Annotated in this window: 52 protein-coding genes, 1 tRNA gene, 1 pseudogene and 1 riboswitch (1 of these 55 only partly in view); of the genes and pseudogenes, 34 read left to right on the forward strand and 20 right to left on the reverse strand. The window is 71.6% G+C overall.

The features are described 5' to 3' along the window. The first annotated feature begins 428 nt into the window (after positions 1–428). From ACGF3I_RS27640 to ACGF3I_RS27680, 9 genes are all read left to right on the forward strand, one after another. Positions 429–2,084, forward strand: a complete 1,656-nt coding sequence (locus ACGF3I_RS27640; protein ID WP_393136559.1) for a beta-N-acetylhexosaminidase — start codon at positions 429–431, stop codon at positions 2,082–2,084. Positions 2,085–2,418: 334 nt separating this feature from the next. Next, on the forward strand, positions 2,419–3,318 hold the full coding sequence (locus ACGF3I_RS27645; protein ID WP_393136561.1) for an FAD binding domain-containing protein: 900 nt from the start codon (positions 2,419–2,421) through the stop codon (positions 3,316–3,318). Beyond that, entirely contained in the window at positions 3,315–5,612 is a 2,298-nt protein-coding gene (locus ACGF3I_RS27650; protein WP_393136563.1) for a 2Fe-2S iron-sulfur cluster-binding protein, read from the forward strand. The genes ACGF3I_RS27645 and ACGF3I_RS27650 overlap by 4 nt, the downstream gene beginning before the upstream one ends. Further along, positions 5,609–7,930, forward strand: a complete 2,322-nt coding sequence (locus tag ACGF3I_RS27655) for a xanthine dehydrogenase family protein molybdopterin-binding subunit (protein ID WP_393136565.1) — start codon at positions 5,609–5,611, stop codon at positions 7,928–7,930. The genes ACGF3I_RS27650 and ACGF3I_RS27655 overlap by 4 nt, the downstream gene beginning before the upstream one ends. A 48-nt stretch (positions 7,931–7,978) precedes the next feature. Further along, positions 7,979–8,398, forward strand: coding sequence for a hypothetical protein (locus ACGF3I_RS27660; protein ID WP_393136567.1), 420 nt, complete (start codon positions 7,979–7,981; stop codon positions 8,396–8,398). 177 nt (positions 8,399–8,575) lie between these two features. Further along, the gene (locus ACGF3I_RS27665; RefSeq protein ID WP_393136569.1) at positions 8,576–8,947 is read left to right on the forward strand and encodes a hypothetical protein; all 372 of its coding nucleotides are present in this window, start codon (positions 8,576–8,578) and stop codon (positions 8,945–8,947) included. 20 nt (positions 8,948–8,967) lie between these two features. Continuing rightward, positions 8,968–11,283, forward strand: a complete 2,316-nt coding sequence (locus tag ACGF3I_RS27670; protein WP_393136571.1) for a hypothetical protein — start codon at positions 8,968–8,970, stop codon at positions 11,281–11,283. 44 nt (positions 11,284–11,327) lie between these two features. Next, positions 11,328–11,843, forward strand: coding sequence for a hypothetical protein (locus ACGF3I_RS27675; RefSeq protein ID WP_393136573.1), 516 nt, complete (start codon positions 11,328–11,330; stop codon positions 11,841–11,843). A gap of 885 nt (positions 11,844–12,728) precedes the next feature. Then, on the forward strand, positions 12,729–13,457 hold the full coding sequence (locus tag ACGF3I_RS27680; protein WP_393136575.1) for a GntR family transcriptional regulator: 729 nt from the start codon (positions 12,729–12,731) through the stop codon (positions 13,455–13,457). A gap of 102 nt (positions 13,458–13,559) precedes the next feature. On the opposite strand, the gene ACGF3I_RS27685 is transcribed toward ACGF3I_RS27680, so the two are convergent. Beyond that, positions 13,560–14,549: a restriction endonuclease gene (locus tag ACGF3I_RS27685; protein ID WP_393136577.1), complete on the reverse strand. Its 990-nt coding sequence runs from the start codon at positions 14,547–14,549 to the stop codon at positions 13,560–13,562. 184 nt (positions 14,550–14,733) lie between these two features. Here ACGF3I_RS27685 and ACGF3I_RS27690 point away from each other — a divergent pair, with 184 nt between their 5' ends. Both ACGF3I_RS27690 and ACGF3I_RS27695 read left to right on the forward strand, forming a co-directional pair. After that, a complete protein-coding gene (locus ACGF3I_RS27690) occupies positions 14,734–16,596 on the forward strand; it encodes a DUF262 domain-containing protein (RefSeq protein WP_393136578.1) in 1,863 nt (620 codons plus the stop codon). A 315-nt stretch (positions 16,597–16,911) separates the two neighbouring features. Further along, positions 16,912–17,679, forward strand: a pseudogene (locus tag ACGF3I_RS27695) (transposase). On the opposite strand, the gene ACGF3I_RS27700 reads toward ACGF3I_RS27695, so the two are convergent. Both ACGF3I_RS27700 and ACGF3I_RS27705 read right to left on the reverse strand, forming a co-directional pair. Beyond that, on the reverse strand, positions 17,645–17,998 hold the full coding sequence (locus ACGF3I_RS27700) for a DUF2750 domain-containing protein (RefSeq protein ID WP_393136580.1): 354 nt from the start codon (positions 17,996–17,998) through the stop codon (positions 17,645–17,647). The pseudogene ACGF3I_RS27695 and the gene ACGF3I_RS27700 sit on opposite strands and share 35 nt — an antisense overlap. A gap of 297 nt (positions 17,999–18,295) precedes the next feature. Beyond that, positions 18,296–18,367 (reverse strand) — tRNA-Cys (locus tag ACGF3I_RS27705). 183 nt (positions 18,368–18,550) lie between these two features. On the opposite strand from ACGF3I_RS27705, the gene ACGF3I_RS27710 reads away from it, so the two are divergent. The 4 genes from ACGF3I_RS27710 (at position 18,551) to ACGF3I_RS27725 (ending at position 24,032) form a co-directional block, all read left to right on the forward strand. Further along, entirely contained in the window at positions 18,551–19,987 is a 1,437-nt protein-coding gene (locus tag ACGF3I_RS27710; protein WP_393136582.1) for an MFS transporter, read from the forward strand. Positions 19,988–20,234: 247 nt separating this feature from the next. Continuing rightward, on the forward strand, positions 20,235–22,019 hold the full coding sequence (locus ACGF3I_RS27715; RefSeq protein WP_393136584.1) for a DEAD/DEAH box helicase: 1,785 nt from the start codon (positions 20,235–20,237) through the stop codon (positions 22,017–22,019). A gap of 485 nt (positions 22,020–22,504) precedes the next feature. Further along, positions 22,505–23,149, forward strand: coding sequence for an IclR family transcriptional regulator (locus ACGF3I_RS27720; protein ID WP_393136586.1), 645 nt, complete (start codon positions 22,505–22,507; stop codon positions 23,147–23,149). 94 nt (positions 23,150–23,243) lie between these two features. Further along, entirely contained in the window at positions 23,244–24,032 is a 789-nt protein-coding gene (locus ACGF3I_RS27725) for a S16 family serine protease (RefSeq protein WP_393136588.1), read from the forward strand. On the opposite strand, the gene ACGF3I_RS27730 is transcribed toward ACGF3I_RS27725, so the two are convergent. The 8 genes from ACGF3I_RS27730 to ACGF3I_RS27765 form a co-directional block, all read right to left on the reverse strand. Continuing rightward, complete coding sequence (locus ACGF3I_RS27730) at positions 23,965–25,275, reverse strand: MFS transporter (RefSeq protein ID WP_393136590.1); 1,311 nt, start codon at positions 25,273–25,275, stop codon at positions 23,965–23,967. The genes ACGF3I_RS27725 and ACGF3I_RS27730 overlap by 68 nt on opposite strands. Continuing rightward, positions 25,272–25,448 (reverse strand): hypothetical protein, encoded by a 177-nt coding sequence (locus tag ACGF3I_RS27735; RefSeq protein WP_393136592.1) that lies wholly within the window; start codon positions 25,446–25,448, stop codon positions 25,272–25,274. The genes ACGF3I_RS27730 and ACGF3I_RS27735 overlap by 4 nt, the downstream gene beginning before the upstream one ends. Positions 25,449–25,563: 115 nt before the next feature. Continuing rightward, positions 25,564–26,172 (reverse strand): ArsR/SmtB family transcription factor, encoded by a 609-nt coding sequence (locus ACGF3I_RS27740; RefSeq protein ID WP_393136593.1) that lies wholly within the window; start codon positions 26,170–26,172, stop codon positions 25,564–25,566. 113 nt (positions 26,173–26,285) lie between these two features. After that, on the reverse strand, positions 26,286–27,269 hold the full coding sequence (locus tag ACGF3I_RS27745; protein WP_393136595.1) for a glycine betaine ABC transporter substrate-binding protein: 984 nt from the start codon (positions 27,267–27,269) through the stop codon (positions 26,286–26,288). Continuing rightward, complete coding sequence (locus tag ACGF3I_RS27750) at positions 27,269–28,141, reverse strand: ABC transporter permease (RefSeq protein WP_393136597.1); 873 nt, start codon at positions 28,139–28,141, stop codon at positions 27,269–27,271. Before ACGF3I_RS27750 ends, ACGF3I_RS27745 begins: the two co-directional genes overlap by 1 nt. Beyond that, positions 28,138–29,340 carry an ABC transporter ATP-binding protein gene (locus ACGF3I_RS27755; RefSeq protein WP_393136734.1) on the reverse strand — a complete coding sequence of 401 codons (1,203 nt, stop codon included), beginning with the start codon at positions 29,338–29,340 and terminating at the stop codon, positions 28,138–28,140. Before ACGF3I_RS27755 ends, ACGF3I_RS27750 begins: the two co-directional genes overlap by 4 nt. Positions 29,341–29,467: 127 nt before the next feature. Beyond that, positions 29,468–30,115, reverse strand: coding sequence for an ABC transporter permease (locus ACGF3I_RS27760; protein WP_393136599.1), 648 nt, complete (start codon positions 30,113–30,115; stop codon positions 29,468–29,470). A gap of 25 nt (positions 30,116–30,140) precedes the next feature. Continuing rightward, complete coding sequence (locus ACGF3I_RS27765; RefSeq protein WP_393136601.1) at positions 30,141–30,626, reverse strand: Lrp/AsnC family transcriptional regulator; 486 nt, start codon at positions 30,624–30,626, stop codon at positions 30,141–30,143. A 121-nt stretch (positions 30,627–30,747) separates the two neighbouring features. On the opposite strand from ACGF3I_RS27765, the gene hppD reads away from it, so the two are divergent. Beyond that, the gene (gene hppD / locus ACGF3I_RS27770; protein ID WP_393136603.1) at positions 30,748–31,890 is read left to right on the forward strand and encodes a 4-hydroxyphenylpyruvate dioxygenase; all 1,143 of its coding nucleotides are present in this window, start codon (positions 30,748–30,750) and stop codon (positions 31,888–31,890) included. Between the two features lie 107 nt (positions 31,891–31,997). Here hppD and ACGF3I_RS27775 read toward each other — a convergent pair whose 3' ends face one another. Further along, positions 31,998–33,662, reverse strand: a complete 1,665-nt coding sequence (locus ACGF3I_RS27775) for a tetratricopeptide repeat protein (RefSeq protein WP_393136605.1) — start codon at positions 33,660–33,662, stop codon at positions 31,998–32,000. Positions 33,663–33,761: 99 nt separating this feature from the next. Here ACGF3I_RS27775 and ACGF3I_RS27780 point away from each other — a divergent pair, with 99 nt between their 5' ends. After that, on the forward strand, positions 33,762–35,129 hold the full coding sequence (locus tag ACGF3I_RS27780; RefSeq protein WP_393136606.1) for an FAD-binding oxidoreductase: 1,368 nt from the start codon (positions 33,762–33,764) through the stop codon (positions 35,127–35,129). 10 nt (positions 35,130–35,139) lie between these two features. On the opposite strand, the gene ACGF3I_RS27785 is transcribed toward ACGF3I_RS27780, so the two are convergent. Both ACGF3I_RS27785 and ACGF3I_RS27790 read right to left on the reverse strand, forming a co-directional pair. Further along, complete coding sequence (locus ACGF3I_RS27785; RefSeq protein WP_393136608.1) at positions 35,140–35,628, reverse strand: SsgA family sporulation/cell division regulator; 489 nt, start codon at positions 35,626–35,628, stop codon at positions 35,140–35,142. Positions 35,629–35,786: 158 nt separating this feature from the next. Then, positions 35,787–36,974: a glycosyltransferase family 39 protein gene (locus ACGF3I_RS27790; protein ID WP_393136610.1), complete on the reverse strand. Its 1,188-nt coding sequence runs from the start codon at positions 36,972–36,974 to the stop codon at positions 35,787–35,789. A gap of 276 nt (positions 36,975–37,250) precedes the next feature. On the opposite strand from ACGF3I_RS27790, the gene ACGF3I_RS27795 reads away from it, so the two are divergent. Together ACGF3I_RS27795 and ACGF3I_RS27800 are read left to right on the forward strand one after the other, a co-directional pair. Beyond that, the gene (locus ACGF3I_RS27795) at positions 37,251–38,702 is read left to right on the forward strand and encodes an RDD family protein (RefSeq protein WP_393136612.1); all 1,452 of its coding nucleotides are present in this window, start codon (positions 37,251–37,253) and stop codon (positions 38,700–38,702) included. An 81-nt stretch (positions 38,703–38,783) separates the two neighbouring features. Then, a complete protein-coding gene (locus tag ACGF3I_RS27800; RefSeq protein ID WP_393136614.1) occupies positions 38,784–39,566 on the forward strand; it encodes an RDD family protein in 783 nt (260 codons plus the stop codon). Here the strand turns inward: ACGF3I_RS27800 and ACGF3I_RS27805 are convergent. Beyond that, complete coding sequence (locus ACGF3I_RS27805) at positions 39,552–39,887, reverse strand: hypothetical protein (protein WP_393136616.1); 336 nt, start codon at positions 39,885–39,887, stop codon at positions 39,552–39,554. The genes ACGF3I_RS27800 and ACGF3I_RS27805 overlap by 15 nt on opposite strands. A gap of 419 nt (positions 39,888–40,306) precedes the next feature. Between ACGF3I_RS27805 and ACGF3I_RS27810 the strand changes: the two genes are divergently transcribed. Together ACGF3I_RS27810 and ACGF3I_RS27815 are read left to right on the forward strand one after the other, a co-directional pair. Further along, complete coding sequence (locus ACGF3I_RS27810) at positions 40,307–42,697, forward strand: immune inhibitor A domain-containing protein (RefSeq protein WP_393136618.1); 2,391 nt, start codon at positions 40,307–40,309, stop codon at positions 42,695–42,697. A gap of 135 nt (positions 42,698–42,832) precedes the next feature. Next, the gene (locus tag ACGF3I_RS27815) at positions 42,833–43,132 is read left to right on the forward strand and encodes a hypothetical protein (protein ID WP_359005042.1); all 300 of its coding nucleotides are present in this window, start codon (positions 42,833–42,835) and stop codon (positions 43,130–43,132) included. Positions 43,133–43,178: 46 nt separating this feature from the next. On the opposite strand, the gene ACGF3I_RS27820 is transcribed toward ACGF3I_RS27815, so the two are convergent. Both ACGF3I_RS27820 and ACGF3I_RS27825 read right to left on the reverse strand, forming a co-directional pair. Further along, a complete protein-coding gene (locus ACGF3I_RS27820) occupies positions 43,179–43,766 on the reverse strand; it encodes an isochorismatase family protein (protein ID WP_393136619.1) in 588 nt (195 codons plus the stop codon). A gap of 124 nt (positions 43,767–43,890) precedes the next feature. Continuing rightward, positions 43,891–45,219, reverse strand: coding sequence for a nicotinate phosphoribosyltransferase (locus tag ACGF3I_RS27825; protein WP_393136621.1), 1,329 nt, complete (start codon positions 45,217–45,219; stop codon positions 43,891–43,893). 274 nt (positions 45,220–45,493) lie between these two features. Here ACGF3I_RS27825 and clpS point away from each other — a divergent pair, with 274 nt between their 5' ends. The 10 genes from clpS (at position 45,494) to ACGF3I_RS27875 (ending at position 53,326) form a co-directional block, all read left to right on the forward strand. Beyond that, positions 45,494–45,799 (forward strand): ATP-dependent Clp protease adapter ClpS, encoded by a 306-nt coding sequence (gene clpS, locus ACGF3I_RS27830; protein ID WP_393136623.1) that lies wholly within the window; start codon positions 45,494–45,496, stop codon positions 45,797–45,799. Beyond that, on the forward strand, positions 45,799–46,380 hold the full coding sequence (locus tag ACGF3I_RS27835) for a DUF2017 domain-containing protein (RefSeq protein WP_393136625.1): 582 nt from the start codon (positions 45,799–45,801) through the stop codon (positions 46,378–46,380). The genes clpS and ACGF3I_RS27835 overlap by 1 nt, the downstream gene beginning before the upstream one ends. 318 nt (positions 46,381–46,698) lie before the next feature. Continuing rightward, complete coding sequence (locus ACGF3I_RS27840; protein ID WP_393136627.1) at positions 46,699–48,159, forward strand: amino acid permease; 1,461 nt, start codon at positions 46,699–46,701, stop codon at positions 48,157–48,159. Positions 48,160–48,243: 84 nt separating this feature from the next. Then, positions 48,244–48,666 carry a Mov34/MPN/PAD-1 family protein gene (locus tag ACGF3I_RS27845; RefSeq protein WP_393136629.1) on the forward strand — a complete coding sequence of 141 codons (423 nt, stop codon included), beginning with the start codon at positions 48,244–48,246 and terminating at the stop codon, positions 48,664–48,666. Between the two features lie 56 nt (positions 48,667–48,722). Continuing rightward, a riboswitch (cobalamin riboswitch) is annotated at positions 48,723–48,855 on the forward strand. A gap of 33 nt (positions 48,856–48,888) precedes the next feature. Next, the gene (locus ACGF3I_RS27850; RefSeq protein ID WP_393136631.1) at positions 48,889–49,863 is read left to right on the forward strand and encodes an ABC transporter substrate-binding protein; all 975 of its coding nucleotides are present in this window, start codon (positions 48,889–48,891) and stop codon (positions 49,861–49,863) included. A gap of 37 nt (positions 49,864–49,900) precedes the next feature. Continuing rightward, positions 49,901–50,929 (forward strand): FecCD family ABC transporter permease, encoded by a 1,029-nt coding sequence (locus tag ACGF3I_RS27855; RefSeq protein ID WP_393136633.1) that lies wholly within the window; start codon positions 49,901–49,903, stop codon positions 50,927–50,929. 34 nt (positions 50,930–50,963) lie between these two features. Continuing rightward, positions 50,964–51,791, forward strand: coding sequence for an ABC transporter ATP-binding protein (locus tag ACGF3I_RS27860; protein WP_393136635.1), 828 nt, complete (start codon positions 50,964–50,966; stop codon positions 51,789–51,791). 66 nt (positions 51,792–51,857) lie between these two features. Beyond that, positions 51,858–51,986: a putative leader peptide gene (locus ACGF3I_RS27865; RefSeq protein WP_261710360.1), complete on the forward strand. Its 129-nt coding sequence runs from the start codon at positions 51,858–51,860 to the stop codon at positions 51,984–51,986. Between the two features lie 109 nt (positions 51,987–52,095). Beyond that, a complete protein-coding gene (locus ACGF3I_RS27870) occupies positions 52,096–52,374 on the forward strand; it encodes a MoaD/ThiS family protein (RefSeq protein WP_393136637.1) in 279 nt (92 codons plus the stop codon). A 1-nt stretch (position 52,375) separates the two neighbouring features. Then, a complete protein-coding gene (locus ACGF3I_RS27875) occupies positions 52,376–53,326 on the forward strand; it encodes a PLP-dependent cysteine synthase family protein (protein WP_393136639.1) in 951 nt (316 codons plus the stop codon). A 27-nt stretch (positions 53,327–53,353) separates the two neighbouring features. Here ACGF3I_RS27875 and ACGF3I_RS27880 read toward each other — a convergent pair whose 3' ends face one another. The 3 genes from ACGF3I_RS27880 to ACGF3I_RS27890 all read right to left on the reverse strand — a co-directional run bounded on the left by ACGF3I_RS27880 (position 53,354) and on the right by ACGF3I_RS27890 (position 54,308). Continuing rightward, the gene (locus ACGF3I_RS27880; RefSeq protein ID WP_393136641.1) at positions 53,354–53,848 is read right to left on the reverse strand and encodes a type II toxin-antitoxin system PemK/MazF family toxin; all 495 of its coding nucleotides are present in this window, start codon (positions 53,846–53,848) and stop codon (positions 53,354–53,356) included. A 68-nt stretch (positions 53,849–53,916) separates the two neighbouring features. Next, the gene (locus tag ACGF3I_RS27885) at positions 53,917–54,138 is read right to left on the reverse strand and encodes a DUF397 domain-containing protein (protein WP_393136643.1); all 222 of its coding nucleotides are present in this window, start codon (positions 54,136–54,138) and stop codon (positions 53,917–53,919) included. Beyond that, positions 54,135–54,308 carry a helix-turn-helix domain-containing protein gene (locus ACGF3I_RS27890; protein WP_393136645.1) on the reverse strand — a complete coding sequence of 58 codons (174 nt, stop codon included), beginning with the start codon at positions 54,306–54,308 and terminating at the stop codon, positions 54,135–54,137. Before ACGF3I_RS27890 ends, ACGF3I_RS27885 begins: the two co-directional genes overlap by 4 nt. 136 nt (positions 54,309–54,444) lie before the next feature. Here ACGF3I_RS27890 and ACGF3I_RS27895 point away from each other — a divergent pair, with 136 nt between their 5' ends. From ACGF3I_RS27895 to ACGF3I_RS27905, 3 genes are all read left to right on the forward strand, one after another. Beyond that, positions 54,445–54,576, forward strand: a complete 132-nt coding sequence (locus ACGF3I_RS27895) for a hypothetical protein (protein ID WP_393136647.1) — start codon at positions 54,445–54,447, stop codon at positions 54,574–54,576. Between the two features lie 3 nt (positions 54,577–54,579). After that, positions 54,580–55,773: a methyltransferase domain-containing protein gene (locus tag ACGF3I_RS27900; protein WP_393136649.1), complete on the forward strand. Its 1,194-nt coding sequence runs from the start codon at positions 54,580–54,582 to the stop codon at positions 55,771–55,773. A gap of 240 nt (positions 55,774–56,013) precedes the next feature. After that, positions 56,014–56,616, forward strand: partial view of an MBL fold metallo-hydrolase gene (locus tag ACGF3I_RS27905; protein ID WP_393136651.1) — the 5' portion only. Its footprint extends 150 nt past the window's final position; only the first 603 of its 753 coding nucleotides appear in the window; its start codon is at positions 56,014–56,016; its stop codon lies off the right edge, out of view.

A 56,616-nucleotide genomic window follows, 5' to 3' on the forward strand; every position in this document is an offset into this window, starting at 1 on the left:
GCTCCGCCCCCTGCACCCCTGCTCGGGGCTCCGCCCCGAACCCCGATCGCGCCTGAACGGCGCTCGTCCTCAATCGCCGGACGGGCTGAGGATGCGCATGCCGGCCCGCACCGGTCCCGTTAAGGGGCGCGGGGAACTGCGCGACCAGCCACGCACGGTGCGAGGCCGACAGCAGGTTCAGGGGCGCGGGGAACTGCGCGAGAACCGACCACGGCCCGCACGCGACCGAGGTTTTAGGGGCGCGGGGAACTGCGCGAGAAGCGAGCACGGTCCGCACATGACCGGGGTCAGGGGCGCGGGGAACTGCGCGAGAAGTCCCCGGCCCACCCAGCACCCCACCCCCGGAGGGTCTCGGGAAGGGGCGGGGTGGGGAAAACTCCAGCACCCAAGCCCACCCCCGGCACACCACACCCCCAGAAAGGCACTCGATGGACATCGACCACCTCATCCCAGCCCCCAGCAGCACCCACCCCACCCCAACCCCCACCCCCCTCACCCCCACCACCACCCTCCACACCACCCCCGAAACCACCCCCCTCGCCCCCCTCCTGAGGGGAACCGTCGGAGTCGCGACCGGGCTGCCCCTCGCGGACGGCGAGCGCGGCCCGGACCGGATCGTGCTGCGGGTCAGTGACGAGCTCGCCGGGCGGCGCGGGCCCGAGGCGTACCTGCTCTCCACCGACCGCTCCCGCGAGGACGTCGCCGTGCTCATCGAGGGCGGCACCGCCGCCGGCGTCTTCCGGGGGATCCAGACACTGCGTCAACTGCTCGGCCCCGACGCCTTCCGGCGCGCGGCGCCGAGGGAGAGGCGGGAACCCTGGGCGCTGCCCGGCGTCACCATCGAGGACCACCCCCGGTTCGCCTGGCGCGGGCTCATGCTCGACGTGTCACGGCACTTCATGCCCAAAGACGGCGTGCTGCGCTACCTCGATCTGATCGCCGCCCACAAACTCAACGTCTTCCACTTCCACCTCACCGACGACCAGGGGTGGCGGATCGAGATCAAGCGCCACCCCCGGCTCACCGAGGTCGGCGCGTGGCGCAGCCGCACCAAGTGGGGGCATCGCGCCTCCCCCCTGTGGGACGAGAAGCCGCACGGGGGCTACTACACCCAGGAGGACATCCGCGAGATCGTCGCGTACGCCGCCGAGCGGCACATCCGCGTCGTCCCCGAGATCGACATCCCGGGACACTCGCAGGCCGCCATCGCCGCGTACCCCGAACTCGGCAACACCGACGTCATCGACACCGCGTCCCTTTCCGTCTGGGACACCTGGGGCGTCAATCCGAACGTACTGGCCCCCACGGAGACCATGCTCCGCTTCTACGAGGGCGTGTTGGAGGAGGTGCTCGACCTCTTCCCCGAGGACGTCTCGCCGTTCATCCACATCGGGGGCGACGAGTGCCCCAAGGAGCAGTGGCAGAAGTCGGACGTCGCGCAGGAGCGGATCCGGGAACTCGGGCTCGCCGGGGAGAACGAGCTCCAGTCCTGGATCATCCGGCACTTCGACACCTGGCTCACCGCCCGCGGCCGCCGCCTGATCGGCTGGGACGAGATCCTGGAGGGCGGCCTCGCGCCCGGCGCCGCCGTCTCCTCCTGGCGCGGCTTCGGCGCCGGGGTGGCCGCCGCCGAGGCCGGGCACGACGTGGTCATGTGCCCCGAGCAGCACGTGTACCTGGACCACCGGCAGGCCGCCGGCGCCGAGGAGCCCGTCCCGATCGGCTTCGTCCGCACCCTTGAGGACGTCTACCGCTTCGAACCCGTGCCGCCCCAGCTCGCCCCCGAGGCCGCAGCCCGCATCCTGGGCACCCAGGCCAATGTGTGGACCGAGGTGATGGAGAACCAGTCCCGCGTCGACTACCAGACGTTCCCCCGGCTCGCCGCCTTCGCCGAGGTCGCCTGGAGCACGCTGCCCGCGCCCGCCGAGCGCGACTTCGCCGACTTCGAGCGGCGAATGACCGTTCACTACAAGCGCCTTGACGCCCTCGGCGTCGACTACCGGCCGCCCACCGGCCCGTTGCCCTGGCAGCAGCGTCCCGGTGTGCTCGGACGCCCGATCGAGGGGGCGCCCCCAAACAGGTGAGCCCGGGCCCGAGGTGGCCGTCCGGTGGCCGTCCGCCTGGGACCGTGGCCCCGGGTCACGGCCGCCCGGCCGCGACCGGCTGCGAGGAAGACCGCTGTGACCCCTGCCCGGTGTGCGGAACGAGGCGTACCGCATAAGTCGTACAAGGACTGTGAAACCGGAACATTCCCCAGGTCGGGGAAGGAACCGCGCTTCGTGGACCCTGCCGTCGCCCGGTCCGGAAGATGTGCCAGAGTTGCCACGTCCGGGCTGTGAGCACGTACGGTACGGCCATCAGCAGGTGGCCACAGACGGCACAGTCGTACGGCCGGGACACCGGGAAGGGGCAGCTGGGTTGACCACGCACGCACCGCAGGCGGCGCAGTCCGTGACGCTGCCTGCCTCACTGGACGAGGCCGTGGCGGCGCTCGCGGCCATGCCTGCCGCCGTGCCCGTCGCGGGCGGCACCGATCTGATGGCGGCGGTGAACCGGGGCCTGCTGCGCCCCGCGGGACTCGTCGGGCTCGGCCGGATCAACGAGATCCGCGGCTGGCAGTACCAGGACGGCCACGCGCTGCTCGGTGCGGGGCTCACCCACGCCCGGATGGGGCGCCCGGACTTCGCGGCGCTCATCCCGGCGCTCGCGGCCGCCGCGCGCGCCGCCGGCCCCCCGCAGATCCGCAACGCGGGCACCCTCGGGGGCAACATCGCCTCCGCCGCCCCGACCGGTGACGCGCTTCCGGTGCTCGCTGCGCTGGAGGCCACCCTGGTCATCGCCGGCCCCGACGGCGCGCGCCGTGAGATCCCCGTGTCGCATCTGCTGGCCGGCCGGGACATGCTCGCCCCGGCCGAGTTGATCGGGTATGTCCGGGTCCCGCTGCTGCACGCTCCCCAAGTTTTCCTCAAGGCGACCGGCCGCACCGGTCCCGGCCGCGCCACCGCGTCGGTCGCCGTCGTGCTCGACCCGGCCCGGCGCGGGGTGCGCTGCGCGGTCGGCGCCATCGCGCCCATGCCGCTGCGCCCCCTGGAGGCGGAGCGCTGGATCGCCTCGCTCATCGACTGGGACGGCGAGCGCGCGGCGCTGGCCCCGGAGGCGCTCGGCGCGTTCGGCGAGTACGTGGCCGCCGCCTGCATCCCGGACCCGGCGCCGCCGGCGGACGGCTCACCGCCGCCGCCCCTCTCGCCCGCCGTACTGCATCTGCGGCGCACCGTCGCCGCGTTGGCCCGACGAGCACTGGGGAGGGCGCTGTCGTGACCGACCGGAACAACGAGTTCGCGTACGAGAACGAGAACGAGTACGCGGGCGAGTACGAGTACGAGTACGACCAGGAGACCGGGCGTCGGCGCGCGCAGGAATCCGAGCAGGGACAGAGGCAGGGGCAGGCGCAGGGGCACGGCTACGCCCATGTGCCCCGCAACGGTGGCTGGGAGCCGGTTCCGCACGGCGGCGAGTACGAGCCCGACGCCACGGCGTTCGTCCAATTGCCCCCGGACATGGACATGATGGGCGCCCCTCTCGCGGCGCCCGGACACGGCTATGTGCCGCCGATGATCGTGCCGCTCACCCCCGCCGCCGCCACGGACCCGGGTTCCACCGGCGTCTGGCGCATCCCGACCGACCTCGGCGGCCAGGGCGCGCCCGGCGCGTCCGGCACCGACCCCGCGCCCGGCGCGCAGACCGTGGTGTGGCCGGAGCCGCCCGCGCCCGCGCAGGTCCCCGCGACCCCGACGCAGCCCGCCCACGACCCGTCCGCCACGGCGCAGTGGAACTTCGCCGACGACCCGTCGCTCGCCGGTACCGGCCAGTGGACGATCCCCGTCGCCGAGGGTGAACTCCCGGAGGAATCCGGCGAGTTCACCACCTCCTCGCTGATCGAGCAGTGGGGTTCGACCCCGCCCGCCACCCTGCCGGGCGGCGCCCCCGCCCCCTGGGCGAACCAGCTCCCGCAGCCCGCCGCGGCCCCCGCCCCCGAGGGGCAGGAGCCCGCGCCGGAGCACGCGCCCCTGGCGGCCGAGGCTCCGGACGCGCCGGTGGTACGGGACGCGGCGACGGCCACCGAAACGGCCGACACCGCCGAGGCGCCCACCGCACACCCCGGGCACCCCGCACACCCCGGGCACCTCGGCCACGCCGGGCACCCTGGACATCCGGCCCCGGTGGCCGACGCGACCACGTCCGCACCCGGGGTGCCCCCGGTGTCCGACGGGGCCGACGGGGCCGAGGAGTTCGCACCCTCCGAAGCGTCCGAGGTGTCCCAGGGAGCCGGCGCCCCCAGCGCCCCCGGGACCCCCGAGGCACCCTTCGGCTACGACCCGCACGGCGACGCCCACCGCGCCCCCCATCACGACGCACCCCACCCCGGGCAGCACGACCCGCACGTCGACCCGCATGTCGGCGCGCACATCGACCCGCGCCACGGCGCGTACACGGCGTCCGCGTCCACCGCCGAACCGGTCGCCGGAGCCGCGCCGGAGACCTCCGGCCCGCCCGAGTCCGGGCAGCCCGCGCGAACGGCTGAGACGGCCACGACGGCCACGACGGCGGTGACAGCAGTGGGCACGGCCGACGAGGCCCGCGCCGCGGGCGCCCCGGACGTGCCCGGTGCGACAGACGCGACAGGTGCGGCGGGCACGGAAGGCGGTGCCGCCACGCCGGCCCTCGCCCACGGACCGGCCGGGACCGCACGGTCCGAGGCGCTGGAGGCCTCCACCCCCGACGCCCCCGCCGACTCTGCCTCCGACGACCCGGCCGCCCAGGCACCCTCACCCGAAGGCGCCCCCGCCGAGCCGTCGGCCGCCGAACCCGAACTCGGGCCCGCCTCCCGCCCCGAGCCCGAGCCCGATTCCGGCAAACCCGCCGCCCCCGCCTCCGAGGCGCTGGAAGCCGATGGGGCATCCGGGGCTCCCGGGGTTCTCGGTGCCCTCGGGACGGACCCCGACCCCGAGCCGCTGCTGGGCGCGCCCGAGCTCGAACACCCCCGCGCCTCCTATGTGTTGCGCGTGAACGGCGCCGACCGGCCCGTCACCGAGGCCTGGGTGGGCGAGTCGCTGCTCTACGTGCTGCGCGAGCGGCTCGGGCTCGCCGGGGCCAAGGACGGCTGCTCGCAGGGCGAGTGCGGGGCGTGCAACGTCCAGGTGGACGGGCGGCTCGTGGCGTCCTGCCTGGTGCCCGCGGCGACCACCGCGGGCAGCGAGGTCCGTACCGTCGAAGGGCTCGCCACCGACGGCGAACCCTCCGACGTGCAGCGGGCGCTCGCCGAGAGCGGTGCCGTGCAGTGCGGCTTCTGCATCCCCGGCATGGCCATGACCGTGCACGACCTGCTCGAAGGCAACCACGCCCCCACCGAGCTGGAGACGCGCCAGGCGCTCTGCGGCAACCTGTGCCGCTGCTCCGGCTACCGCGGCGTGCTCGACGCCGTGAAGGACGTCGTGGCGGGCCGCGAGGCGGCCGGCGCGAACCCGGCCGACGAGGCCCGCATCCCGCACCAGGCACCCCCCGGGGCCGGCAGCGCCAAGCCCCCGCACACGCACGACGGAGGCATGGCGTGAGCAACGACGCAGCCACCGCGACGGTCGACGGCGCCACCCCGGCGACGGCGCCGGAGCCGCAGCCGCCCGCGCACGGCATCGGCGCGTCGCTCGCGCCGGTCGACGCGCGGGCCAAGACCGAGGGCACCTTCCCGTACGCGGCCGACCTGTGGGCCGAGGGCCTGCTGTGGGCGGCCGTGCTGCGCGCCCCGCACGCCTCCGCCCGCATCGTCTCCATCGACACCTCGGCCGCCGCCGCCATGCCGGGCGTACGCGCCGTGGTGACCCACGCCGACGTTCCGGGCGACCCGGCGTTCGGCCGCCGCATCGCCGACCGCCCCGTCTTCGCCGCCGAGTTCGTGCGCCACCACGGCGAGCCGATCGCCGCCGTGGCCGCCGACCACCCGGACACCGCGCGGCTGGCCGCCGCCGCCATCGCCGTCGAGTACGAGGTGCTGGAACCGGTCACCGACCCGGAGAAGGCGTTCGCCGCCGAGCCGCTGCACCCCGACGGCAATCTGATCCGCCACATCCCGCTCCAGTACGGCGACCCCGAGGTCACCGGCGAGGTCGTGGTCGAGGGCCTGTACCGGATCGGCCGCCAGGACCCGGCCCCGATCGGCGCCGAGGCCGGCCTCGCGGTGCCCCGCCCGGACGGCGGCGTCGAGCTGTACACCGCCTCCACCGACCCGCACAGCGACCGCGATCTGGCCGCCGCCTGCTTCGGACTCGACCCGGACCGCGTCAAGGTCGTCGTCACCGGCGTGCCCGGCGCGACCGGTGACCGCGAGGACCTCGGCTTCCAACTCCCGCTCGGGCTCCTGGCGTTGAGGACGGGTTGCCCGGTCAAGCTGACCGCGACCCGCGAGGAGTCCTTCCTCGGCCACGCTCACCGCCACCCGACCCTGCTGCGCTACCGCCACCACGCGGACGCCGAGGGCCGCCTCGTCAAGGTCGAGGCGCAGATCCTGCTCGACGCGGGCGCCTACGCCGAGGCCTCGTCCGAGTCCCTGGCCGCCGCCGTCGCGTTCGCGTGCGGGCCGTACGTCGTGCCGCACGCCTTCGTCGAGGGATGGGCGGTGCGCACCAACAACCCGCCGTCCGGGCACGTCAGGGGCGAGGGCGCGATGCAGGTGTGCGCGGCGTACGAGGGCCAAATGGACAAGCTGGCCGTGAAGTTGGGCATCGACCCGGCCGAGCTGCGGATGCGCAACGTGCTGGCGACGGGCGACCTGCTGCCCACCGGCCAGACCGTGACCTGCCCGGCCCCCGTGGCCGAACTCCTGGCCGCCGTACGGGACTTCCCGCTCCCGACCCTTCCCAAGGACGCCCCCGAGGACGACTGGCTGCTGCCGGGCGGACCCGAGGGCGCGGGCGAACCGGACGCGGTGCGGCGCGGGGTGGGCTATGCGCTCGGCATGGTGCACATGCTCGGCGCCGAGGGCACCGACGAGGTCTCCACGGCCACGGTCAAGGTGCACGACGGGGTCGCCACCGTCATCTGCGCGGCCGTCGAGACCGGCCAGGGCTTCACCACCCTGGCCCGCCAGATCGTCCAGGAGACCCTGGGGATCGACGAGGTGCACGTTGCCGCCGTCGACACCGACCAGCCTCCGGCCGGCCCCGCCACCCACGGCCGGCACACCTGGGTCTCCGGCGGCGCGGTGGAGCGCGCGGCCAAGATGGTCCGCACCCAGCTGCTCCAGCCGCTGGCCCACAAGTTCGGCATGTCCACGGAGCTCCTCCAGATCGCCGACGGCAAGATCACCTCGTACGACGGGGTGCTGTCGACGACGGTCACCGAGGCGATGGACGGCAAGGAACTCTGGGCCACCGCCCAGTGCCGCCCGCACCCCACCGAGCCGTTGGACGAGTCCGGTCAGGGCGACGCGTTCGTGGGCCTCGCGTTCTGCGCGATCCGCGCGGTCGTGGACGTCGACATCGAGCTCGGTTCGGTGCGCGTGGTCGAACTCGCCGTCGCCCAGGACGTCGGCCGCGTCCTCAACCCCCGCCAGCTCGCGGCCCGTATCGAGGCCGGTGTGACCCAGGGCGTGGGCGCGGCCCTCACCGAGAACCTGCGCACCTCGCGCGGTCGCATCCGCCACCCCGACCTCACGGGCTACGCGCTGCCGACCGCCCTGGACGCCCCCGACATCCGCATCGTGAAGCTGGTCGAGGAGCGGGACGTGGTGGCCCCCTTCGGCGCGAAGGCGGCCAGCGCCGTCCCCGTCGTCACCTCTCCGGCGGCCATCGCCTCCGCGGTCCGCGCGGCGACCGGCCGCCCGGTGAACCGCCTCCCGATCCGCCCGCAGGCGGCGGTGGTGGTCCAGCAGTCCTAGGGTTCTGCCCGGCGGAGCCTTCCGCGGCGGACGACGAACGGGGGACCGGTGGACGACGGGGAGTCGGTGGACAGCGGGGGGCTGGTGGACAACGGGGGGCCGGTGGAAGGCCGGCGGTTGCGCGGAGGCCTCGGGGCGGCGGTGGGGCTGGCTCTCGCGGTGGCCGCGGCCCTGCTGCTGGGCAGGTCGTGGAGCGCCTGCGACGTGGGGGTGAACGACGCGGCCAACAGCGGCTTCCTGCTGTGGCTGTTCATCCCGGGCCTCTGGGCGTCCCTGCTGTTCGCCTGGGTGGCGGTGGGCGCCCTCCTGGCGGGCCGTCCGCTTCTCCGTGCCGTCGCCCTCGCGGTGACGCTCCTCGGTGTCGTCTGGTGCGCCGTCTCCCTCGGCTGGGAGGGCGCCGCCACTCCCGCGTGCCCCGGCGGCCTGCCCCGGTGGTGGCCGGGCTTCGTCCCTGCCCCGGGGCTCTGAGGGTTCAAGGGCGGGGCCGCTCGCCCACTCCCTGCCCGGCGCGCGAGGGGGGCGTCCACCTCCGCCGGTGCTCCGAGCGCCGCCTCCCGGGGCCCCGAACCGTCCGGGCAGCGCCGCCCATGTCTCGTACGCTGCCGCAAAGGGACGACAAAGGGCGTGCGGGGAAAGGGAGTTGGGATGGGATCGGGCGGGTCCGGCGGGCGTGGTGCGGGTGGCGCGGGGGGTGCGGACCTGGTCGCGCACGCCGATGACCTCGGGGTGGTCGGCTCGGACGCGTACCGGCTCCACGAGGCGTTCCGGCGCGACGGCGACCACGCGCGGGCCGCCACCTTCGAGGCGGCGCGCGCACTCGGCGCGGGGAACTTCGCTTCCGGGAAAGCCCTGTTGAAGGTCCACGACACCTGGCAGAGCCAGTACGCGGCCCTGCGCGACGCCTGCGCGCAGATCTCCAACCACCTCGACTACTCCGCCGCCCGGCACGCCAGGGACGACGCCGCGGTCCTCGGCTCGCTGACCCGGGTGTCCGTGCTCAGCGAGTACCTCAAGTAGGGCCGGGAGGTGCCCGGTTCATGCTGAACTACGCAGACGTCCTCAACGCGCCGGTGGACCGGCTGAAGACGGCGGTCGACGACTGGGCCCGGATGGCGGCCCGGCTCGAACGGCTCGCCGGCGAGGCGCACGACGGGATGCGCGCCCACGCCGAGCGGGCCTCGTGGGCCGGTGTGAACGCGGGCGTCACCCGGGAGTTCATCGCCCGCACCGCCCGGCAGTTCGACGACGCGGCCAAGGAGGCGGCCGGCGTCCACCGCGTGCTCCTCGACGGGTACGGCGCCTTCAGGAAGGCCAGGGACGAGCTCCGGTCGATCGTGGACGACGCCGCGAAGAACGGCGTCGTCATCGACGCGACCGGCACCGCCGCCGCCCGCCACCCCCTCCAGGATGATGTCACCGCCCGCCACGACCCCGGGTATCCGCAGGCGCTCCAGAAGCAGAAGGGCGCCGTCGAGGCGTGGCAGCGGCGCGTCCGGGCCGCCGTCGAGACGTGCGACGACGCGGACGAGGCACTGCGGCTCGCGCTCGGCGGCAACGTCACCGACGCCCACGACTTCACCGCGCCGAAGTACGCGAGCCTCGCCGACGAGGAGGCGGCCCGCGCCGTCGGTCTCGCGCGGCAGGTCACCGGGCCCGGCGGCACCGCCCGCAACGTCGAGGCGCTGCGCCGCCTCCAGGAGCTGATGGACGACCACCGTGGCGACCCCGGGTTCTCCACGTCCTTCTACCGGCGCATGGGCGCCGGGGGCACGCTGGAGTTCTCCTCCCACCTCTCCCTGGACGCGACGGGCCTCGGCCCGGCCGGCACGGACCGGGCCGCGTCCGTGCGGCACATCCAGGACGCCATGGGCCCCCTGCTCGGCCTCGCCACCAGCCCCCGCACCCCCGGCCACCTCGACGCGAGCTGGACGCTCGCCCTGATGCGGGCCGGGCGCCGGCAGATGGACGTCGGCGGCGTCGCCGGGGTCGCGACCCGGGTGTACGGGTACCAGGCGCTCGGCGCGCTGCTGCGGCACGGCACGTACGACAGGGAGTTCCTGCTGCCGGTCGCCCGCGACATGGTGGGTTTCGAGCACCGGCACCCGAAGGTGTTCCAGGAGGGCCTGCCGTACGACACCCGCCTGGCCCTCAACCTGGACAAGACCGGTGGCCGCGGCTTCGACCCGCTGACCGGCCTCATGACGTCCCTGAGCAACAACCCGCGGGTGGCGTCGGAGTTCTTCAACGAGCCGGTGCGCGAGGACACCGACGGCAACGGGATCGTCACCACGGACGACACCCCGGTGACGACGAAGGGCGAGGACGGCCGGCCGGCGCCGCTCGGCATGGTCGACCACCTGCTGGACAGGGGCCCCGCGGACGACGCGTACGACACGGTACGGGGCACCGGCCCCACCACCCCCTTCCAGTCCGCCCTGGGCAACGCCCTGGAGGCGGCGGTGACCGGCCGGACGCCGGGGGAGGCGGGGGCTCGGCCGGTGGAGCATTCGGCGGGGATGGCGCGGGTGATGGAGCGGGTGGTCCATAAGATCGGCTCGGACCCGGGGCTTCTGAGGGACGGGGAGGATGGTGCGCCGGGCAAGTTGGCCTGGCTTTCCGGGCACTTGGGGAATATGGCGGCGGAGTACATGCCGGACATGCAGGCAGCTGCGGAAAACAGTGCCCATCAGGCCAAACCGTTCGGAGTGCTCGCGGACTTCAAAAAAGCGCAAGTGGGCCAATTCCTGGGAGTCGTGGCACAGGACCCCGAGGCGTACGGTGCCATCTCCCATGCGCAACAGGCCTATACGACCCTGCTCGTGCGAGACGTCTTCGTCCACCCCGAGAACCACGGCCACGACGTGGGCGAGGCGGTGCGCAATGCGGTGCATCCGGGCGGACAGATCGCAGGGATGATGGCCGAAGCGCGCGTCGAGGCCATTTACGAGAAGCACGCCGCCGACGACCAGGAATTCAACAAGGCCGTCGAGGACAACTCCGAGTGGACGAACCGGATCATCGACGCGGTCGGCGGCAAGTACGTCGAACTGCTGCCGGCCGGTGGTGACGCGCTCGAATGGCTCAAGGAGGACGTCTCCGCAACCCTGCTGGAGGAGGCCCAGCGCGACACGACGGAGAAGGCGAGCCAGGAGGCGTCGGACGCCTACGCGCAGGCGGAGGCCAACGCGAAGCGCCACGCGGCCGGCGCGGTGTACAGCGCCGGGCGCAGCGCGGGTCTTGAGGAGCGGGACATCAGGGAGTACCAGGGCACGGCGAGCACCGGGGTTGCCGACGCGTATGCGGACGGGCGTAGCAGCGCCAGGGTCGCCAAGCCTCCGGGCGGCGCCCAGTGATACGCGTTGGGGCCCGGCCTCCCACCGTCGGTATAACCGGCCTCATGGTGGTCCTGCTGTGCGGCTGCGTGCAAGAACCGTCCGCGCCGAGCATCCCCACGAGCTTGTGCTGGGGGGCGTTCAACGGAGACGCGGTCGCCCCGCTCGTGCCGACTGGTAGGTCGTTCTCGCAGACCAACGACATCCCCTTCGACGTGTTCGAACAGCGGAGCAACACGTACTGCTCACTGTTCGTTGACGATCGTGATTTCTTGCTCGTCCAGGTGGAGCGAGGAATCGGCGGCAAGGGCACGGACTGGAACGTCTACGCGCGCAGGCACGGCAGCCCCGTGCAAGCCGGTGACGAAGGACTGGTCTACGACGGTGGGGCGGGGGCGGTGTTCCTCTGTGAACGCCCGGACCTGCCGACAGGACCCACACGTCCTCTGTCGGAGAAATACGTCGAGCTGGAACTCACCGCCGACCGGGCTGCGGACACGCCGCGCAACCGCGAGGCGCTGACCGACCTGCTGAAGCGGTTCGCGCAATTCGCGAAGCAGCACCTCAAGTGCCGTAACTGAAAAGGGCTTTGGAGACCGTGGCGGAAATTGAACCCGCGTACCTCGCTTTGCAGGTTTGTCCGCGCTGGTCGGAGCACGATCCGGACACGTTCAGCGGCGTTCATTCCCGTACGGTCGCTGCGCCGGCCGTGGCTGAGCGAAGGGCCCTGGACGCTCGCGCACGGCGATGAACGAGACGGAATCTGAGACGGTCCGCGCACCCTAGGCAGGGGGGTGTACGCCTCGCCTGGACGAGGGAACGGTGATACGGGAGAGGTCGTTGCCAGTGCCGTTGCGTACGCTCTGGGCAACGCCGACCACACGGGGGTACAGGTTGGAGGTTCAGGACCTTACGGACGCAGGAGCCGTTGAGAAGGCCATCGCCGAGTTCGACGACCTCGGCGGGCTCGCGTTCCGCAAGCGGTACGAGTTCGGCGCTTCCACTCGGTACTACCTCAGCCACGCCGGCCGCCTCTACGACGCTAAGGCCATCGCCGGCGTGGCCTACGGCTACCAGCACCCTGCCACCGGAGCGCTCAACAACAAGCAGTTCGACGGCGGCGAGGCAGCAACGAACAAGGCTCTTCGCCGGCTCGCGGATTTACCATCGTCGACAACCAGTCCAACTCCGTCGCAGAAGAGCGCAGTTGGCGACTCCTGGTGTAGGAGGGCCTCACTAATCGCAGGAACGAGGCCGGCCTCGTCACTCCGGACGTCGTACGTTCTGTTAGAGCGTACGGCAGCTTCCGCGGCGTCTAGGTTGACTCCGCTCGCACGAAGAAGGTCCACCCCGCCGGCGTTGCCGTTGGCCTTAAGCACACGGGGCAGCACTACCCGGACGAATTCAGCGACCGGGCGCGCTTTACCACTACCCCGTCAGGGCGCCCCGGGCACGACCTCGCGGAGGTGTACGCCACCAAGGTCGCCGCTGAACTCAAGCTTCCTGTCTTCGTCAGCAACGAGGTTGGCGACTACCGCGGCGTACGGCTGGCTTGGGTCGAGGGGTGGGAAGACGAAAGTCATCTGTTCCTCGTCAGGTTCGGCGAGGCTCCGCCCGAGCGCATTATCGACCGGGACCGATCCGACGAAGAGCCGTTTTCGCTGGAGGGCAACCGCAGTCGAAAGCGGCGAGGCCCGGTGACGGTGCGCCCGGATCAAGCTCGTTTCAAGCTCGAAGTGTTCCGCCGGTACGGTCCGCACTGCCCGTTGGCGCTTGCGGCATTCAAGGTTGAGGGCCTGATCGAGTCCGTGCAGGGTGCTAGGTGGTTCGTGGCAGGGACCGGCGACCGCCGGCCGTTGGTCGAGCGGGTAACCGACCTGCTGCGCGGCGAGGGAATGAAGGCGGGAGACTGCTTCCCCCCTGAGAAGGAGCTGTGCGAGCGGATCGGTGCGTCCCGGACCGCCGTGCGTTCCGCCATCGCACAGATGGAAGGACAAGGGCTGATCGAACGGTGGACAAGAGTGCCGAGGAGTCGCCTTAACCCAATAGCGACGAAGACCGCGTCAGGACCGCTGCAAGGCGTGATGTCGTCTTACGTAGCCATCAAGGTAGCCACAAAAGCGCACTCCCTACGCGTTTGCACAGGTCATAGCGCGGTGACCGAGCCCCTCGCAGGGCCCACCGGAGACGCGTAACCACACGGCGCAGGCCGTGCGTGCCCCCGTACCGGGAGCGGCACGCCGGCCTGCGCCGCGTTGTATGAGCCAATGGGGCTCCGACCAGGTTGTGCGGTCCGGTCAGGGTCCGCCTTCGGGCCGCAACGGGGTGCGGCTGTGATGCCAGGGCGGCTGATCTCTTCCGTCGGCCCACCGGTCGAGCCGGTCCGCGTGCACGATCTCGATGCCCGCAGCCTTGGCCAGGCGCGCCGCGGGGGTGGTGACGGTTCCGGTGGTCACCAGCACCGCCACGTCGGCATGGTGGATGTTGAACACGGTTCCGGCAAACCTCTGCAGATCGGGGCTGGCGACTTTGCCCCGGTACTGCTTGCACTGGATCACCACCTTGCGCCCGTCAGGGATGTAGGCGACGACGTCCGCCCCAAGGTCCCCTGCCCCGCCGATCGCCTGCACCCGGGTACAACCGTCCTTGCGGCACAACTCGGCGACGGCGTGCTCGAACTCGGTCGGGGACAAGGCGAACCAGTCGGGTACCGCACGGGGCTCGGCTGGGGCGGGTGCGGTCGTCTCCAGAGCACGCGCCTGCTCTTTCAGGGCCGCGGTCAGCCGAAGAAGATTTTGGTAGCGCTCCGCACGGCCGTCGGGAGCCTCGAAGGCGGCTTGGAGAGTGCGGTAGGCGTCATCCGCCTCGCGGAGTTGGAGGGTGTAATTCTCCGGGCTGTAGCTGGTCCGGGACCCTGCGGGCAGGATCTCGCCCACGGTCACCTTGTGGAACAGCCGTCTGCCGTTGATGTACGACACGACCTGACTGATGGTGTCGAATCCCCCGGCACGGTGCTGAACGAGCCGCACGATGGCGTGGCCGTCATCGACGGCGTCGATGCCGATGCCCAGTTCGACAGGCATGTCCCAGGAGTCGTACCGGTGGTCGTAGGTGCCCGTGTACTGCTTCGACTCCAGCACGGTGCCGCTGCCGAGGATGTCCTTGCGTGCCTCCTCCATCGCTGCCGTCCATGCGGCGCGCACGCTGCCGGGCATGCCCACAAGTGCCTTCTCGGCGGCGGCCCGGATCGTGACATCGCTGACGTGCCCGGGGTCCCCGAACCACATGAGTGCCGATCCTCCTTCGGACCCTCCTGGCGGACGCCAGGGTGAACCGCTCATGATGCTACGTCCAAGGACCGCCAGCTCAATTTGCGTTGCAAGTACGGACGTTCACAGGAAGGGCGATCAGATCCGGCGCTGCGTCGTTACGCTGCGATGACCATGCAGGTGCTGGGGGACCGGAGGGGCGATGCAGGCCGGCGACGTCAAGCTGGGGAAGGTTTTCGCGAACGACCACCAGAGCGTGATCCCGATCTTCCAGAGGCCCTATGTATGGGATCAGGAGGACAACTGGGAACCCTTGTGGATGGACGTCCGGACGGCGGCGGAGGAAGTGGAGGCGGAGACAGAGCCCCAGAGTGGTACGGGGCAGTCGAAGCCGCGCACGTACTTCCTGGGCGCCGTGGTCGTACAGGAGCGGTACCGGCCGCCCCGGCGCCTCGGTTCGTCCCACATCATCGACGGCCAGCAGCGTATGACCACGCTGCAGATCCTCTTCGCGGCAGCTCGGGCTGTCGCCCACGACATTGCCGCTGACAGCGTCGTCGGGCGCTTCACGAGTCTGCTGGAGAACCGGGCGGAGACGGTTCACGAGGCGTTCCCGGACGACCGCTACAAGGTCTGGCCGCTCCCTCAGGACCGTGCGGCATTCCTCTGGGCCGTACGCGGGAGCGACGACGACGGTACGGCGCCCGCCCCCGACCACCGGCTGGTCCGTGCCCGCGTGTGGTTCGAGCAGGAGATCGGCGACTGGACCAAGGCCGCGCCCAACCCAGCCCAGCGGCTCGACGACCTGTTCTACACGCTTCAAGAGCGCATGCAGCTCGTCGAGATCGTCCTGGACGCGGGTGACGACCCGCAGGTGATCTTCGAGGCGCTGAACCACCGTGGAGTGCGCCTCGACGCCGCGGACCTCGTGAAGAACCTCCTTTTCCAGACCGTCGAGTCGCAGGGGGAGCACCAGCACTCCGAAGAGCTGTTGATGAACGCCTGGCTGCCTCTGGATGCCGAACCCTGGCGCGGTCAGGTCACCACCGGACGCATCAGGCGTGCCCTGATCGACCTGCTCCTGGCTTATTGGCTGACTGTTCAAAAGCGTCAAGACGTCCTGGTGGAGCACCTGTTCGCCGACTTCAAGAAGTGGCTACCGGAAAGTGGGCGGCAGGCTTCGGACGTGATCCGGGACATCAGGCATTATGCCGAGACGTATCAGGGGGTTCGGGGATTGCCGCTGACCGATCCCACCGGCCGATTGCTCGACCGCATGCAGACCATGACGACGACGCCGTGGCCGGTGCTGCTCTATCTGCACGCGACAGACGACGTACCGAACGACCAGCGAGCGATCGCGGCCCGCGCCATCGACTCCTTTCTCATGCGGCGAGCCGTGTGCCTGATGACGACGAAGGACTACAACCGACTCTTCGTCCAGGTACTGGCCGATGCTCAGCAGAGCGATCCCGCTCGGGCAGGTCACGCCGTCGTGCGCAGCCTGTGTAATCAAACGGCCGACGCCCGGCTGTGGCCTGACGACCGGACGTTCCTTGCCGCCCTGATCGCGAACGATCTCTACCGTCGTTCCTACCGCGCCCGGTTGAAGGCCCTGCTGGTCGGACTGGAGAATCACCTGCGGACGCCGAAGACCGAGCACGCGCCGGCACTTTCCAGTGCGGACCCCCGGCTGAACATTGAGCATGTTCTGCCGCAGAAATGGGAGACGCACTGGCCGCTGAAGGACGGTGACAGCGAGGAGAGCTTGAAGGAACGACATGAGGCGGTCCATCAGCTCGGCAATCTCACGCTCACCACCACGAAGCTCAACCCGTCGTTGAGTAACCGGGAATGGCCTCATAAGAAGGACAGCCTGGGTGCTCACAGCCTTTTGCGGCTGACGACCTCGTCAGTGCTCTCCGCGCCGGAGGGGCTTCGGGACAAGTGGAGCAACGAGCGTTGGGCCGAGTGCTGGGACGAGGACCGGATTCAGCTGCGCACCATGTGGCTTGCCCATATCGCGCTACAGGCATGGCCGAAGCCCAAGGGCGACACCGACTGACGAACGGGGGCCGTGCTGCGCCCCGCGGGCCGCGCCCGGTGGTGGGCTTCGGCTCGGCCGGGTGGCTCGGTGGTCGGGCGTTCGCCTCGGCCACCAGGGCGCTCGTCGACTCGGTGGTCGGCCGCGCGACCGGACGGGCATGGTGCAAGGACCCCTTAACAGGCAAGTTGTGTGGCGAAGTCAGCGGTCCGACCGCTCACTTCGCCACTCGGTGGGCGCCGCCTGAGCGGCGAGATTGACCACCTAAGAGCTCAGTTGCCCGATAGTCTGATCGCTGTTTATAGCGGCTAACACAATGAGTTGGATGAGGTCTGGTTGCCGTGTCCGGGGCGGGAGTTGAGCGTTCGATCCGGTGTGGGAACGTCGCCGTGGATCGTGTCGGATGAACTGTGGGAGCGTCTGGAGCCGCTGCTGCCGCAGCGTGAGCGCAGGTTCCGGTACCCGGGCCGCAAGGCGTTACCGGGCCGGGAAGTGCTGTGCGGGATCCTCTACGTGTTGCACACCGGCATCCAGTGGGAGTACCTCCCGCAGGACCTGGGCTTCGGGTCGGGCATGACGTATTGGCGCAGGCGCCCCCTTTTAGCGCTCTGACGTGGGAGGAGTCGACGACGCAGCGAGACCAGTCCAGCCGCGAAGCCGCGTTCAGTTCGGCGAGCAGGACCTCGTACAGTCGCTGCCAGACGCCGGCCTCGTTCCAGTCCCGCAGGCAACCGCAACGACGTCACCCAGTTCCTGCCCCTGCTCGACGCGATCCCGCCGGTCCGTGGCCGGGTCGGGCATCCTCGACGTAAGCCGGACTCGCTGTTCGCCGACCGCGGGTACGACCACGACAGCTACCGCGACGAGGTCCGCGCCCGAGGCATCGTGCCCGCGATCGCCCGCCGCGGTACCCGGCACGGCACCGGACTGAGTACCTACCGCTGGGTCGTGGAGAGGAGTTTTGCCTGGCGGCACGGCTTCCGACGACTGCGTATCCGATGGGAACGGCGAGCCGACATCCACGAAGCGTTCCTCAAACTCGCCTGCTGCCTGATCACCCACCGACAACTCAGGTCATTGTGTGAGCCGCCGATAGCCGGTTGAGGATTTCGTCGGGCGTGAAGCTCCAGCCGACCAGGCGCGGCCCGCTCCAGTTGACGCCGATCACGAGTCCGTCCCGGGCGGCGTCGGGCAGTACGTGATCGCACCAGGTATCCAGGGGCATGGACTCAACGCGGAGTCCATGCCCCCAGATCTTTGCTGCCCTCTGGGCGCGGGGTGAGGTCGACCAGAAGGGAAGACTTCGCGTGCTGTCCGCAGAGAGGTGCGTCGGGCTTCCGTTGTCATCCCGGACCAGCCAGACCACGCTGCTCTGGCGGACGTCTCGGAAGAATGCCGTCGCTTGCGAACCGCTCTGACTCATGGCCACCGAGACTACCGTTCCCCAACACTCATTTCGTTAGGGGTTGTTAAGGCCGCTCACTTGGCCGTTTCCTCTGCGTGGAACGCCAACCGTCGAGTCAACCGCAGCCCCCTCCCGAACATCTTCGAGTAGCCCCGCTGTGATGCCTCGCCCTTACCTGTGGTGCGGGGCACCACATATTCCTCGCTCGTATCCGTAAACTGAGACGGGAACTGAGACGGGAACTGAGACGGACAGCCGGAAGGGCGGCACCCTGCCGGGGTGCCGCCCTTCCGTATTTCCTGGTCAGGCAGGGAGAGGCCGTGGCGGGAATTGAACCCGCGTACCTCGCTTTGCAGGCGAGTCCCTGGGCCACTCGGGCACACGGCCAGGTTCTGGTGCGTTGTGACGACCGTAGGGGCGAAGGGGGCGGGGGAGGAAGGGGCGGGCGGGGGCTGCAATGTGACTGCCATGTGGCGTTCACGGGGGTTCATGGAACTACGACCATCGGCCCAGGCGCACCCCCTTCTTTTGACAGGGGCCACCCGCACGGACGCCCCTTACTCTGGGCGGATGAGCGCCCTCGAACCGTCCGGCACCCGCACCGCCGACCTCCCCGCACCAGACCTCGCCGACGGCGGCATCCTCGGGCGCACCCATCGCGCGCTCAGCATCGGGATCATCACCGTCGTGCTGCTCATCGCCTTCGAGGCGACCGCCGTGGGCACCGCGATGCCCGTCGCGGCCCGCGAACTCGACGGGGTGTCGCTGTACGCCCTCGCCTTCTCCGCGTACTTCACCACGAGCCTCTTCGGCATGGTCGTCGCGGGGCAGTGGGCCGACCGGCGCGGGCCGCTCGGGGCGCTCGCGGTCGGGATGTCCGCCTTCGCGGCGGGGCTGCTGCTGTCCGGCACCGCGCTGAGCATGTGGACGTTCATCGCGGGGCGGGCCGTGCAGGGGCTCGGCGGCGGGCTGGTGATCGTCGCGCTGTACGTCGTCATGGGCCGGGCCTACTCCCCCCGGCTCCAGCCGACGATCATGGCGGCGTTCGCGGCGGGCTGGGTCGTGCCCTCGGTGGTCGGACCGCTCGTGGCGGGGACGGTGACCGAACAGCTGGGCTGGCGCTGGGTGTTCGTCGGGATACCGGCGCTCGTGGTGTTCCCGCTGGCGCTCGCGCTGCCCGCGACGCGGCGGATGGCGTCCGGCCCGGCCGACCCCTCGGCCCCGGTCCCGCCCTTCGACCGCCGCCGGATCCGGCTCGCGCTCGCGATCTCGGTCGGCGCGGGGCTGCTCCAGTACGCGGGGCAGGAGCTGAGGTGGCTGTCCGTGCTGCCGTTCGTGGCGGGCGCGGCGCTGCTGGGCCCCGCGGTCGTGGGCCGGCGGGCCCTGCTGCCGCACGGCACCTGGCGGGCGGCGCGGGGGCTGCCGTCCGTGGTGCTGCTGCGCGGGATCGCGGCGGGGTCGTTCATCGCGGCGGAGTCTTTCGTACCGCTGATGCTCGTGACCCAGCGCGGGCTCAGCCCGACCCTGGCCGGGCTCTCCCTCGCCGTCGGCGGGGCGACCTGGGCGCTCGGCAGTTACGTCCCGGCCCGGCCCCGGATGGAGGCGCACCGGGAGCGGCTGATGGTGATCGGGATGGTGCTGGTGGCGCTCGCGATCGTGGCGGCGCCCAGCGTGCTGGTGGAGGCCGTGCCGGTGTGGGTGGTCGCGGTGGCGTGGGCGGTGGGCTGCTTCGGCATGGGCATGGTCATCGCCTCGACGAGCGTGCTGCTCCTCAAGCTCTCCGCCCCGCACGAGGCGGGGGCCAACTCCGCGGCGCTGCAGATCTCGGACGGCCTGTCGAACGTGCTGCTGCTCGCGGCGGGCGGGGCGGGGTTCGCGGCGATGGGCGGGGGCGCGGTCTCGGGGGTCGGGGGTGGGCATCCGGGGGCCTTCGTGGTGGTGTTCCTGCCCATGGGGGTGGTGGCCCTGGCCGGGGCGTTCGTCGCCGGACGCGTCCGGGCCGCCTGATCCGGGCCCCGCGCCCCCGGTGGCGCCGGTGCCGGGTGGGCCGGGTTGTGAGGCCGCTCTCACCCGCGGCCCGCCGCGACGCGAACCGCCGGGTACGCCGCCCCGCGCCGGTAAGGTGGCCCGGTTGTCGTACGTAAGCCCCCGCCGGGCCCCGGCCCGGACACCGTGACCCCGTACAGCAGGAGCCCCCGCCGGGCCCGGCCCGGATGCCCGTGATCCGTACATCGAGAGACCCGAACCGGAGACCGTGACTACTACCGCCTCCCACCACCTCTCACCCGCCTTCCCCGGCCGCGCCCCCTGGGGCACCGCCAACAAGCTGCGTGCCTGGCAGCAGGGTGCCCTGGAGAGGTACGTCCAGGAGCAGCCGCGCGACTTCCTCGCCGTCGCGACCCCGGGCGCCGGCAAGACGACCTTCGCCCTGACCCTCGCCTCGTGGCTGCTGCACCACCACGTGGTCCAGCAGATCACCGTGGTCGCCCCGACCGAGCACCTCAAGAAGCAGTGGGCGGACGCCGCCGCCCGCGTCGGCATCAAGCTGGACCCGGACTACAGCGCGGGACCGCTGAGCAGGGAGTACCACGGCGTCGCCGTCACCTATGCCGGTGTCGGCGTGCGTCCGATGCTGCACCGCAACCGGTGCGAGCAGCGCAAGACCCTGGTGATCCTCGACGAGATCCACCACGCCGGTGACTCCAAGTCCTGGGGCGAGGCCTGCCTGGAGGCGTTCGACCCGGCCACCCGCCGGCTCGCGCTCACCGGCACCCCCTTCCGGTCCGACACCAATCCGATCCCCTTCGTCACGTACGAGGAGGGCAACGACGGCATCCGGCGGTCCTCGGCCGACTACACCTACGGCTACGGCAACGCGCTCGCCGACGGCGTGGTGCGGCCGGTCATATTCATGAGCTACAGCGGCAACATGCGCTGGCGCACCAAGGCCGGCGACGAGATCGCCGCGCGGCTCGGCGAGCCGATGACCAAGGACGCCATCTCGCAGGCCTGGCGCACCGCGCTCGACGCGCGCGGCGACTGGATGCCCAATGTGCTGCGCGCCGCCGACCAGCGCCTGACCGAGGTGAGGAAGGCCATTCCGGACGCCGGCGCGCTGGTGATCGCCTCCGACCAGGACTCCGCCCGCGCCTACGCCAAGCTGATCCGCGAGATCACCGGTTCCAGGGCGACCGTCGTGCTGTCCGACGACACCGGCGCCTCCAAGCGGATCGACGAGTTCAGCGAGAGCGACGACCGGTGGATGGTCGCGGTGCGCATGGTGTCGGAGGGCGTGGACGTGCCGCGCCTCGCCGTCGGCGTGTACGCCACCACCATTTCCACCCCGCTCTTCTTCGCCCAGGCCGTCGGCCGTTTCGTACGGTCGCGGCGGCGCGGCGAGACCGCTTCCGTTTTCCTGCCCACCATTCCGATGCTCCTCGGCTTCGCGAACGAGATGGAGGTCGAGCGCGACCACGTACTCGACAAGCCGAAGAAGGACGGCGAGGAAGACCCGTACGCCGAGTCCGAGCAGGAAATGGACGACGCGAACAAGCAGCAGGACGAGGACACCGGGGAGCAGGACGCGCTGCCCTTCGAAGCCCTCGAATCCGATGCCGTCTTCGACCGGGTCATGTACAACGGCGCCGAATTCGGCATGCAGGCCCATCCGGGAAGCGAGGAGGAGCAGGACTATCTCGGCATTCCCGGACTGCTCGAACCCGACCAGGTGCAGATGCTGCTCCAGAAGCGGCAGGCCCGGCAGATCGCGCACAGCCGCCAGAAGCCGGCCGAGCAGGCCGACCTGCTCGAAATGCCCGCCGAGCGACGGCCCGTCGTCTCGCACAAGGAGCTGCTCGAACTGCGCAAGTCGCTCAACACGATGGTCGGCGCGTACGTCCACCAGAGCGGCAAGCCGCACGGCGTCATCCACACCGAGCTGCGCCGGGTGTGCGGTGGACCGCCGAGCGCGGAGGCCACCGCGGGGCAGCTGCGCGAGCGGATCAAGAAGGTCCAGGAGTGGGCCACCCGCATGAAGTAGCGCCCCCTGCACGGCGATCGGGGCCCGGCGTGTGACCGCCGGGCCCCGTTCGATCCCATGGGATCGGGACGCGTACGAGGACCGGCCCCCACGGACGCCCCTCGAACGTCTGCCACAGTAATGTCCCGGCAAATCCGTGCCGGTCGTCCAAGGTCCCCGTTCGGACGGACTTAGGTCCCGAAAGGTGATCGAACAGGGACCAAATTCGTCTGCCACGGACGTTTTTCCGTCCATCCCTCGGGATCGCTTCCTCCATTGCGCCCGCTCCGGAATTCTGCGTGCGCCCGGATTCTGGACGAGGTCTTCCGCTGAGCGGTGTCCGCTCGCTACTGTCCCCGCCATGCAAACGCCCCGTGGCAGCGTCGCCCCGGAGCGCAGCCGGTGTTTTGGCCTCGCCGGCGGGCTCTGCGCGCGATGCCGACGGGACCGGTGCCGCGAACCACGTGAGAGTGCCGCCGCGACTCACCACTGAAGGAGTGGGTGTCGTGACCGCGGAGACCTCCCAGACGCTCGACCGGGGACTACGCGTCCTCAAGCTGCTCGCCGACACCGATCACGGTCTGACGGTCACCGAGTTGTCCAACAAACTCGGCGTCAACCGGACGGTCGTCTACCGTCTGCTCGCGACCCTGGAACAGCACGCCCTGGTACGCCGTGACCTCGGCGGCCGGGCCCGGGTCGGGCTCGGGGTGCTGCGCCTGGGCCGCCAGGTGCACCCCCTGGTCCGCGAGGCCGCGCTGCCCGCGCTGCGCTCGCTCGCCGAGGACATCGGCGCGACCGCCCACCTCACCCTCGTCGACGGCTCCGACGCCCTCGCGGTCGCCGTGGTCGAACCGACCTGGACCGACTACCACGTCGCCTACCGGGCCGGCTTCCGCCACCCCCTCGACAAGGGTGCGGCCGGCCGGGCGATCCTCGCCGCCCGCCAGTCCGGCGGCCTGGCCGAGCCCGGATTCACCCTCACTCACGGCGAGTTGGAGGCCGGGGCGAGCGGAGCGGCGGCCCCCCTGGTCGGGGTGACCGGCATAGAGGGCAGCGTGGGCGTGGTGATGCTGGCCGACGCGGTGCCGGAGCGGGTCGGGCCCCGGGTCGTGGACGCGGCGAAGGAGGTCGCCGACGCCCTGCGCTGAGCGGGCCTGCCCGCGGTGCCGGGCCGCGCGCCGCTCCGGCACCGGGGTTCGGGGGCGTCCGGGGCGTCCGGGTGCGTGCGGATAGATTGGAGCCGTGCTCACTCGTCACCCCCGCCTCCGCAATCTCGCCATCGGCGCCGCACCGGTCGTCGCGCTGCTCGCCGTCGCCTGCCTCGCGCCGCTGCCGTTCGCGGTGGCGCAGCCGGGGCCGACCGCGAACGTGCTCGGGGACGACGAGGGCAAACCGGTGATCACCATCTCCGGTGCGCCCACCCGCCCCACCACCGGGCAGCTGCGGATGACCACCATCGTGGCCACCGGGCCCGACGCGGACGTCGGCATCTCCGACGTCGTCGACGGCTGGTTCCGCACCGACCGCGCGGTGATGCCGATCGACTCGGTCTATCCGGGCGGCGGCAGCGAGCAGGAGATCACCGAGCACAACCAGGCCCAGATGAAGCAGTCCCAGGACGCCGCCTCCATCGCGGCCCTCGGCTACCTCGGTCTCAGCCCCGACAAGGTGAAGGTCGATCTGCACCTCGCGGACGTCGGCGGCCCGAGCGCGGGCCTGCTGTTCACGCTCGGCATCATCGACAAGCTCAACGGAAACGGCTCCGGCGGCGATCTGACCGGCGGCCGCACCATCGCCGGTACGGGGACGATCACGGACGGCGGGGACGTCGGCGCGGTCGGCGGGGTCGCGCTCAAGACGCAGGCCGCCGCCCGGGACGGCGCCACCGTCTTCCTCGTGCCGAAGGGGGAGTGCTCGGACGCGCAGTCCGAACTGCCCAAGGGCCTGCGCCTGATCCCGGTGACTACGCTGAAGGGTGCGGTGTCCGCGCTCCAGGCGCTGCAGAAGGGCGACCGGGTCCCGTCCTGCTGAGCGCGCCCGGATCCATGTCCTTCCAGGCGGGGAACACCAGCGGGCTCAGCGTCGCGAGCAGATACACCCCGCCGACCGCGAGCAGCGCCCCGCGCAGCCCCACCCCCTCCACCAGGAACCCGGCCGCCAGCCCGCCGAGCGGCATCGCCAGCTCGCAGCCCGCCGTGAGCACCCCGGCGACCCGGCTGCGCAGCGCGTCCGGCACCTTCTCGTAGATCACCGTCGTCAGGATCGGGTTGAGCGCGCCGCTCGCCAGGCCCGCCACCACCATGGTCACCGCGAGCGGCGCCGTGGTGCCGGTCAGCGCCGCCACCGCGTACCGGGGCGCCCCGCACAGGAGCACGCACACCGAGAACACCGTACGGCGCGAGAAGCGGTGGCCGACGAGCCCGTACAGGAGGGCTCCGGACAGGCCGCCGGCCCCGAACAGGGCCGCGAGCAGGCCGAGTTGGGAGGCGCCACCCAGGTCGCGCTCGGCGTGCACGGGCAGCAGCACCGCGGTCCAGCCCTGGTCGGTGCCGTTCATCAGCATCACCATCGCGACCACCGCGAGGAGCAGCCGGGTACGCGCCAAGTAGCCGTATCCCTCGGCGAGTTCGGCCCGGTAGCGGCGCAGCGAGACCGGCGGGTCGTCGCGCCGGGGCCGGGCCTCGCCGACCCCGCGCAGGCCGGCCGCGACGAGGGCGGCCGAGACGGCGAAGGTCGCCGCGTCGATGAGCAGGACGTTCCCGGCGCCGGTGAGCGCGATGAGCACACCCGCCAGGGTCGCACCGGTCATCCGGGCGCCCCGGGCCACCGCGTCGTAGACGCTCGCGGCCCGCGCCAAGGTGGTGCCCGAGTGCCGGGCGAGGTCCGGCAGCAGGACGTAGCGGGCGGTGACGCCCGGGGTGTGGGCCAGCCCGCCCAGCGCCATCAGGGCGCACAGCAGCCAGAACGCGAGGAGCCCCGCCTGGTGCAGGACCGGGACGGCGGCGACCGCCAGGCCGCACACCACGTCGGAGCCGACCGAGACCCGGCGGCGCCCCAGGCGGTCGATGACCGGGCCGCCGATCAGGGCCGCAACGACGATCGGCAGCGTCGCGCAGAAGGCCACCACGCCGGCCCGGCCGGCGCTGCCCGTCGTCTCCAGTACGAACCACGGCACCCCGATCAGGGTGAGTGAACTGCCGCTGGCGGACACGGCGTTGGCGGCCAGGACGGCCACGAGCGGGCTCCTGCCCGGCTGTCCCCCCGGCCCGCTCATGCGAGGCGGGCCCGCGGCTGCGACCCCTGACGCGTGAGGCGGAGCCCCAACTCGACGAGTATCCAGCCCAGTCGTATGCGCAGCCGGTGCTCGCTCGGGCCCGCGAGACGGGCCTCGGCCGCCAGTTCGGCGGTGCGCAGGTGGTGCAGCATGAGGTGGGTGTCGCTGTGCATGGTGCGGGTCCCTTCGGCCGGGCGGGTGTCAGCGGGTCGGGTGCCAGTGGGTCGGGTGTCAGCGGGTCGGGCGCCACTGGGTGGGGTGCGGGCGGGCGCGGTCGTGCTGTACGGCTCAGGCGGGCGGGTTGGCGCGCGGGAAGGAGTGCAGGTGGACCCGGACCTGCGCGGCCTTCGCGTCGTCCGACGGGTCGGGGGCCGCGGTGCGGTAGGTCTCGACCACGGCGTGCAACTTCTCGTTCAGCTCGTGCAGTTGGGACGCGGTGAGCTTCAGCGTGAAGTCGCTCAGGTCGCCGCTGGTGGACCAGGGCTCCGACCAGTCGTGCCGGGTGGCGAGCCAGGTCGACAGCTCCTGGGTGTGGATGCCGGCGATCTCGTGCAGGAAGAGGTCGGCGGCGCCGCGCACCTCCGGGTCGGTGCTGGTGTGCAGGTCGTCGGCGAACGACGTGCCGTTGTGCACGGCCTTCCACCAGCGTTCACGGCCCTTGCCGCGCCCCGGGTCGTCCTCGACGAAGCCGTGGGCGGCGAGCTGGCGCAGGTGGTAGCTGGTCGCCCCGCTCGACTCGGCGAGCCGCTCGCCCAGCCGGGAGGCGGTGGCGGGTCCGTCGTGGCGCAGTGACTTCAGGATGCGGATGCGCAGGGGATGGGCGAGGCCGCGCAGGGAGCGGGCGTCGAGGATGCGCTCCCCGGCCGCGTTCTCGGCGGGCTGCTTGTTCTCGGGCATGTTCCAAAGATAGCTATGCAAAGAGAGTCTTGCAACGCTTTCTTTGCATCGACTTCTTTGCGTCGGTGCGGCCGAGCTGGTCCGGGGCCACCGGAGCCCGGGATGCCAACGCCTCACCCCTTCCTGATGAAGCCCTCCGCCACCAGCCAGTCGAGCGCCACGTCGTGCGGGTCCCGGCCCTCCACGTCGACCTTGGCGTTCAGGTCCCGGGCGACCTGGGTGGTCAGTTTCGCGCTGACCGGGTCCAACATCCCCGCGATCGCGGGGTACTTCGCGTAGGTCCTGCTGTGCAGCTCGGGCGCCGCGTTGTAGTTGGGGAAGAAGTGCTTGTCGTCCTCCACGGTGTCCAGGTCCATCGCCTTGATGCGGCCGTCGGTGGTGAACACCTCGCCCAGCAGGCAGGAGTTGGACTTGGAGACCTGGGTGTAGATGATCCCGGCGTCCATCTTCTGGATGCGGGACGACGGGACGGACATCCCGTACGCCTTCTCCATGCCGGGCAGCCCGTCCTCGCGCGAGGCGAACTCGTTCTCCACGCAGATCGTCACCGCCGAGGGGTCCTTCTTCGCGAGCGCGGCCACGTCCGAGAGCGTCCTGAGGTGGTACTTGGCGTTGTTGGCCCGGCTGATGCCCAGCGAGTACGTGTTGTCCAGGGTCGACTTGGGGAGCCAGGTCACGCCGTTCTTGAGGTCGGCGTCGCGCACCGCCTGCCACTGCGCCTGCGGGTTCACGATGGGCTTGCTGTGTCCCAGGTAGGTGATCCACGCCGTGCCCGTGTACTCGTACATCGCGTCGGCGTCGCCCTGCACGATCGCCTCGCGGGCGCTGATCGAGCCGGGCAGGTTCGTCCGGTCGAGCACCTCGGCGCCGGCCGCCTTGAAGACCAGGCCGATCATCTGGCCCAGGATGATGTTCTCGCTGAAGTTCTTCGAGGTGACCGTCAGGGACGCGCCCTTGAGCGGCAGGCCCTTGCCGACCGAGCCCGGCACCACGTCGTCCACCATCGGGGAACCGGACTTGAGCCCGCAGCCGGACAGCGCGGCGAGCAGGGCGAGCGCGCCGCCGGCGGCGGCCAGGACCGTACGGGGACGCCGCATCACTCCACCTCCAGGCCGCGCGGGGTCAGCGCCACCTCGGCCAGCGAGGCCAGCCAGTCCACCACCAGGGCGAGCGCCACCGTCAGGATCGAGCCGATCACCAGGACCGGCATGCGCTGGGTCTGGATGCCCGAGGTGATCAGGTCGCCGAGCCCGCCTCCGCCACCGAACGTGGCCAGCGTGGCGGTGCCGACGTTCAGGACGAGCGCGGTGCGCACGCCCGCGAGGATCAGCGGCACCGCGAGCGGCAGCTCGACCTTGCCCAGGGTGCCCGGCGCCGACATGCCGATGCCCCGGGCCGCCTCCACCAGCTGGGGGTCGATGGCGCGCAGCCCGGCCACCGTGTTGGAGAGCACCGGGAGCACCGCGTAGATCACCATGCCGACCATCGCGGTGCCGGGCCCGATGCCGAGCCAGATCACGAGCAGCGCCAGCAGGCCGATGGCCGGGGTGGCCTGGCCGATGTTGGCGATCGCGGTCACCACCGGGGCCGCCCGGCTCACCCCGCGCCGGGTCAGCGCGATGCCCAGCGGAATCGCGATGATCAGCACCCAGAACGTGGAGATCGCGGTCAGCCGCACGTGCTGCCACAGCCGCAGCTGGACGTTGCCGTGGTCGAGGGAGTTCTTCGCGATGGCGTCCAGATGGACATGGGTGATCCAGACGTAGGTGATCACCAGGACCACCGCGACCACCAGGGGCAGGACCACCAGCTTCTGCCAGGTGATGCGGCGGGCCGGCCTGCCCGGCGCGGGGCTCGCGGGCTCCGGTGGCTCGGCGAGCGGATCCTCCAGCTCGTCACGGAAGGCATGGCCCTTGACCTCGTGCTCGCCCGGCGGACGATCGGCTCCGGTGGAACTCCTGGGCGTCATGACTCCTCCGCACCGCCCTCCAGCTCCTGTTCGGTCTGGTGGTGGCGGAGCTCTTCGAGGGAGTGCTGGTGCTCCATGGCGGCCAGCCGGTCGGCCTCCAGGAGTTCGTGCACCGAGTTCATCAGCGTCTCCATGTCGACGACGCCGATGTACTCGCCGCGCCGCCCGGTCACCGCGACCCGGCCGCCGGAGTCGGTGAGCACCGCCTCCAGGGCGTCGTGCAGCGTGGCGTCCCGGGTCACGGTGTCGTGCACCAGCTGACCGGCCCGGGCCAGCGAGCCCTTGGCGCGCATGAGGTCGCCGCGCCGCAGCCACTTGTATGGGCGGTTCCTGCGGTCCAGCATGAGCAGCTCGTTGTGCGGGACGCTGCGCAGCTTGTTGAAGATCGACTGGAGCGGGTCGTCGACCGTGACCGTGGGGAACTCGGCCATCTCCACGTCCCGTACGCGGGTGAGGTTGAGCCGCTTGAGCGCGGCGCCCGCGCCCACGAAGCCGGAGACGAAGTCGTCGGCCGGGTTGGTGAGGATGGCCTCGGGGGTGTCGAACTGGGCGATGTGCGAGTGCTCGCGCAGCACCGCGATCCGGTCGCCCAGTTTGATCGCCTCGTCGAAGTCGTGGGTGACGAAGACGATCGTCTTGTGCAGCTCGTGCTGGAGGCGGATCAGCTCGTCCTGGAGGTGGTCGCGGGTGATCGGGTCGACCGCGCCGAACGGCTCGTCCATCAGGAGCACCGGTGGATCGGCCGCCAACGCCCGTGCCACGCCCACCCGTTGCTGCTGCCCGCCGGAGAGTTGACGGGGGTAGCGGCCGTGGAACTCGCGCGGGTCGAGCCCGACCAGGTCGAGCATCTCCTCGACCCGGTCCTTCACCCTCGCCTTGGACCAGCCGATCATCTTCGGCACCAGCGCGATGTTCTCGGCGACCGTCATGTGCGGGAAGAGCCCGGAGGACTGGATCGCGTACCCGACCTTGCGGCGCAGCTTCACCGGGTCGATGTCGGTGACGTCCTCGTCGTTGATCCGGATGCGGCCGGACGTCGGCTCGATCAGCCGGTTGATCATCTTGAGGGTGGTGGACTTCCCGCAGCCCGAGGGGCCCACGAAGATCACGGTCTCGCCCGCCTTGATCTCCATGGTGACCCCGTCCACCGACGGGGTGGAGTTGCCCGGGTAGCGCTTGGTGAGGTTCTCCAGATGGATGGAGGCGCCCGAGGCGGCGGCCCGGTCCGTCCCGGACGCGGCCTGTCGGGACCCGGACCTCTCGGACCCGGAGTGCGCGGACTCGGACCGCCCGGACCCGGAGTGCGCGGACTCGGACACGGATCGCTCAGACACGGATCCCCCTCGGGATGGTGAGTCGGCCGATCAGGACGTACGCCGCGTCGAAGAGCAGGGCGAGCACCACGATGCCGAGGGTGCCCGCGAGCACCTGGTTGATGGCGTTGGCGCTGCCGAGCGAGGCGATGCCGCGGAAGATCTCGTTGCCGAGCCCCGGACCCGAGGCGTACGCCGCGATGGCCGCGATGCCCATCAGCATCTGCGTGGAGACCCGGATGCCGGTCAGGATCGGGGGCCAGGCCAGCGGCAGTTCGACCCGCAGCAGCCGGGCGGCGCGCGACATCCCGATGCCCTTGGCCGCGTCCACGAGCGAGGGGTCCACCCCGCGCAGCCCCACGATCGAGTTGCGCACGATCGGGAGCAGCCCGTACAGCGTCAGGGTCACCACGGTGGGCGCGACGCCGAGGCCGACCAGCGGGATCAGCAGACCGATCATGGCGAGCGAGGGGATGGTGAGGATCGACGAGGTGGTGGTGATGGCCAGGCTCGCGGCCCAGCCGCTGCGATAGGTCACCACGCCGATCAGGACACCGAGCAGGGCCGCGATCACCATGCACTGGAACACCGCGCTCGCGTGTTGGTAGGCATCGGTGAGCAGCTGCTGGTGTCTGCTGGACAGGTAGTCCCAGAAGCCCACGCGCTCACCCCTGTTCGTTCCGCGGTCAGCCACCGCCGGGTACGGGGTCCTGAGCCGCCTGCTCCACCAGCGGGATGATCCGCAGCGGGACCGGGTTCTCCATGACGATCGCCGTCGCGGCCCGGACGATGCCATCAAAACCGACGACGCGGTCGATCACCCGCTGGAGATCGGCGTTGGAGCGGGCCACCAGACGACACAGCATGTCGCCCTGGCCGGTGGTGGTGTGCAGTTCGAGGACCTCCGGCACGGACGCCAAGTGGGCCCGTACGTCGGCGCCCTGGCCCTGTTTGATCTCCAACGTGGCGAAGGCGGTCACGGGGTAGCCGAGCGCCGCCGGGTCGACATCGGGACCGAGGCCCCGGATGACTCCATTCGACTGAAGCCGGTCGAGCCGCGCCTGTACGGTGCCGCGCGCCACCCCCAGCCGCCGGGACGCCTCCAGGACCCCGATCCGGGGCTCACGGGCGAGCAGCACGATCAGCCGCCCGTCCAGATGATCGATCGCCATGGCCGCCTCCCGATGGTCATCATGTACAGATCGCCCGCTCATCTTGGCGTCCCACTGCACAGATTGCCCAGTGAATGCGCGAACTATTGCGCAGCTTGCGGCACGGAGGGACTCTCCTCGCATGACTGAGACCCTGGATCAGACCCCCGGAACCGCGCGGCAGGCCGACCCCTTCCCGGTGAAGGGCATGGACGCGGTCGTCTTCGCCGTGGGCAACGCCAAGCAGGCCGCGCACTACTACTCGACGGCCTTCGGCATGAAGCTGGTCGCCTACTCCGGACCGGAGAACGGCAGCCGCGAGACCGCCAGCTACGTCCTGACCAGCGGCGCGGCGCGGTTCGTCTTCACCTCCGTCATCAAGGCCGGCTCCGACCGGGGCCGCTTCCTCGCCGAGCACGTCGCCGAGCACGGCGACGGTGTGGTGGACCTCGCCATCGAGGTGCCGGACGCGCGCGCCGCGTACAAGTACGCCACCGAGCACGGCGCCACCGGCATCGAGGAGCCGCACGAGGTCAGCGACGAGCACGGCACCGTGGTCCTCGCCGCCATCGCCACGTACGGCAAGACCCGGCACACCCTGGTCGAGCGCACCGACTACACCGGCCCCTACCTGCCGGGCTTCGTCGAGGCCGCGCCGATGGTCGAGACTCCGAAGAGGTTCTTCCAGGCGATCGACCACTGTGTCGGCAACGTCGAGCTCGGCAAGATGAACGAGTGGGTGGCGTTCTACAACAACGTCATGGGCTTCACCAACATGAAGGAGTTCGTGGGCGACGACATCGCCACCGAGTACTCCGCGCTCATGTCGAAGGTCGTCGCCGACGGCACCCTGAAGGTGAAGTTCCCGCTCAACGAGCCGGCCATCGCCAAGAAGAAGTCGCAGATCGACGAGTACCTGGAGTTCTACGGCGGCCCCGGCGTCCAGCACATCGCGCTCGCCACCAACGACATCGTCGCCTCGGTGCGGGCCATGCGGGCCGCGGGCGTCCAGTTCCTCGACACCCCCGACTCCTACTACGACACCCTCGGCGAGTGGGCCGGTGAGACCAGGGTGCCGGTCGAGACGCTGCGCGAGCTGAAGATCCTGGTCGACCGCGACGAGGACGGCTACCTCCTGCAGATCTTCACCAAGCCGGTGCAGGACCGCCCGACGGTCTTCTTCGAAATGATCGAGCGGCACGGTTCGATGGGCTTCGGCAAGGGCAACTTCAAGGCCCTGTTCGAGGCGATCGAGCGCGAGCAGGAGCGTCGCGGCAACCTCTGACCTGCAACTGCTCACGCCCGTACGGTAATTGAGTTACCGTCATGAGTCTGCGGCCCCACGGACCTGACCCGTGGGGCCGCGGCCTTGGCCGGCCCGCGGTGCGCGGGTCAGCCGCGCTTGGCGGGCCCCGTGGTCCTCGCGGGCCGGGGCTTGGCCGGCCGCTTGCTGCCCTGGCCCGACTGGCCCGACTGGCCCGACGACTGCGGGGACGCGCCGGACGACGTGGAGCCGCCGCCCCCGCCCCCGCCCCCGCCGTCGCCCCCGGAGCCCGAGCCCACCTGCGCGGCGGACGCCACATGCCCGTACATGTCCTTCGGCCCGCCCTCCGGCGGCTCGCCGAGCGCGGCGAGCTCCTCCTTCGCCTTCGGCGCGAACACCGGCGAGAAGTGCGGATTGGTGCGCAGCGCGTCCTGGAGGTGCCGGCGCGCCGCGCCCGGCTGGCCCAACTCCCGCTCGATGGTGCCCTGGTGGTAGGCGAACAGGGGGTTGCGCACCCCGGAGTCGGTCGCCTTGCGCACATGCGCGAGCGCCTGGTCCGCTGACTCACCCGCCCGGTACATCGCCCAGCCGAGCGCGTCCTCGGCCTCGGCGCTCGGATGCGCCTTCCACTCGGCGTCGAGCCGGTCCACCGCGGCGGGCGCCGCCCCGTGGTCCGCCTCGAACCGGCCGAGCACCAGGGCGTCGTCCACCCCGTTCGCACCGTCGCGCGCGGCCAGGTCGCGCAGCTTGTCGAACCAGATGCGCGCATCGCCGTCCAGGCCCTGCGACTCGTACAACTCGCCCAGTTCCAGCAGGTATTCGGGCCGCGGCAGCACCGCGACGGCCGCCGCGTAGTCCCGCTGGGCGTCGGCCGTGCGACCCAGGGCCGCCTTGGCCCTGGCCCGGCCGGCCAGCGCCGCGTGCGCGCCCGGATCCGTGCGCAGCGCCGCCTCGTACCGCGCGAGGGCCCCCTCCGGCTCGCCCCGCTCCCACGCCAGATCGCCCGCGCCGCTCAGGGCCGCCGCCTTCTGCACGGGCGAGCCGGCGTGCGCGACCGCCTCGTCCAGGGCCACCGATGCGTCCTCGCGCCAGCCGCGCGCCCGGTAGACCTCGGCGGCCCGGGTCAACGCCGTTGAGCCCTCCTGGAGTTCGAGGAGCTTCTCGACGGCCTTCGCGGCGCCCTTCGCGTCCCCGAGCCCGCTGTACGCCTCGATCAGCGGCGGGTACAGCGTCCACCGGCCGGCCGCGCGGGCCCGTACGGACTCGGCCAGGGTGCGCGCCGCCGCGTAGTCGTGCCGGGCGTTGGCGAGGGCCGCCAGACCGATCTCCGCGTCCGCGTTGTCCTTCGGGCGCACCTGGAGCGAACGCCGCAGCGCCGCCTCGGCGCGCGGGTAGAACGAGGAGTCGGCGCCGCGCAGGCCCCGCTCCACATAGGCCGAGCCGAGCACCGCCCACGACGCGTCGTCCGTGGGATGGGTGCGCACCCAGGCGGCGCGGTCCGTGATCAGCGCCGTCACATCGGCCACCGAGGCGGGCGCGCCCGCCGTCACCGCCGACAGGGCGCGGGCGGCCGGTCCCGGCGCGGGCGGCGGGAGCTTCGGCCCCCGGTCCTCCGGCATGATCAGCCACACCCCGCCGACCAGCACCCCGGCCGCGAGCGCCACCAGCACGGCCCGCCTCAGGGAGGTCCGCCGCCTGGGCCGCGGCGAGGTCCCCCGGGCCGCGGCCGAGGCCGAAAGCCACGCCGCCCGCCGGGCCGCGTCCGCATCCTGTTCGGTCTTCGCGATCTCCATGGCGCTCACTGTGCGTCAATACGAAGAGCGCACCCCGCCCCTCCCGACCGACCGGGGAAAGGGTTCACACCGATGGCCCCCGGGTGCCAGGCTGAGACCATGGACGATCTTCTCGTACGGCTGCGTGAGCGCCTTCCGGCGGACGCCGTGATCACCGACCCCGACATCACCGCCTCCTACGCCCACGACATGGCGAGCTTCTGCACGGCGGGCAGCCCGGCCGTGGTGGTGCTGCCCCGCACCGTCGAGGAGGTCCAGCACGTCATGCGCACGGCGACCGCGCTGCGGGTGCCCGTCGTGCCCCAGGGCGCGCGCACCGGGCTCTCCGGCGGGGCCAACGCGAGCGAGGGCTGCATCGTCCTGTCCCTGGTCAGGATGGACCGGATCCTGGAGATCAGCCCGGTGGACCGGATCGCGGTCGTGGAGCCCGGCGTCGTCAACGCCGTGCTGTCCCGCGCGGTCCACGAGCACGGCCTCTACTACCCGCCGGATCCCTCCAGTTGGGAGATGTGCACCATCGGCGGGAACATCGGCACCGCCTCCGGCGGCCTGTGCTGCGTGAAGTACGGGGTGACCGCCGAGTACGTCCTCGGCCTGGAGGTCGTGCTCGCCGACGGACGGCTGATGAGCACCGGCCGGCGCACCGCCAAGGGCGTCGCCGGATACGACCTGACCCGGCTGTTCGTGGGCTCCGAGGGCAGCCTCGGCATCGTTGTCAAAGCGGTGCTCGCGCTGCGTCCCGCACCCCCGCCGCAGCTCGCGCTCGCCGCGGAGTTCGCCTCCGCCGCGGCGGCCTGCGAGGCCGTCGTACGCATCATGGAGCGCGGGCACACGCCCTCGCTCCTGGAACTCATGGACCGCACGACCATCCAGGCCGTCAACCGCATGGCCCACATGGGCCTGCCCGACAGCACCGAGGCGCTGCTGCTCGCCGCCTTCGACACGCCCGATCCGGCCGCCGACCTCGCCGTCGTGGCTGAGCTGTGCACCGCCGCGGGCGCGACCCAGGTCGTCCCGGCCGAGGACGCCGCCGAGTCCGAACTGCTGCTCCAGGCACGCCGGTTGTCCCTCACGGCCCTGGAGACGATCAAGTCCGCCACGATGATCGACGACGTGTGCGTGCCGCGTTCGCGGCTCGCCGCGATGCTCGACGGCACCTCCGCCATCGCCGCCAAGTACGACCTGACCATCGGCGTCTGCGCCCACGCGGGCGACGGCAACACCCACCCCGTGGTCTGCTTCGACGCCGCCGACGAGGACGAGTCGCGGCGCGCCCGCGAGTCGTTCGACGAGATCATGGCGCTCGGTCTCGAACTGGGCGGCACCATCACCGGCGAACACGGAGTCGGCGTCCTGAAGAAGGAGTGGCTGGCCCGCGAGCTCGGCCCGGTGGGCGTCGAGATGCAGCGCGCGGTCAAGCACGCCTTCGACCCGCTGGGTCTGCTCAACCCCGGCAAGCTGTTCTGAGCCCGCGCCCTCACGCCCCCTCCTCGGGCCGGGACTCGTCCGAGGGCCAGGGGTCGCGCAGCCACAGGTCGTCGGCCCCGGCCCGGCCCGCGGTGGCGAGCAGCTCGGCGAGGCCGTCGTCGATGCCGAGCTGCTCGGTCTCCGAGCCCGGCGGCACCGCGCGCAGCGTCCGCTCCAGCCACGCCGAGACCTGGGCCGCGGGCGCTTCGAGCAGCGCGTCGCCGTCGGGGGAGCTGAGCGCCATCAGGATCACGCTGCGGCCCTCCACCTTCGTCGGCCAGATCCGCACGTCCCCGTGCCCGCACGGCCTGAACACCCCCTCGACCAGGAGCTCGCGGGCGAACGTCCAGTGCACCGGGGTGTCGGACCCGATGTGGAAGATGATGTGCACGGCGTACGGGTCGCCGGTGCGATAGGTGAGCCGGGCCGGCACCGGGATGCTGCGCTCGGGCGACAGCACCAGCTTGAGTTCCAGCTCGCGTTCCACGACGGCGTTCATGGGGCCTCTTCTCTTCCTGTACGACGGCGTCAGGTACGTGTACGTGCCTGCGGTACGCGGCCCCTGGAGGGGCCGTACAGGGTGAGAGCGCGTTCCCGCGCCGCCATTACGCGACTTCGGGAAGATTTTTCAGCGGGTGCCGCGCGGGCCCCGGCCGCTCACGGCGGGCCCGAGCCGTTGAGCCAGCTCGCCCCGTACACCGCGGAGCCCGCCGCGAGCACGGCCACCACCGCCACCGCCCGCGCCGCGCGCACCCGCGACAGCGCGAGCGCCGCCGGAAGCAGCAGCGGGAAGGCCGAGAGCAGCAGACGGGGCTTGGAACCGAAGTAGCCGGAGGAGCACAGCGCCAGGGCCATCACGATGCCGGTGAACACGAGCAGCGGCAGCGGCTGGCGCCCGCGCACACACAGCACGTACGCCCAGAGCGCGAGCGCGGTGCCCGCGACGAGCCCGAGCCCGGCCGGCGCCACGGACCAGCCGCCGAGGTGGGCCACGATGAACTTCCCGTAGGCCAGGCCCCCGTCGAAGCCGTTGCCCCATTCGGCCTGTACGTCGAGATAGGCCAGCGGACTGCCGCGCCGCGCCCCGACCCACAGCACGTAGCCCGCCGCGCCGAGCGGCGCGAGCACCGCCCCCGTCAGCATCCGTGCGTCCGCGCGCCGGGTGCGCCGCGCCTCCACGGCCGCCGCCGCCCACAGCGCGGCGGCCACCGCGAGGCCCACCGGGCGGGTGAGCCCGGCGAGGGAGGCCAGCAGCCCGGCCTCGATCCAGCGGCGCCGCAGGACCGCGTACAGCGCCCAGGCGCTGAGCGCCGCGAAGAGGGCCTCGCTGTAGGCCATGGACTGCACGATCCCGACCGGGACCGCGGCCCACAGCACCACGAGGAGGAGCCCCGCCCGGTGGCCGTACAGGTGATGGCCCAGCAGGTACATGCCCCAGGCGGCGAAGAGCCCGGCGAGGGCGCTCACGACGAGGCCGGCGTCACCGGGCCCGAGCGGGGTCACCGCCGATAGGGCCCGTTCCAGCCAGGGCAGCAGCGGGAAGAACGCGAGGTCGGACAGGACCCGGCCGTCGGGGGCGGTCAGCGTGAAGTCGTATCCGGACTCGACGACCCGGGCGTACCAGAGCGAGTCCCAGCGGGCGGAGAGCAGCGCATGGGCGTCGGTGCCCGCGGCGCGCGACCACAGGGCGAGCACGAGCAGACCGAGCGCGCGAATCGCCGCGAACGCACCGACGGCCGTCCAGACACCCCGCAGCGGGGATCTCGTCGGGCCGGGGAGCGGCGCCGGCGGGGAGGTACGGGTCACCGGTCCGTCGTGGCCGGTCCGGCCGTCCCTCACGCGCATTCCCCACTCGCCTTCCTGACCGGCCGGGCCGGGTGCACCAGTTCGATCCGCCACGACTGTACGCAACGGGGCGACCCCGCCGTGCGGCCAGGACCGGGGACCGCGGCACGGCCCGGCATCGCTCGTCCGCGGGCCTCCTGCACGGCTTCCTCCTACCGGCCGCGCGTTCTTCGTTAATGTCCTCCTGGGACAAGCGGAAGCGGACGGCCGGTGCCCGGCCCGGCCGGCGCACCGCGGCAGACATCAACTGTGCTGGATCGGAACGGAGTTGGGGACATGGCGACGGTTCCTCCTGACGACGGCGGGAGCGTAGCCCGGGAAGGGTATTACCCGGATCCCTCCATTCCGGGTTATGTCCGGTACTGGAACGGGGTCTCCTGGGTGCCCGGCACGAGCCGGCCCGCTCCCGCCGCGGGTGAGGCGCCGCCCAGCCCGCCGCCGGGTGCCGCTCCCGCCCCGGGCCCCTCACTCGCCGCCGCGCCGCCGCTCCCGGCCGCCACCGCGGAGGAGACGGGCCCGGTCTTCCTCGACGAGCCCGGCGCCGCCGATCCGCCGGCGCAGGGTGCCTCCGCGCAGCAGCAGCCCGCCTGGCACGCGGACGCGGCCCACCAGTCCGGCTTCGGCTCCGACCAGGACCGCCGGGTCTCCTGGGGCCGGCCGGTCGATCCGCGCGGGCTGCCCGGGGCGCCCGATCCGCGCAGCCTGCCCGACCCCCGCCGCGCGGAGCCCGCGGGCCCGCAGCCCCCGGACGTCCGGCCGGCGACCCCGCAGCCCGCCGTCGAGCCCGCCCCCGCGCGGGCCCAACTGCCGTCCCCCGCCGACCCGTTCCGGGCGGGGGCCACCGGGCGCGCGGACGACCTCCACTCCGCCGCCCGCACCCCGGCCCCGCCCGTGCAGCCCCAGCCCGTACAGCCCCAGCCGGGTCACCCGCAGCAGGCTCACGCGCAGCAGGCTCACGCGCAGCCGGCTCAGCCGCAGCAGGCCGTACAGCCGCAGCCGGTTCAGCCGCACCAGCCCGTACAACCGCAGCCCGGCCAGCAGGTCCCCGGCCAGCAGGTCCCCGGGCAGGCCAGGGGGGAGGCGCCCGGGGCTCCGATGAGTTCGGGGGCCGGGGGAGGGGCCGCGTCCTGGGCGCAGCAGGTGCACCGGCTCGCGCAGCCCGATCCGCAGAGTCAGGAACCGGTGGTGCCGTGGAAGCCCCCGGTGCTCGACCCGTTCCTCCAGGCGGTGCAGGCGCAGGCCGAGGCCAGGCCCGCCGGGCTCGGCAGGCGGCTGATCGCGCGGCTCGTCGACACGGTGCTGCTCGGCGCGCTCGTCGGAGGCATCGCCGTACCGCTCCTGGCCCGGGCCACCGACCACGTCCAGGAGAAGATCGACGCGGCGAAGCTGTCGGGCAGGACGGTGACCGTCTACCTCCTCGACGGCACCACCGCCGGCTTCCTCGGCATCGTGCTCGGCGCCTTCCTGGTGCTCGGCCTGCTCTACGAGGCCCTGCCGACCGCCAAGTGGGGCCGCACGCTGGGCAAGCGGCTGTGCGGGGTGCAGGTGCGCGGCATCGAGTCGTACGAGCCGCCCACGTTCGGCCAGGCGGCGCGCCGCTGGCTCGTCTACGGGGTGCTCGGGCTGCTCGTGGTGGGCGTGGTCAACGTGCTGTGGTGCCTGTTCGACCGGCCGTGGCGCCAGTGCTGGCACGACAAGGCGGCCCACACCTTCGTCGCCGGGGACTGACGCCGGCGCGGTCGGGCGCGGCGTCCCCCGAACGGCGCGCCCCGGCTCGCGGGGGCGCCGCGCGCGCGGTGCACTACCGGCATGAGCACCGATCAGCCGCCGCCCGGTCAGCCGCCCGAGGACGACCCGTTCCTCAAGAAGCCGTCAGAGCCTCCGCCGAGCGGTTCGCCCTACGGTGGCGCCCAGCCGCCCGCGGGGCCGCCGCCCGGTGACTCCCCTTATGGCGCGGGCCCGTACGGCACCCCGCCCCCGCCTCCGGGCCAGGGCCAGGGCCCGTACGGCGGGCCGCCTCCCCCCGGTGGCGGCTCGCCGTACGGCAGCGCGCCGCCGCCCCCGTCGGACCCCTACGGGGGCCAGTACGGCGGCGTCGACCCGCTGGCCGGGATGCCGCCGCTCGCCGAGTACGGCCGGCGGTTCCTGGCCCGCTTCATCGACTTCCTCATCATCGCGGTGCCGCTCGGCCTGATCGAGTGGGCGACCAGCAACCGGGTCGTCATCTCCACCTCGGACAACGGTGATTCCGGGAGCGAGGTGATCAGCAAGGCGTACTCCGGCAGCGGGCTGCTGTGGCTGCTGATCACGCTGGTCGTCTACATCGGCTACGACACCGTGATGGTGTCCAAGTCGGGCCAGACGCTGGGCAAGAAGTGGCTGGGGCTGCGCGTCGCGATGCTCAACGACGGCAGTGTGCCCACCACCAACGCGGCGCTCGCCCGGGCCGCCGTGCTGTGGGCGCCGTTCGTGCTGTGCTGCTACTGCCTGTGGGACATCGTCCTGGCCATCACGATCGTGGCGGACAAGCCCTACCGGCAGGGCTGGCACGACAAGGCCGGCAAGACGGTGGTGGTCTCAACCACGCAGTGAGTGCTCGCGCGTGGCCGCCCGCCGTACGCGCGGAGCGGGCACCCGCGCCGCGCCGGAGGTCTCGCCGACGGCCGCACGGTCCACCGGTACCGCACCAGCGGCCGGGGCCGTGCGGCCGTCGGCGTTGGCGTCGGCGCGTGCCCGGCGGGCCTGCGGCATGGGGACCGTGACGGCCACGAGCAGGCCGAGCAGGAGGGCGGCGAGGACGATGACCGCCACCCCGACACCGGACTCGGTGCGGGAGAGCAGCAGCATGGCGACGGTCGAGAAGACGACGGTGGCCGAACCGTAGGAGAGCTGTGCGGCAGTGGGATGCGGCATGGCGGTATCCGTCCTCAGGGTTCGGATAGGGGGAGCCTCTCGACCGTTCTCGACCGGTGGGCCTGACCACCGGGTCGCACTGCCAAGCGACTCTACGACGGTCCATGCCCGAGGGGAACTGTTGGTAAGCGTGACCTAACCCACGGTGCCGATGCACGGGGGGCGCACGGAGTCATTCCACAAAACTCTGCTGTCCACATGCCGAGATGTGCGCACCTGTTGTCCCGGTCTGTTAGCACATTCGTCACGTTCGGATAGCGGAACTCGTCTTCTGCATAATGTACTTGGCACGAGCAAGTCAAGATCTGTCTTTTCTTTGGCAACTCCGGTCCAATGTCGTCACTTGAGACGCGTGTCGAGCACCGGAACCAGCCCCTCACCCCCCGGTTCGTGCCGGCCGCGGGGGAGGAAATCGTCAAGTGACCAGCAGCAGGAGGGCGGCCAGAGCCGCCGCCGTGCTCGTGGCTCTCGCCACGGCCGGCGCCACGGGCTCGGCATACGCCACCGCCCAGGCCGATTCGAAGGCCCCGGCGCCCATTCAGCGCCAGGACCCGTCGAGGGCCAGCGGCCAGGAGCACAACCTCAAGGGCCCGTTCAGCGACCAGCAGGCCCAGCAGCGCCAGGCGGCGCTGGAGCAGGTGATCTCCGGCAAGAAGAAGGTCGAGAAGCGCGGTGCTTCCGACGTCGTCAAGCTCGACGACAACAAGTACGTCGAGCTCGGCCGCGAGAAGACCGACAAGATCTTCACGATCCTGGTGGAGTTCGGCGACCAGGTCGACAACACCACCATGTACGACCCGGACGGCCCGGACGGCCCCAAGCCGCCGCAGCCGAAGTACGGGGGCACCCCCGGCCCGGCCCACAACCAGATAGCCAAGCCGGACCGGGCGAAGGACAACTCGACCGCCTGGCAGGCCGATTACAACCAGAAGCACTTCCAGGACCTGTACTTCGGTACCGGCCAGGGCGTGAACTCGCTGAAGACGTACTACGAGAAGACGTCCTCGGGCCGCTACTCGGTCGACGGCCAGGTCACCGACTGGGTCAAGATCCCGTACAACGAGGCCCGTTACGGCTCCAACTACTGCGGCCAGACCAACTGCGCCAACGTGTGGGACACCGTCCGCGACGGTGTCAACGCCTGGGTCGCCGACCAGAAGGCCAAAAACCAGACGGACGCGCAGATCAAGGCCGTCCTCGGTCAGTACGACCAGTGGGACCGCAACGACTACAACAACAACGGCAACTTCAACGAGCCCGACGGCTACATCGATCACTTCCAGATCGTGCACGCCGGCGAGGACGAGTCGGCGGGCGGCGGCGCCCAGGCGACCAACGCCCTGTGGGCGCACCGCTGGTACGCCTACGGCACCGACGCGGGCAAGACCGGCCCGGCCAACAACAAGGCCGGCGGCACCCAGATCGGCGACACCGGGATGTGGGTCGGCGACTACACGATGCAGCCGGAGAACGGCGGCCTCGGTGTCTTCGCGCACGAGTACGGCCACGACCTGGGTCTGCCGGACCTCTACGACACCACCAACACCGCCGAGAACTCGGTCGGTTTCTGGTCCCTGATGTCGGCCGGCTCCTGGCTCGGCACCGGCAAGGACTCCATCGGCGACATGCCCGGCGACATGACCGCCTGGGACAAGCTGCAGCTCGGCTGGCTCAACGCCGAGACGGTGAAGGCCGGTACGGACAAGACGGTCAAGCTGGGCGTCTCGGAGTACAACACCAAGGACAAGCAGGCGCTCGTCGTCGAGCTGCCGAAGAAGGAAGTCACCACCACCGTCGTGAAGCCCGCCGAGGGCACGAAGCAGTGGTGGAGCGGCATGGGTGACAACCTCAACAACACCCTGACCCGCTCGGTCGACCTGACCGGCAAGTCCAAGGCGTCCCTCGACCTTTCGGGCTGGTGGGACATCGAGAAGGACTACGACTACCTCTACACCGAGGTCTCCACCGACAACGGCGCCAGCTGGAACGCCATCGACGGCACCGCCAACGGCAAGGCCATCACGCGCGACTCCAGCGACAAGCCGGCCCTGACGGACGCCTCGGGCGCGTACCAGAAGCTGTCGTACCCGCTCGACGCGTACGCCGGTCAGAAGATCCAGCTCCGCTTCCGCTACCAGACGGACGGCGGCGCGGGCGGCAAGGGCTTCACGGCCGACGCGATCACCGTCACCGCCGACGGCACCGCCGTGGTCACCGACGGCGCCGAGGGCGACGACAACGGCTGGACGGCGAAGAACTTCACCCGCATCGGCGAGTCCTTCACCAACGACTACCCGCAGTACTACATCGCGGAGAACCGCCAGTACGTCTCGTTCGACTCGACCCTCAAGGTCGGCCCGTACAACTTCGGCTTCTCCAAGACCCGTCCGAGCTGGGTCGAGCACTACCCGTACCAGAAGGGTCTGCTCATCTGGCTCTGGGACACCTCCCAGAAGGACAACAACGTCTCGGCCCACCCCGGCCAGGGCCTGATCCTGCCGATCGACGCCCACGCCAAGCCGCTCAAGTGGTCCAACGGGACGCTGCTCCGCAACAAGGTCCAGCCGTTCGACGCGCCGTTCAGCTGGTACCCCACGGACAGCTTCACGCTGCACAACGCGGACGTGGCCACGAAGATCAACTCCCAGATGGGCGTGCCGATCTTCGACGACCACCACGGCACCTACTGGTACGCCGAGAACCCGACCGGGAGCGTCAAGGTTCCTGACACCAAGACCCGGATCTCGATCGTCAACCAGCCGCTCGACGGCTCGACGGTCACCGTGAAGGTCGGTTCGTCGATCAAGTAATTGTCAAAACCGCAGGTCAAACCATGATCGGCCGTCGCCCTCTAGCGGGCGGCGGCCGATCGTGTTTAGGTGCGTCCTACGAGTCCTTATTGACAGCGGGTCCAACGCGTCGTCTTCCAGGGGGAGTGGTCCGGCATGCCCGGCGGAGGTTTCTGCAAGCTGCCAGGCGGCAGCGTGGTCGTCGCGCTCACGCTGCCGAACCCGGCCGCGCCGGGCAGCGACGTGCGCGTCCTGGTGCACGCCGTGAACCGCGCCCGGGCCCTGACCCGGCTGCGCAACCTGGGTCTGCGCGCGGTCTATCTGCGCGGCCAGACCGAGCCGCCGACCCTGGACGAGATCACGGCCGTGCTGCACCACCCCGACGGCCTGCTGTGGCGCACGGCCCCGGAGACCACCGAAGAGCTCTGGCACCCGATAAGGGCGCTCCTGAGGTAGCCGCCCCGCCTCCGGGGCCCGCGGGCCCCGCCCCGGCCGCGGTCGGCTACGCCACGGGCTTGCCGGACAGCTCGACGCCGGCCGCCCGCATCTCCTCCAGGGCCAGCGCGGTGGTGCGCTCGGCCACCCCGGCCGTCAGGTCGAGCAGGACGTGCGTGGCGAACCCGGCGCGCACCGCGTCCAGGGCGGTGGCCCGTACGCAGTGGTCGGTGGCGATGCCCACCACGTCGACCTCGGCGACCTGCCGGGCGCGCAGCCAGTCCGCGAGCGAGAGCCCGTTCTCGTCGAGCCCCTCGAAGCCGCTGTAGGCGGCGGCGTGGGCACCCTTGTCGAAGACCGCGTCGATGGCGCCGCTGGCGACCGCGGGTGCGAAGTTGGGGTGGAAGCCCACGCCCTCGGTGCCGGCCACGCAGTGCGGCGGCCAGGAGTGCTCGAAGTCCGGGGTGTCGGAGAAGTGGGGGCCCGGGTCGATGTGGTGGTCCCGGGTGGCCACGACGTGACGGTAGGCGGACCCGGCCGCCTGGCCCACCAGGTCGGTGATGGCGGCGGCGACGTCCGAGCCGCCCGCGACCGCGAGGGAGCCGCCCTCACAGAAGTCGTTCTGGACGTCCACGACGATCAAGGCGCGGTGCATGGCGTCTTTCCTTCGGTCTGCGGGCCCCGGGGCAGGGCCGTTCTTCGAGCGTAGAGACTTCGCGAGGCGCACGGCAGGGGGCAAACGGGGGCGGAATCGCGCCGTGCGGCCTCGCGCACGCGGCTCAGACGTACTCGGTCGGGATGACCGGCTCGCCGCGCGAGAGCTGGCCCGCGGACATCGGCAGCGCGGCCAGCGCCTCCTGGTGCCGCTCGCGGGCGGAATCCAGCGGCTCGCGGGCCACCACGGTGCCGCCCTTCACCAGCTCGACCAGGAGCTGGGCGTCGGCGAGCGAGGCCGGCACGGCGCCGGTCCCGATGACCTCCGCCTCGGCGATCCCGTACGCGTCCGAGCGGCGGGCGGCCCACTTGCGGCCGCCGACCGAGGACTTCGCGCCGAGCGACTTCTTGGCGACCGGGACCAGCGGCGCCCGCACGTCGGCGGACTGGGCCCGGGCCACCAGCTTGTAGACCATCGAGCACGTGGGGTGCCCGGAGCCGGTGACCAGCTGGGTGCCGACCCCGTACGCGTCCACGGGGGCCGCCGCGAGCGAGGCGATGGCGTACTCGTCGAGGTCGGAGGTGACCACGATCCGGGTGCCGGTGGCGCCCAGCTCGTCGAGCTGCTGGCGCACCCGGTGGGCGACCAGGAGCAGGTCGCCGGAGTCGATGCGGACGGCGCCGAGCTCGGGCCCGGCGATCTCGACGGCGGTGCGTACGGCCTCGGCCACGTCGTAGGTGTCCACCAGCAGGGTCGTGCCGCGGCCGAGCGAGTCGACCTGGGCGCGGAAGGCGTCGCGCTCGCTGTCGTGCAGCAGGGTGAAGGCGTGGGCGCTGGTGCCGACGGTGGGGATGCCGTAGCGGAAGCCGGCCGCCAGGTCGGAGGTGGAGCTGAAGCCGCCGACGTAGGCGGCGCGCGAGGAGGCGACCGCGGACAGTTCGTGGGTGCGCCGGGCGCCCATCTCGATCAGCGGGCGCCCGCCGGCCGCGGAGGACATCCGGGAGGCGGCGGCGGCGATTGCGGAGTCGTGGTTGAGGATCGAGAGGATCACCGTCTCCAGGAGGACGCACTCCGCGAAGGAGCCCTCGACGCGCAGGATCGGGGAGCCGGGGAAGTAGACCTCGCCCTCGGGGTAGCCCCAGATGTCCCCGCTGAAGCGGTAGGAGGAGAGCCAGCGCAGGGTCGGCTCGTCCACGATGTCGTGGTCGCGCAGGAAGCCGAGGACACCCGCGTCGAAGCGGAAGTTCTCGACCGCGTCCAGGACGCGTCCGGTGCCGCCCACCACGCCGTAGCGGCGGCCCTCGGGCAGGCGGCGGGTGAAGACCTCGAAGACCGAGCGCCGCTCGGCCGTGCCGGCCTTCAGGGCGGCCTGCAGCATCGTGAACTCGTACTGGTCGGTGAAGAGCGCGGTCGACGGCACGTCCACCGGGAGCCCAAGGTCCGCAGCATTCACAGCGAGCCACCTTCGCGCGTTCGTCCGGGCCGGGCGCACGCCGGCCGTGGATCCGGGAACCGGCCCCAGGACCGGGGCCTGGAGGGATGCTACCCCGAATACTCGTCACTCTGACGATTTCTAGGGTCCGTTTGTGCGATGCCCCGCCCCGGGTGGCAGCATGGAGGCCGTGGCGGTGATGCCCGGGGGAGTTGCCCCGGGCCCCCGGCAGGCAGGTGTCCGCCGGGGCCGACCCCCGGATCCCCGGCAGAAGAGACGAAGGTCGCCCAGAGTCGTGAGCGTTGCCCCCGTAGAGATCGAACGCCCCGAGTCGGCGGAGTCGAGCCTGCCCGTCGCCGAGCCCGACGTGCCCTGGGTGACGCTCGTCCACAACGACCCCGTCAACCTGATGAGCTATGTGCAGTACGTCTTCCAGACCTACTTCGGCTACTCGAAGGACAAGGCCCACAAGCTGATGCTCGACGTGCACCACAAGGGACGGGCCGTGGTCTCCAGCGGCAGCCGCGAGGAGATGGAACGCGACGTGCAGGCGATGCACGGCTACGGCCTGTGGGCCACCCTCACCCAGGACCGCGGCTGATGGCCGGGCACTTCGAGGCGCTGCCCGGCGGCGGCGCGGCCGTCGCGCTCGACGAGATCGAGATCGCCATCCTGCGTTCGCTCGCCGTCCAGCTGCTCGAACTCATCGGCCCGGGCGACGAGCCGGCCGAGGACGAGGACCCGCTGGCCGCGCTGTTCGCCGAGGGCCCGAGCGAGCCGCCCGCCGACCCGGCGCTCGCGCGCCTCTTCCCCGAGGCGTACGCGAGCGAGGAGAGCGAGGAACTGCGCGCGAAATCGGCCGAGTTCAGGCGTTTCACCGAGAACGACCTGCGGACCCGCAAGCGCACCGACGCCCTCGCGGTCGTCCACGGCCTCGACGCGCTGACCCCCAGGGGTGACGGCGGGGCCGTCCTGAAGCTGACCGCCGAGGACTCCCCGCACTGGCTGGGCGCGCTCAACGACCTGCGCCTGACCATCGCGACCCGGCTCGACATCACCGACGAGGACGAGGGCGGCGAGCTCTACCGGCTGCCGGACGAGGACCCGCGCAAGCCGATGGTGATGGCGTATCTGTGGCTCGGTGTGCTGCAGGAAACACTGATCGACACCCTGATGGCCTGACGGATCGGCCGCTGCGGGGCTGTTCGCTCAGCGGACGCTCAAATCCGTATAACGATCCCGTCACCACATCGACCTGCATTGTCATATTGACGGACGTTTGTCCGCTTCTTCCTGTGCTGTGTGTCACACCACCCGCTGGGGATCACCCATAAGGCCGTGATAAATCTTCACGACCACCCGGGGACGCCACCCATGTTCCCGGGGGCGCTTCGACCGGCAGACCGCCGGTGGCACTCCATCCACATCCGGGGGGATCAGGACCTGATCCGTCGCTTCGTGACGAGGCGGACGGGTCAGCATGGAGAAAGGCGCACCACCATGACCTCAGCGCAGGTCGACCAGCACGGAGACCGTCCTGCCGGCAATGAGGCCGCGGGGACCGCCCACGCGAGCGAAGGCTCGGGCGAGGGATACCAGCGGGGCCTCGGGGCCCGGCAGATCCAGATGATCGCGATCGGCGGTGCCATCGGCACCGGCCTGTTCCTCGGCGCGGGCAAGGGTATTTCCAAAGCCGGCCCCAGCCTCATCCTGGCGTATGCCATCGCGGGCGTCGTCATCTTCTTCATCATGCGCGCCCTCGGCGAGCTGCTCATGTACCGCCCGGTGTCGGGCTCCTTCTCGGAGTACGCCCGTGAGTTCGTCGGGCCGTTCTGGGGCTATGTGACCGGCTGGACGTACTGGCTCTTCTGGGTCGTCACCGGCATCACCGAAGTCACCGCGGCCGCCCAGTACATGTCCTATTGGACACATGGCAGCATCCCGCAATGGGTCTACGCCCTGATCTTCACGCTGATCCTCTACGCCGTGAACCTCATCTCCGTGAAGCTCTTCGGTGAGCTGGAGTTCTGGTTCTCCATGGTCAAGGTGACCGCCATCGTCGGCATGATCCTGATCTGCGCCGGCATCCTGACCGTCGGCTTCTCGGACGCGGCGGACACCGCCACCGTCGCCAACCTGTGGAACGACCACGGCTTCTTCCCCAAGGGCATCGGCGGCACGCTGATGACCCTGCAGATCGTGATGTTCGCCTTCCTCGCCGTCGAGCTGGTCGGTGTGACCGCGGGCGAGTCCAAGGACCCCGAGAAGACGCTGCCGAAGGCCATCAACACCGTCCCGTGGCGCATCGCCGTCTTCTACATCGGCGCCCTGGTCATGATCCTTTCGGTCGTCCCGTGGCACGAGTTCACCCCGGACGTGAGCCCCTTCGTCGCCGCCTTCCAGAAGATGGGCCTCGGTATCGGCGCCGGCATCGTCAACTTCGTCGTCCTGACCGCCGCGCTGTCCTCCTGCAACTCGGGCATGTACTCCACCGGCCGCATGCTGCGCGACCTCGCGCTCAACGGCCAGGGCCCGAAGGTCCTGACCAAGCTCACCAAGAGCGGCACCCCGCTGGTCGGCACCACGGTCTCCGCGGCGCTCATGCTGGTCGGTGTCTGGATCAACTACGTTGCCCCCGGCAAGGCCTTTACCTATGTGGTCTCCTTCGCCACGATCTCCGGCATGTGGGCCTGGATCATGATCCTGGTCTGCCAGATCCGCTACCGCGCCAAGTCCGACCGGGGCGAGCTCCCGCAGTCCAGCTTCCGCGCCCCGGGCGCCCCCTGGACCAGCTGGTTCGCGCTCATCTTCATCTTCCTGGTCATCGTGATGATGGGCGTCGACAAGGACTCCCGCGTCTCGCTGTACTGCGCGCCGCTGTGGGGCCTGATCCTCGGGGTCTCCTACCTGGTCCTCAAGGCCAAGAACCCCGAGAACAAGGCGTTCGCCAAGCGCAGCTGATGCGCTGACCTGCCGCTTCTCACCATGCGGGCCGTTCCGTATCGTCCTTCGATACGGAACGGCCCGTCTGCTTATCCTTGCCGCATGCTGACCATCACCCAGGCCCTGTACGACCAGCTCGTGGCGCACGCCCGCGCCGACCACCCCGACGAGGCGTGCGGTGTGGTCGCGGGCCCGGCGGGCACCGGCCGCGCCGAGCGCTTCGTCCCGATGCTGAACGCGGCGCGCTCGCCCACGTTCTACGAGTTCGACTCGCAGGACCTGCTGAAGCTCTACCGCGAGATGGACGACCGCGACGAGGAGCCGGTGATCGTCTACCACTCCCACACCGCCACCGAGGCCTACCCCTCGCGCACCGACGTGACGTACGCGAACGAGCCGGGCGCCCACTACGTCCTGGTCTCCACCGCGGACACGGACGGGGCCGGCGAGTTCCAGTTCCGCTCGTACCGCATCGTGGACGGTGTGATCACGGAGGAAGACGTAAGGGTCGTAGAGGCCTACTGAGGGATACCGGGGCCCGGAGATCGCGCATACTGTCCGGAGACGCACACGATCGACCACGCACATGATCAACGGGCGGTAGGACCCAGGAAGCCGGTGCGAATCCGGCACGGTCCCGCCACTGTGACCGGCTCCGCGCGCGCCGCGGAGCCGGGAGCCAGGAACTGACCTGCCGCCTTCTCCCGACGACAGGGGACGTGGAAATCCCCTTGGAGGAGCTCAGCCATGTCCTGGCGCCGCGCGGCCCTGGCCGCCGCCCTGCTGTTCCCGCTCGCCTCGTGCACCACGCGGGCCGAGCCCGAGGCCGCCCGCGCCACCGCGCCCGGCTTTCCGTACACCGTCACCAACTGCGGGGTGACGACCACGTTCACCGAGCCCCCGAAGCGGGCCGTGACGATGAACCAGCACGCCACCGAGGTGATGCTCGCCCTCGGCCTCGCCAAGTCCCTGGCCGGCACGGCCTACCTGGACGACGCGGTCCTGCCGCGGTACGCGGCCGACTACCGCTCCGTCCCGGTCCTGGCCGCCCAGTACCCCTCCTACGAAAAGCTCCTGGCCGCCAACCCGGACTACGTCTACGGCGGTTACGCCTCGGCGTTCGCCGCCGGCGAGGGCCGCGGTCGCGAGGCACTCGCCAAGAGCGGCATCAAGACCCGCCTCAACGTGGAGAACTGCCCCAAGGGCCCGGCCACCACGATGGACGACGTGTACCAGGAGGTCCGCGAGGTCGGCCGCACCTTCGGGGTGCCCGAGCGGGCCGAGGCATGGGTGAAGGAGGCCGAGGCCACCAACGCGAAGGCGACCCCCACGGGCGGGGCGCCCGTCCCCGTCTTCGTCTACGACAGCGGCGACAAGACGGCGTTCACCGTCGGCGGCAAGGGCATCGGCAACGACATCGTGCGGCGGGCCGGCGGTCGCAACGTGTTCGCCGACGACCTCAAGGGCGCCTCCTTCGGTGACGCGAGCTGGGAGAACGTGGTGGCCCGCGCCCCCCGGACCATCCTGATCCTGGACTACGGCGGCACGAGCGTGGAGGCGAAGAAGAAGCGCCTGCGCGACGACCCGGCCCTCGCCTCCGTCCCCGCCGTCAAGAACGACAGCTTCGCGGTGCTGCCCCTGTCCGACATGGTCACGGGCGTCCGCGCACCCGGCGCAGTGACGAAACTGGCGGCGCAGCTGCGGGCGGGGGCCGGGCAGTGAGGTCGGCGGACGGCGCCGCCGAGGAAGGGACCCGGACGTGACCGGGCGGCTGCGCTACGCCGGGCTGCTCGCCGCGCTCGGCCTCGTGCTGCTGGCCGCCGCCACCGCCGGGCTCGCGCTCGGCTCGGTGCGGATTCCGACCGGGCAGGTGCTCGACATCGTCACCGGTGCCGCCGGGCCCTCCCCGTACCGCACGATCGTCCTTGAGGTCAGGGCGCCCCGCGTCGTGCTGGGGGCGGTCACCGGGGCGGGCCTCGCCGTCATCGGCACCGTGCTCCAGGCCCTCGTGCGCAACCCGCTCGCCGACCCCTTCCTGCTCGGCGTCTCCAGCGGCGCCTCCGCCGGGGCCGTCGCCGTGATCGTCCTCGGCGTGGGGGCGGGGGTCGCCACCACCGTGGCCCTGCCCGCCGCCGCCTTCGCGGGGGCCCTGGCCGCGCTCGTCGTCGTGTACGCGCTGGCCCGGCGCGCGGGCTCGCTCACCGGAGGCCGCCTCGTCCTCGCCGGGGTCGCCGTCTCCTACGTCCTGTCCGCCCTCACCAGCCTCATCCTGGTCACCTCCGCGAGCGCCGAACACGTCCAGGAAGTCCTGCACTGGACGCTCGGCGGGCTCGGCGGCGCCCGCTGGGACATGCTCGCCCTGCCCGCCGCGACCCTGGGCCTCGGCACCCTCGCCCTGATCGCCCTGGCCCGCCCGCTCGACCTGCTGCTCGTCGGCGAGGAGGGCGCCACCGTGCTCGGCCTCGACACCGGTCGCTTCCGCGCGGGCGTCTTCGTGCTCGCCTCGCTGCTCACCGGCGTCCTCGTCGCGTACACCGGGGCCATCGGCTTCGTCGGCCTGATGGTGCCGCACGCCGCCCGGATGGCCGTCGGCGCCGCCCACCGCACCCTGCTGCCGGTCGCGGCCCTCGGCGGCGCCGGCTTCCTCGTCCTGGCCGACCTCGCGGCCCGCACCGTGGCGGCCCCGCGCGACATCCCCGTCGGCGTCCTCACCGCCCTCACCGGCGGCCCGTTCTTCCTGTGGATGCTGCGCGGCCGGGACGCCCGCGCGGAAGGCGGCCCGGCATGACGACCCTGCGCGCCCGCGCGGAAGGCAGCCCCGCATGACGACCCTGCGCACCGACGCCCTGACCTACACCACCCCCCAGGGCCGGACCCTGCTCCGCGACATCACCCTGGAGGCCGCCCCCGGCGAGACCGTCGGCCTGGTCGGCCCCAACGGCAGCGGCAAGACCACCCTGCTGCGCTGCGTCTACGCCACCCTGCGCCCCACCGCGGGACGCGTCCTGCTCGACGGCGCCGATCTGCACGCGCTGCCGGCCAGGGCCCGCGCCCGCCGCATCGCCACCGTCCCGCAGGACTCCGGCGCCGCCGGCATCGAGCTCACCGTCCGCGAGATCGTCGCCATGGGCCGCTCCCCGCACCACCGCTTCTGGGAGGCCGACACCGCCGCCGACGACGCCCTGGTGCGCGAGGCGCTGGCCCGCGTCGGCATCGCCGGCCTCGCCGGGCGGCCCTTCCCGTCGCTGTCCGGCGGCGAGCGCCAGCGTGCCCTGGTGGCCCGGGCCCTGGTCCAGGAGCCGGACGTCGTCGTCCTGGACGAGCCGACCAACCACCTCGACATCCGCTACCAGCTCGAAGTCCTGTCCCTGATAAGGGAGTTGGGCACCACCAACCTGCTCGCACTGCACGACCTGAACCTCGCCGCGTACTACTGCGACCGCATCTGCGTCCTGGACGGCGGCCGGATCGTCGCCGCCGGAGCACCCGCCGAGGTCCTGACGGCCGAGCTCCTCGCGGCGGTGTACGGGGTGAACGCCGAGGTGGGCATCCACCCGGCGACCGGCGCTCCCACCGTGGTCTACCTGCCGCCCGACCGCGCCACGACCGCGTCCGGGGCCCGGCCCGAACCCCGTGCGACCACATCCTGAGCAAGATCCGTCCATGATGCGAGATCACATTCCGGGAAGCGGGCCGGGAATCTATACGATGACCCCATGGTTTCGAACGACGTGAGCGACAAGACGCCGAGCAGTGGCCCCGCCCTGCTGCTCGTGGCGCGGCTGCACGTCGACCTGTGCCGTCTCGCCAGCGCGATCTGTACGGCCCGCGCAGCCGCGCTCTGACGCCGCGCGCCCCGCACCGAAGCACCACCGCACGCCCCCGGCGTGCGGCGCGCGGACCCGAGTCCGAGCCGCGCCCCCTGCCTCTTCCTTCCGATCAGGAGCCCACGCCATGGCCATCGAGGTCCGCATCCCGACCATCCTCCGCACCTACACCGACGGCGCCAAGGCCGTCGAGGGCAGCGGTGCCACCCTCGCCGACCTGTTCAACGACCTCGACGCCCGCCACACCGGCATCCGCGAGCGCATCGTCGACGGCGACAACCTGCGCCGCTTCGTGAACGTGTACCTCAACGACGAGGACGTCCGCTTCCTCGACGGCATCAACACCCAGCTGGCCGACGGCGACAACGTCACGATCCTGCCCGCCGTCGCGGGCGGCCGCGTCTGACATGCGCTACGACTCCCCGCTCGCCGCGGTCGGCAACACCCCGCTGGTCCGCCTCCCGCGCCTGTCCCCGTCGGACGACGTACGGATCTGGGCCAAGCTGGAGGACCGCAACCCGACCGGCTCCATCAAGGACCGGCCGGCCCTCCACATGGTCGAACAGGCCGAGAAGGACGGCCGGTTGACGCCGGGCTGCACCATTCTCGAACCCACCAGCGGCAACACCGGCATCTCGCTCGCCATGGCCGCGAAGCTCAAGGGCTACCGCATCGTCTGCGTGATGCCCGAGAACACCTCGCAGGAGCGCCGCGACCTGCTCGCGATGTGGGGCGCCGAGATCGTCTCGTCCCCGGCGGCGGGGGGCTCCAACACGGCGGTGCGGGTCGCCAAGGAGCTGGCCGCGCAGAACCCGTCCTGGGTGATGCTCTACCAGTACGGGAACCCGGACAACGCGGGCGCCCACTACGCCACCACCGGCCCCGAGATCCTCGCCGACCTGCCCTCCATCACGCACTTCGTGGCGGGCCTCGGCACCACCGGAACGCTGATGGGCGTCGGCCGCTACCTGCGCGAGAACGTCCCCGGCATCCAGGTGGTCGCGGCCGAGCCGCGCTACGACGACCTGGTGTACGGGCTGCGCAACCTCGACGAGGGCTTCGTGCCCGAGCTGTACGACGCCTCCGTCCTGACCACCCGCTTCTCGGTCGGCTCGGCCGACGCGGTCACCCGCACCCGTGAACTCCTCCAGCAGGAGGGGATCTTCGCGGGCGTCTCCACGGGCGCGGCGCTGCACGCGGCGATCGGCGTCGGCAGGAAGGCGGTCAAGGCGGGCACCCCCGCCGACATCGTCTTCGTCGTCGCCGACGGCGGCTGGAAGTACCTGTCGACCGGCGTCTACACCGCCCCGACGACCGAGGCGGCCATCGAAACCCTGCACGGCCAGCTCTGGGCTTGACGCCCCCTTGGTGCGGGACCGGGAGCGTCACCCCGCCAGGTGACGCACCTGGTCCCACAGGGCCGGGTCGACCATCCCCACCCGGCGGCGGAACGCCCCGGTCCCCATCTCGCGCAGCTCGTCGGTCTCCAGGAAGCTCGGCCGTCCGTGCGCGTCGGCCACGGTGCCCGGGGGCAGCGGGATCACCCCGGGCCGCTCGTCGTGGTACTTGCTGGTGATCTTCGCGACGGTCACCGCGTCGCCCCGCACCCGCAGCACCAGACACGGCCGGTCCTTGCCGCCCGGAACGTCCTCGAAGGGCACCTGCGCCCACCAGATCTCCCCGGCCTGCGGCAGCCGCGCCCCGGCGCCGCGCTGAGCCCGCCCGGGAGTCCGGCCGGTCTCGGCGGGCCGGGTCGGCGGCCGGGTCCGCCCGCCGGGACGGCGCGGCCCGCGCCGAGAGCGCCCCCGCCCGTCCACGAGGGCGGCGACGAACGCGAGCCCCACCACGGCTCCCAGCGCCAGCCACCACGACGTGTCCATGCCCCGACGGTACCGTCCCGGCCGCCGAGGGGAGCGCTCGGCGTGCTGGGTGCGCCGCCGGGCGGGCCTCAGAGGGCCGCGGAACCAGCCCCCTTGACCCCGCCCACGAAGGCGGCCCACGCACCGGCCGACACCCTCAGCCCCGGCCCCTCAGGAACCTTGCTGTCCCGCACCGGGACGACGCCGGTGGACGTCGCGTATACGGGGGCCCACTGGAGGCAGTTGCCGCCCTGGCCGTCGCTGTAGGACGACGTGATCCATATCGTCCCCGGACCGTGGGTGCTGCTCATGTGTGGTACTCCTCGACCACGAATCCGGGGCTCGGTTTGACCTGCCCCGCTTCGACCTTGCTGACGTACGACTCGCTGTAACCGACGGCCAGCCCGAGAGCCTTCATGGTGATCTTCCTGGCCCTCCGGATCTCTCCCAGATCACTGCCGAAGACTTGAAGCGGATTCATGTCCTGAGGTTCCGACTCTTCGTTCGCGCGCACGACCTCCCACGATGGAATCGGCTCAACTGTGATACCAGTGACGGGACTTGAACCTTCGCGTTCAAGGAGTTCAAGTGCGGCGGGGACGTGGTGTGCTGGGCACATGCACACCGCACCGCACACCGCCCCGGCCACCGGTGGCGACGGACTCCCGGGCGAGCCCTACCCCGGACCCCATCAGCCGCCCACCCCCGACGGCGGCCCCGGAGTCCCCAACCCGCCGAAGGACGCCTGACCCGTGGTCCCCGACGCACACCGGACGCGCCCCGGCCACGCCGAGCTGGGGCGCGTCCTCACGGCCGCGGGCGTGCTCGCCCCGGACTGGGCACCCGCGTTCGCCTCGGTCCCGCGCGCGGCGTTCCTGCTCGACCTGATGTGGCCGTTCGACATGGAGACGGGCCGGAGCGTCCCGGTGTCCCGACGCGCGGACCCGGAGCGCTGGAACCGGTACGCCGATGCCGACGTGCCGATCGTGACCCAGTGGGACGACGGCGTGCACTCCGGCACCGCACCCGGGCACGTCCCGACGAGCTCGGCCTCCATGCCGAGCGTGGTGACGGCCATGCTCCGCGACCTGGACGTGCGGCCGGGATGCCGGGTACTGGAGATCGGCACCGGCACCGGCTGGAACGCCGCGCTGCTCGCTCGGCGGGTGGGGGCCGCTCACGTCGTCACCGTCGAAGTGGACGACGCCGTGGCGGCAGCCGCCCGGTCCGCTCTCGCCCGCTTCGGCCTGCCGGTGCGCGTGGTGCACGGCGACGGTGCGCGGGGCTGTCCGGAGGCCGCACCGTACGACCGGATCATCGCCACCTGCGGGCTCCGGTCCGTCCCCTACCCGTGGGTGGAGCAGTCCCGGCCGGGCGGCATCGTCGTGGCCCCCTGGGGAACGCACTTCGGCAATGGCGACGCGCTGGTCCGACTGGTCGTGTCGGAGCACGGCGACAGCGCGTCGGGCCGCTTCAGGGGGCCCGTCGAATTCATGAAGCTCCGCGCCCAGCGGCAGCCGGACGTACCCCACGGCGCCTACGTCGCGGGCACGGTGGCCGACGGCGAGGAGTCGTCCAGCACGGTCACGGAAGAGCAGTTCCCGATCGGCCGGTTCAGCCCGCGGGACTTCGCGCTCGGCCTGCGCGTACCCGACTGTGTACGCGTGGCGGGTGCACGGGATGCGGGCACCCGCGCCGTCTGGTTCTACGGGCTGTCCGACCGCTCATGGGCGTGCGTCCAGTTCCGGGAGGCACGCACCTCCCGCGTGTGGCAGTCCGGCCCCCGCCGGCTCTGGGACGAGGTGGCGGCGGCGCACCGGTGGTGGGAGGCGCACGGGCGGCCGGGCTTCGACCGCTTCGGCCTGTCGGTCGACCGTGCCGGACAGAGGGTCTGGCTCGACGACCCGCACCACGTACTGAACCGCGCCCCTGGCCCGCCCTCCTGATCGAACCCCCGTCCGGGCCCCACTCCGCCCCGGCCGCACGGCCGCACACCTGCGCCCACGCCGGTACGGGGGAAGAGTGGTCTTGGCGGTGACTTCGCCCACAACGGCCCGCTCCGGAGAAGCGAGGGGCCTTGGGGCGCCTTACGCTCGACCCACCGCAGCCCTTTTCCCGCGGCCTCCCGCCCACCCCCTTCAGCGACAGGCTTCGCCTGGCCCCTCTGTTCCGGAGGTTCACGCTCCATGAAGCTCACCGTCGTCGGCTGCTCCGGCTCGTTCCCCTCCGCGGAATCGGCCTGCAGCAGCTACCTCGTCGAGGCAGACGGCTTCCGGCTGCTCCTCGACATGGGCAACGGGGCCCTCGGTGAGCTGCAGCGCCACATCGGCCTGTACGACCTCGACGCGATCTTCCTGTCGCATCTGCACGCCGACCACTGCATCGACATGTGCGGCTACTTCGTCGCGCGCTACTACCGCCACGAGGGCGGCCGGTGCGCCGCGATGCCGGTGTACGCGCCCGAGGGTGCCGAGCAGCGCCTGACCACCGCCTACGCGGACACGCCCTCGGCCTCCTCGATGAGCGAGGTCTTCGACTTCCACACCCTGAAGCCGGGCTCGTTCGACATCGGCCCCTTCTCGGTGCGCACGGAACGGGTGGAGCACCCCGTCGAGGCGTACGGCATCCGCGTCGAGCACGGGGGCTCCACGCTCGTGTACTCCGGCGACACCGGCGCCTGCGCGGCCCTCGACGAACTGGCCCGGGGCGCCGACCTGTTCCTGTGCGAGGCCTCCTTCACGGACGGCAAGGAGGACATCCCCGCGCTGCACCTCAACGGCCGCGAGGCC

Origin of the sequence: Streptomyces sp. NPDC048111, from assembly GCF_043202815.1 — a bacterium.
Taxonomy (GTDB): Bacteria; Actinomycetota; Actinomycetes; order Streptomycetales; family Streptomycetaceae; genus Streptomyces.

Coding starts and splice junctions, on each gene's coding strand:
- ACGF3I_RS27640 (WP_393136559.1), top strand. CDS start 429: ATGGACATCGACCACCTCATCCCAGCCCCCAGCAGCACCCACCCCACC.
- ACGF3I_RS27665 (WP_393136569.1), top strand. CDS start 8,576: ATGGGATCGGGCGGGTCCGGCGGGCGTGGTGCGGGTGGCGCGGGGGGT.
- ACGF3I_RS27670 (WP_393136571.1), top strand. CDS start 8,968: ATGCTGAACTACGCAGACGTCCTCAACGCGCCGGTGGACCGGCTGAAG.
- ACGF3I_RS27675 (WP_393136573.1), top strand. CDS start 11,328: ATGGTGGTCCTGCTGTGCGGCTGCGTGCAAGAACCGTCCGCGCCGAGC.
- ACGF3I_RS27685 (WP_393136577.1), bottom strand. CDS start 14,549: ATGTGGTTCGGGGACCCCGGGCACGTCAGCGATGTCACGATCCGGGCC.
- ACGF3I_RS27690 (WP_393136578.1), top strand. CDS start 14,734: ATGCAGGCCGGCGACGTCAAGCTGGGGAAGGTTTTCGCGAACGACCAC.
- ACGF3I_RS27700 (WP_393136580.1), bottom strand. CDS start 17,998: ATGAGTCAGAGCGGTTCGCAAGCGACGGCATTCTTCCGAGACGTCCGC.
- ACGF3I_RS27710 (WP_393136582.1), top strand. CDS start 18,551: ATGAGCGCCCTCGAACCGTCCGGCACCCGCACCGCCGACCTCCCCGCA.
- ACGF3I_RS27730 (WP_393136590.1), bottom strand. CDS start 25,275: ATGAGCGGGCCGGGGGGACAGCCGGGCAGGAGCCCGCTCGTGGCCGTC.
- ACGF3I_RS27735 (WP_393136592.1), bottom strand. CDS start 25,448: ATGCACAGCGACACCCACCTCATGCTGCACCACCTGCGCACCGCCGAA.
- ACGF3I_RS27740 (WP_393136593.1), bottom strand. CDS start 26,172: ATGCCCGAGAACAAGCAGCCCGCCGAGAACGCGGCCGGGGAGCGCATC.
- ACGF3I_RS27745 (WP_393136595.1), bottom strand. CDS start 27,269: ATGCGGCGTCCCCGTACGGTCCTGGCCGCCGCCGGCGGCGCGCTCGCC.
- ACGF3I_RS27750 (WP_393136597.1), bottom strand. CDS start 28,141: ATGACGCCCAGGAGTTCCACCGGAGCCGATCGTCCGCCGGGCGAGCAC.
- ACGF3I_RS27765 (WP_393136601.1), bottom strand. CDS start 30,626: ATGGCGATCGATCATCTGGACGGGCGGCTGATCGTGCTGCTCGCCCGT.
- hppD (WP_393136603.1), top strand. CDS start 30,748: ATGACTGAGACCCTGGATCAGACCCCCGGAACCGCGCGGCAGGCCGAC.
- ACGF3I_RS27775 (WP_393136605.1), bottom strand. CDS start 33,662: ATGGAGATCGCGAAGACCGAACAGGATGCGGACGCGGCCCGGCGGGCG.
- ACGF3I_RS27780 (WP_393136606.1), top strand. CDS start 33,762: ATGGACGATCTTCTCGTACGGCTGCGTGAGCGCCTTCCGGCGGACGCC.
- ACGF3I_RS27785 (WP_393136608.1), bottom strand. CDS start 35,628: ATGAACGCCGTCGTGGAACGCGAGCTGGAACTCAAGCTGGTGCTGTCG.
- ACGF3I_RS27790 (WP_393136610.1), bottom strand. CDS start 36,974: ATGCGCGTGAGGGACGGCCGGACCGGCCACGACGGACCGGTGACCCGT.
- ACGF3I_RS27795 (WP_393136612.1), top strand. CDS start 37,251: ATGGCGACGGTTCCTCCTGACGACGGCGGGAGCGTAGCCCGGGAAGGG.
- ACGF3I_RS27800 (WP_393136614.1), top strand. CDS start 38,784: ATGAGCACCGATCAGCCGCCGCCCGGTCAGCCGCCCGAGGACGACCCG.
- ACGF3I_RS27805 (WP_393136616.1), bottom strand. CDS start 39,887: ATGCCGCATCCCACTGCCGCACAGCTCTCCTACGGTTCGGCCACCGTC.
- ACGF3I_RS27815 (WP_359005042.1), top strand. CDS start 42,833: ATGCCCGGCGGAGGTTTCTGCAAGCTGCCAGGCGGCAGCGTGGTCGTC.
- ACGF3I_RS27820 (WP_393136619.1), bottom strand. CDS start 43,766: ATGCACCGCGCCTTGATCGTCGTGGACGTCCAGAACGACTTCTGTGAG.
- ACGF3I_RS27835 (WP_393136625.1), top strand. CDS start 45,799: ATGGCCGGGCACTTCGAGGCGCTGCCCGGCGGCGGCGCGGCCGTCGCG.
- ACGF3I_RS27840 (WP_393136627.1), top strand. CDS start 46,699: ATGACCTCAGCGCAGGTCGACCAGCACGGAGACCGTCCTGCCGGCAAT.
- ACGF3I_RS27845 (WP_393136629.1), top strand. CDS start 48,244: ATGCTGACCATCACCCAGGCCCTGTACGACCAGCTCGTGGCGCACGCC.
- ACGF3I_RS27850 (WP_393136631.1), top strand. CDS start 48,889: ATGTCCTGGCGCCGCGCGGCCCTGGCCGCCGCCCTGCTGTTCCCGCTC.
- ACGF3I_RS27860 (WP_393136635.1), top strand. CDS start 50,964: ATGACGACCCTGCGCACCGACGCCCTGACCTACACCACCCCCCAGGGC.
- ACGF3I_RS27865 (WP_261710360.1), top strand. CDS start 51,858: ATGGTTTCGAACGACGTGAGCGACAAGACGCCGAGCAGTGGCCCCGCC.
- ACGF3I_RS27870 (WP_393136637.1), top strand. CDS start 52,096: ATGGCCATCGAGGTCCGCATCCCGACCATCCTCCGCACCTACACCGAC.
- ACGF3I_RS27875 (WP_393136639.1), top strand. CDS start 52,376: ATGCGCTACGACTCCCCGCTCGCCGCGGTCGGCAACACCCCGCTGGTC.
- ACGF3I_RS27880 (WP_393136641.1), bottom strand. CDS start 53,848: ATGGACACGTCGTGGTGGCTGGCGCTGGGAGCCGTGGTGGGGCTCGCG.
- ACGF3I_RS27885 (WP_393136643.1), bottom strand. CDS start 54,138: ATGAGCAGCACCCACGGTCCGGGGACGATATGGATCACGTCGTCCTAC.
- ACGF3I_RS27890 (WP_393136645.1), bottom strand. CDS start 54,308: ATGAATCCGCTTCAAGTCTTCGGCAGTGATCTGGGAGAGATCCGGAGG.
- ACGF3I_RS27895 (WP_393136647.1), top strand. CDS start 54,445: ATGCACACCGCACCGCACACCGCCCCGGCCACCGGTGGCGACGGACTC.